This is a genomic window from Pseudomonas sp. St290, from assembly GCF_018325805.1.
Classification (GTDB): Bacteria; Pseudomonadota; Gammaproteobacteria; order Pseudomonadales; family Pseudomonadaceae; genus Aquipseudomonas; species Aquipseudomonas bijieensis.
Window position 1 is genome coordinate 6,004,790 of the sequence record NZ_AP014703.1, and the last position, 57,415, is coordinate 6,062,204.

Below are 57,415 nucleotides of genomic sequence, written 5' to 3' on the forward strand. Positions count from 1 at the left end.
GCTCGGCGGTGACCTTGCCGTAGGCGTTGTAGCTCCAGGTCCGGGTGGCGCCGCTGGGCAAGGTCACTTGCAGCAGTCGGCCGACGGCGTCCCATCGGTAATGCGTGAGGGCGCCGTGTTCGTCCTTGCGGCTGAGCAAACGTCCCAGGGCGTCGTAGGAAAAACACCGACGCCCGCCATCGGGCAGGATCTCTTCGGTCAGTTGGCCCAGGCGACTCCAGGCGAACCGATGTTCGCCGCCGTCCGGGTCATACCTCGCCAGCAGTTGCCCGTGGGCGTCGTAGGCATATTCCGTGCGCCGGCCATCCGGATCGATGCTCACGATCACATCGCCCCGGGCATTGCGCCGGTAGGTCCACACGGCCTGGCCACGGGAACGGGCGTGCAGGAAACCGTTGCGGTATTCGTAGGACGTCGGCACTTCGTCCGCCGGCATCAGCGCCACTAGCCGTCCGACTTCGTCGTAGCGGTATTCGCTGACCGCCCCCAGCGGGTCCTGTTCGGCGATCAACCGGCCCTGTTCGTCATAGGCCTTGAGGTGCTCGCCGCCGTCGGGCTCGACCTTGCGCACCAGCCGCGCCCGCTCGTCGTGGACGTACACTTCCTGGCTGCCATCCAGGTGCCGGACCGTGACGCTGCCGTCCTCGCCCCAGGTGTAGCGGCTGTCCATCTGCGCAAACGAGGCCCAATGCCGGACGCAGCGGGAGGCCGGCCCGAGGCCTTGCCATTCCCAGTAGAAACTCGCCCCGCCGGCCAGTTGCCGCTGGAGGATGACGTGTCGGTCGTCGTAGTCGTAGCGTTCGCTTTCGCCGGCGGCATTGGTCGCTTCGATCAGTCGGAAACGTCCGTCGTAGCGGTAGGTCACCAGCGTCTGCTCGGTCCGCCAGGCTTCGTCGAGAGTGATGGCCGGGTGGAAACTCTGGTAGTCGACGGCGACCAGGTGACGATGCGCGTAGCGCAGGCGCAGGGCGCGGCCGGCGCCGTTGTCCAGGCGGCTGATGTCGCCATGGATGTTGCGCTGGACCGTCAGGCGGTTGTCGTGGCGATCGCTGAGGGCCACCAGGTGGCCGTCGCGAAAGTGCAGGAACGCGGCGTCCGCACCGGCTTGGGCAACGATCAGTTCGTCCGACTCGGTACCGAGGTAGATCGCCGCCCGGGCCAGGCTGTTGTGGATCGCCGGGCGCTGGGCGTTGGGCAGTGGAAAGGTGGTGCGCCGGTTTTCCTGGTCGACCCAGACGACCTGCTCGCCGTCGAGTTCCAGGCGATGGGCCAGGGCATGGCTCCAGCCGCGCCCGAGCCCGACGTCCAGGTCGGCGGCGCTGGTGCGGTACAAACGGGTGAAGACGAACGGCAAGCGGCCATCGAGGGTGCCGTCGTCGAGGGTCAGCAGTTCTTCGCCGGTGACCATCGACACCGGGCAGCCGCTGGTCTGGGTCTGGGCCGCGGTGTCGGCGCTGTCGCCATTGGGGTTTTTCGATTGGGTTGGGGCGTCGTCGTGGGGTTCGTATTTGCTTAGCCGGGTGGCCCCTTGAGACTTTTCCCGCGCTACAGCGGCCGGGTTGCTGACGGACAGTGGTGCAGAATGTTCAGGGGTGATGTGCAAGGGTCCGACAGGTGTCGGTTTTAAAGGCGCACGCTGGCTGACCACCAATGGTTTGAGCACATCGACATGTTGATTGAGCCGGTCGGGGTTGAGTTGACCCAATCTCAGGCTCGACGCCAGCAACCACTCCCGGGCCCGCTCCGAGCGAACCTGGCCCAAGACTTTACCGCTCATGCGAAGACCCAGGCCCAGCCCCCCGGTCAAACGCATCAGCAGGAAATTGATCAATACCGAAGCGCGCAGCTCCCCGACGATTTCAGCCAGGTACTGGGGTGGCAACATCCGTAGCCAACTGGCGAACGCCGCCATGTGGATGAAGAGCAACGGCTCGTCGCTCAACACCATCAACCCTCTGGCGATTGCCTCAGAGGAAGCCTTCAGTAATTGTTCAAGCTCGACGCGGGTCAGGTACTCCAACAGCTTTTCGCTGTTGGCCTGCAGATCAGCCAGCAGCTCGAAAACCTGTTTAACGTCGTCCCACAGCTGATGCAGGGCGTTTTCGAAGCCGCGCCAATCGGCTCGCTGCAATACGCCGTAGCGTTCAAGAAAGCCGGCGTCGGAAAACTCCGCCCACAGCGGTTGAAATTGCTCCCACTCCGCTTTCAGCCAACCCTCGAGTTCATCGATCACGCCTTGGTAAGACGCGTACAACGCCTTGACGTGATCGGCCGTTACATGGGGGAAAAAGGTGATGCGATAACGCTGGCCCCGCCAACACTCAGGAACTTCCAGGATGCCGCTGGGGCCGATCACGTGGTGGATCGGCTCGCCGAAGGTTTCCTGCCCCGGCGCGCCTTCGATGACCGGCTCCAGCATCACCGGTGTATCGCCGATCGGCACAAAGCGCACCGCCTGGAACATGTGCACCAGCGTCAGCGGCCCACCCGCCGGGCAGGTCACCACCGTGGCGCTGACGGGTGTGTGCTGGTTTTTCGGTGCCGCGAGAGACACCTCGTTACCAACCTTGAACACTTGCTCAAGATCCAGCGCCCAACCGGCCCAGAAGCTCTCAGCCCAGGCGTCGTAGTTGTTCAGGCAGGCTCGAAAATCCTGGAAAACCGCATCGACATCCGGCTGTTCGGGGTCCATGGCCGCCACCACCAGCAAGCCAATGGTGTTGTTCAGGGCCAGGAGCTTGTCGGGGGCAAACATGCAGGAATCTCGCGATGCGGGGACGAACGCGAGACTCTGCCGGGGATGACAGGGGAATTAAGTCAGGGAAAGGGGATAAAGCATGTAGGGCGATTCGCTAAATTTAAACGCTTGGCGTGGGAACCCCGTCGATGACTATAAACACCGCGCCATCAGCCATTGCTCTTTCCCCCAAGCCTCAAAACGCTCCAACACGTCCCAACCCAGCCTTGCGTAATAATCACGCTGGCTGTGGGTGTGCAGGAACAAGGTGATGATTCCCACCTCCCGCGCATGGCTGCAGACGCCTTCGATCAACTGCGCTGCAATCCCTCTGCGTCGGGCACTGGGGGCGACGAGCACGCAAGCCAGCCACGGCCCCAGCTCTGGCCGATCCGGCAGGTCGTGACTGGCCAGTGAAGCACCACCGAGCAACTGGCCGTGTTCCATGGCGATCAGGCACTTCCAGCGCCCATCGCGCTGCCCTGCGGCGAACTCCTGCTGCCAACTGGCGAGGGATTGCTGGGCAAATTCATAGCTGAATTCACGATGGAGCCACTCGGCCATCTGGTCGCATTTATCCATGTGGTTGGCGAGCCAATCCATTTGTGGCATTTGAAACACTCCTTATTTGTCCTGGGGAGGGTTGAGTGTCAGCAGGCTGCTGGTCTGTTCTGGTTGTACCGCTATCGCGAGCGGGCTCGCTCCCACAGGATTTTTGTAGTTTGATCCTGAATTGACACACCACCCACTGCTCTTGTGGCGAGGGGATTTATCCCCGCTGGGCTGCGAAGCAGCCCCAAAAAATCCACACCTCGGTATTACAGACAGATTGAGTTAAGTCCTCTTGGGGCTGCTGCGCAGCCCAACGGGGATAAATCCCCTCGCCACAAGAATGGCATCGGCCGATGTGGATGGATGGGTTCAGGCCCGCACACATTGGCTATTTTTGCCCAGGCAATTTCGTTTTAGATGCCTACCCGCGCTCATTCTCAAGAAATACCCGCCAGCAACCCCTCAACCTATCGTAATCTCGCACCTGTATAAGCCCTAGCCCCGCAACCGGCCGAGATCTCACCCCGATGCCCTCCATCTACCAACTCAAGCCCGCCTTTCAAAACCTGCTGCGCCCCATGGTTCAACGCCTTTACAACAACGGCGTCACCGCCAACCAGATCACGGTGCTCGCGGGCATCGTTTCAGTCTTGGTCGGTGCGGTGATCGCGTGGTTCGCCAGCCATCCGTGGATCTTCGTCCTGGTGCCGATCTGGATGTTCCTGCGCATGGCGTTGAATGCGGTAGATGGTATGTTGGCGCGGGAGTTTGGTCAGCAATCGCATCTGGGCGCCTACCTCAATGAGCTATGCGATATCATCGCCGACGCTGCCCTGATCCTGCCTTTTGCCCTGATTCCCGATGCCAGTCTGTTGCTCGTGTTGTTGGTCACGCTGTTGGCGCTGTTCAGCGAATACGCAGGCGTGCTGGGGGCGATGGTCGGGGCTTCGCGGCGCTATGACGGGCCGATGGGCAAAAGTGATCGCGCCTTTGTGTTGGGCGTGTTGGCGACCGGTATTGCCCTGGGTTGGCTCGGGGCGCTGTGGGTTGATGGTGTGATGGCGGTGGTTGCCGCCCTGCTGGTTTATACCTTGGTCAATCGGGTCCGTCACGGCCTGAGCCAAGTGAAGGAAAACGCTCCCTCAGCATAAAGGAACTTGCAATGCGCGAAGCCCAGGAACTGACGTTCACCACCCACGATGGCGTGGAGTTGTTCTACCGGCACTGGCCGGCTGTCAATGCCTCTGCGGGTGAACCCCGCCAGGCCGTATTGTTGTTTCACCGCGGGCATGAACACTCCGGGCGCATTGCGCACCTGGTGGATGAGCTGGATTTGCCCGGCTTCGACTTTTTTGCCTGGGACGCACGGGGCCATGGCCAGTCGCCGGGCGCGCGCGGTGACAGCCCGAGCTTTGCCACCAGTGCGCGGGATGTGCAGACCTTCTGCGATCACATCGGCGCCACGCATCAGATCGACGAGTCGAACATCGCCGTGGTCGCGCAAAGCGTCGGGGCGGTGATCGCATCGACCTGGGTCCACGATTACGCACCGCGCATCCGTTCGCTGGTGCTGGCGTCGCCAGCGTTCAAGGTCAAGCTCTACGTGCCGTTCGCTCGGCCGGGCCTGGCACTGATGCGCAAGTTTCGCGGCAATTTTTTCGTCAACAGTTACGTCAAGGCGAAGTTCCTCAGCCATGACCCGGAACGGGTGGCGTCCTACGACAGCGATCCGCTGATCACCAAGGCGATTTCGGTGAACGTACTGCTGGGCCTGTACGAAGCCGCCGACCGCGTGGTGGCCGACGCCCAGGCGATCCAGGTGCCGACGCAGCTGTTGATCTCCGGCTCGGACTTTGTCGTGCACCGCAAACCCCAGGAACAGTTCTTCGATCGCCTGGGCAGTTTGCACAAGGAGAAGCACATCCTGCCGGGGTTCTTCCACGACACCCTCGGCGAGAAGAACCGCGCGCCGGCCATCGCCAGTGCCCGCCGCTTCATCCTGCAAAACTTCGCCCGCCCGCTGGAACGCCCTTCCCTGCTGGACGCCGATCGCCTGGGCGTGACCTGCGCCGAAGCCGAAACCCTGGCGACGCCGCTGCCGCACAACTCGTTGCGCGACCTGTACTGGCGCATGACCCGCGCCAGCATGCGCTTTGGCAGCAAATTGTCTGCGGGCGTGAAATTGGGCTTCGACACCGGGTTCGACTCCGGCAGTACCCTGGACTACGTCTACCGCAATCGCCCCACCGGCACCTCGGCCGTGGGCAAGATGATTGACCAGAACTACCTGAACTCCATCGGCTGGCGCGGCATTCGTCAGCGTAAAGTGCACGTTGAAGAACTGCTGCGCCTGGCCATGGGCGAGTTGCGCGCCCAAGACCGCGAAGTGCGCATCGTCGATATCGCCGCCGGTCATGGCCGCTACATTCTCGAAGCGCTGCAAGGCGTCAGCCCGTTGCCGGAGTCGATCCTGCTGCGCGACTACAGCGACATCAACGTGCGCGATGGCAGCGCCTTGATCCTCGAAAAGGGCTTGGGTGATATCGCCCGGTTCGTCAAAGGCGACGCGTTTGATCGCCAGGACCTGGCGGCGCTGCAGCCAAAACCGACCCTGGCCGTGGTGTCCGGCTTGTATGAGCTGTTTGCCGATAACCAGATGGTCGGCGGTTCCCTCGCCGGTTTGGCCGAAGCGGTAGAGCCTGGCGGTTTCCTGGTCTACACCGGCCAGCCGTGGCACCCGCAACTGGAACTGATCGCCCGCGCCCTCACCAGCCACCGTGCCGGGCAGGCTTGGGTGATGCGTCGGCGTACGCAGGCGGAAATGGATCAACTGGTCGAGGCGGCGGGCTTTCGCAAGATCACCCTGCGGGTCGATGAATGGGGCATCTTCAGCGTTTCGCTGGCCCAGCGAGTGCAGTAATGAGCGCCGTCATCGCTCCGGCCCGCGAGCCCGCACTGCTGAAACCGGCAGTGCTGTGGCTGCTGTTGCTGGCGCCGCTGTTCTTCAGCACCTATGGCTTCGCCACCTGGGTCACCTCCCAGCGTGACGACGTCGGCACGCTGGTGTTCGCCTGGGAAAGCCACATGCCGTTCATGGCCTGGACCATCGTGCCGTACTGGTCGATCGATCTGCTGTACGGCCTGTCCCTGCTGTTGCCCACCAGCCGCGACGAACTCAAGCGCCACGCCTTGCGCCTGCTCACGGCCCAGGTGATTGCAGTCAGTTGCTTTCTGCTCTGGCCGCTACGCTTCACCTTCCCCCGGCCAGAAATGGACGGGGTGTTCGGTTGGTTGTTCGAGGTGCTGGCGGGGTTCGACAAGCCGTTCAACCAGGCGCCGTCGCTGCACATCGCGTTGCTGGTGGTGCTGTGGGTCTGTTATCAGCGGCATCTGCAGGGGTTCTGGCGCTGGCTGATGCACGGGTGGTTTGCGCTGATTGGTGTGTCGGTGCTGACCACTTATCAACATCACTTCATTGACCTGCCCACGGGGGCGTTGGCCGGTTGGTTGTGTGTGTGGTTGTGGCCGTTGGATCGGCCAAGTCCGCTGCTGAGTGCGCGTCTGGCGACAGTCCCTGCCCGCCGGCGATTGGCGCTGCGTTATGGCTTGGGCGCGGCGGCGCTGTTCATCCCGGCGTTTGCCTTGGGCGGCGCGTGGCTCTGGTTGATCTGGCCGGCGGTGGCGGTGCTCATGGTGGCGCTGAATTACCTGGTGTTCGGTGCCGACGGTTTCCAGAAGCGTGTCGATGGCCGCTTGAGCCCGGCGGCGCGCTGGTTGCTGGCGCCTTATCTGGCGGCGGCGTGGATCAATTCCCGCTGGTGGACGCGCCAACATCCGCAACCGGATCAAGTAGCGGATAACGTCTGGCTCGGGCGCATTCCCACGCCGATGGAGCTGAAGGACAGCGCGTTTAGCGGGGTGCTCGACCTCTGCGCAGAACTGTCCATGGACAGCACGGGGGTTGCCTATCGCTCGCTACCGGTGCTCGACCTGACGGCGCCGACCACCGAGCAATGCCTGAAAGCGGCGGAGGCCATCGAAAGCCTTCGTCAGCGCGGGCCGGTGCTGGTCTGCTGCGCCTTGGGCTATTCCCGTAGCGCAACTGCCGTGGTCGCCTGGTTGTTGCACAGTGGTCGGGCAGCGAATGTTGATGCGGCTATCGTGCAAATCCAGCGCGTTCGCCCGCGCATTGTCTTGCATGCGGCGCATCGTCGGGCGTTGGAGCCGTTATCCACAAGCCGGGAGAATGTCCATGATCACTGATATGGAACTGCACACCGTGGCAAGTCTGTTGCGCCGCGGTCAATCGCTGGATCAGTTGTCCACCGGGCTGACGCTGCTGGCGGTGCTGCTGGGGTTGGGGCAGTGGTTGGTGGGGGTCATCGATCCGTGGTTGCTGCTGTTGAGCGCCGTACTGATCGTGCTCGGTGTGCTGGAAAAATACTGGGCGTTGCGCGTGGCATTTGATGCCGATCTGTTTCAGCGCATGGCTGACAGCACTCAATCCCTGGCCGAGCGCACCTACACCTTGGATCAGGCCCTCACCTCCCTGGGCCTGCAACCGGCCGAACGCGCCGGCCGTCTCTGGACCGAACGCCGGCACGGCGCGTTGTTGCTGCTGCGTCGACAGTCGCGATTGCTGGCCGCACAAGTTGTCTTGACGCTGGGCTTCATCCTGGCCAGTCCCTGGCTAGCCTTTTCAGGATAAGGAATCCTCATGTTCGAACCCGTGGTCGCCAACCTCATCACCTCCGCCGCCCGCATGGTCACCGGTGCTCGCAGCCTGTGGCTCGGCTGTGCGCCGACGCAGGTGCAGCGGATCTACTTCGCCAACCACAGCAGCCACGGTGACTTCGTGTTGCTCTGGGCCTCGCTGCCGCCGGCGTTGCGCAAACTGACCCGGCCGGTCGCCGGTGCCGACTATTGGCAGACCAGCCCGGTGCGGCGCTACATCATCAACCGAGTGTTCAACGGTGTGCTGGTGGACCGCGAACGCAAGGATCCTTCGTACAACCCATTGCAGCCAATGCTCGAAGCCCTGGAGAACGGCGACTCGCTGATCATCTTCCCCGAGGGCACGCGCAACCCCGACGAAGGCTTGCTGCCGTTCAAGAGCGGGATCTACCACTTGATGAAGGCTCATCCCGAGGTCGAGGTGATTCCGGTGTGGATCGCCAACCTCAACCGCGTCATGCCCAAAGGCCGGGTCTTGCCTCTGCCGCTGTTATGCACCACCAGTTTCGGCGCGCCGCTGTGCATCGAAGAAGGTGAAAGCAAAGAGCAATTTCTTGAACGCAGCCGCGCCGCGCTGCTGGCACTGGCCCCGGAGCACGTCTGACATGGATCGATATACCCTGATGTTATTTGGCGGGATCGGCGCGATTCTGGTGCTGGCTTCGCTGATTGGTTTCATTCTCAAGCTGCGCACCAAAGGCGCGCCAAACTCGGTCATCGACAACCTCAACGCGCGGATCAACGCCTGGTGGATCATGGTGCTGGTGATCGGCATTGCGTTCTGGCTCGGCAACGCGGCGGTGATTCTGTTGTTCTACGCGGTGTCGTTCTACGCCCTGCGGGAATTCCTCACCCTGACGCCGACCCGGCGCAGTGATTATCCGGCCCTGGTGGCAGCGTTCTACCTGGCGCTGCCGCTGCAATACCTGCTGATCTACTACGACTGGTACGGGCTGTTTTCGATCTTCATCCCGGTGTACGTGTTCCTGCTGCTGCCGATCCTGGCGTCCTTGGGTGGCGATAGTACGCACTTCCTGGAGCGCGCTTCCAAGGTCCAGTGGGGGTTGATGATCGCGGTGTTCTGCATCTCCTTCGTGCCCGCCCTGTTGACCCTGGACATCGCTGGTTTCGAAGGACGCAACCTGTTGCTGATCGCTTACCTGGTGATCGTGGTGCAGCTGTCGGATGTGTTGCAGTACGTGTGCGGCAAGCTGTTCGGCAAACACAAGATCGCGCCGAACCTGTCGCCCTCGAAAACCGTGGAGGGCTTTGCCGGCGGCATTTTCCTGGCCTCGCTGATCGGTGGCGCGCTGTGGTGGATCACGCCGTTCAATCCGTGGCAGTCGTTCCTCATCGCCTTGCTGATCAACCTGCTGGGCTTTGCCGGCGGCATCGTCATGTCAGCGATCAAACGCGACCGCGGTGTGAAGGACTGGGGCCACATGATCGAAGGCCACGGTGGCATGCTCGACCGGTTAGACTCGGTGTGCTTCGCCGCGCCGATCTTCTTCCATCTGGTTCGGTACTGGTGGACCTGAAAAAGTCTGCGGCGAACACCCAACCTGTGGGAGCGAGCCTGCTCGCGATAGCGGTGGATCAGCCAACATCGATGTTGACTGACATGCCCCTATCGCGAGCAGGCTCGCTCCCACAGGGGTTCAGTGCTTAGTGTCAGACAATCAGTCGAGGATCAGATGCGGCAAGAACCGGCTTGAATCCTTGGTGATCAAGCTGTTGTCTTCCCGCACGCCAATGCCCGCCGCCTGGTCGCCGATGACCCAGGAACCGATCAGCGTGTAGCTGTCGTCGAACTTCGGCAGCGGCGCGAATTCCTGGAGAATGAACGGCGCGTCGGTGTAGGGCCCGTCTTCTTTGACGATCAGGCCATCCGCTGTTTGCAGCTCGATGTTGGCGCCTTCCCGGGAAAAGAACGGCTTGCGCACCCAGCCCTTGGGCACGGCTTTGCTGGTGTCGGTATCCAGGTGGGCCGCGAGCAGGTTCGGGTGGCCTTTGTTGAATTCCCACAGCAACGGCAGGATGCCTTTGTTGGAGATGATCGACTTCCAGGCCGGCTCGAAAAACTGCGTATCACACTGGGCAATCGCTTCACCAAACGGCTCGTGGAAGATGAACTCCCAGGCGTGCAGCTTGAACAGGTGCGGAATCCAGCGCTCTTCCAGATCGACGAAACGCCCGTCACTGTTGAGGCCGATGTCCTCGATGTCGATGTGCCGCGACTCGATACCGACTTTCTCCGCGATCAGCCGCAAGTAATCCGTGGTGCCTTTGTCCTCCACCGAGCCTTTCATCGAAGCGAAGTAAAACGGTTCCTTGAGCTGCAACTGGGCAAAGGCCTGGTGCAGCTTGGTGTCGATGCTGTTGAACTGGTCGGCATGCTTGGGCAGCAAGCCGCGCTCGATGCATTGCTCCAGCCAGCCCCACTGAAACGCCGCGGCTTCATAGAGGCTGGTCGGCGTGTCGTAGTTGAGCTCCAGCAACTTGGCCGGGCCGCTGCCGTTGTAGGAGAAATCCATGCGCCCATACAGGTGCGGGTGGCCTTCGAGCCATGAAGTGCGCACCAGGTCGAAGAACGGCGCGGGAATGCTCAGGCGCTCCAACAGCTCTTCGCTTTGTACCACGCGGGCCACGAGGTCCATGCACATGTCATGGATCTCGGTGGTCGGGTCTTCCAGGTCGTCCTCGATCTGCCTGAGGGTGAACTGGTAGTACGCGCTTTCGTCCCAATAGGGTTCGTTATCGATGGTGTGGAACAGAAAGCCGAGCTGTTCGGCGGTCTGTTTCCAGTCATGACGTTCGGCGCAATGGATCTTCTTCATGGCGCTGGTTCCTCAACCGCCGGAGCTGCTCGAACCACCCCAACCGCTGCGGGCACTGGACTTGCTGCCGAAGCCACCGCGAGACGTGGAGGAAGCGACGGACATCGCTTTGCTGCTCTTGATGGAATCGGTATAGCTGCCATACCGCGCCTGGTTGGACTTGGTGAAGGTCGAGCCGCTGGAAACCCGCTGGCTGAGCGTCGAGGAACCGTAGTCGCCACGATCATCGCGGTAACGGTAGACCGGTTCGGAGTAATAGCTGTTGCGGTTGCCGCTCAGCATGTTGCCGATCAACAGCCCGGTCAGCAGGTTGCTGAAGCCCGAACCACCGACGTTCGCTTCCGAAGCCGGCAATTGGGCCCGGGCGGCGTCGACCTGGGATTGCGTGACCTCGCCATCGGCGCTCAGCTCAAATCCACCCAGCTTGGGGATGAACTGGCCGGCCGAGTCCTGCTGGCACCAATCGGGGACAAAGTCGGCATCGCAATCAGCCTGGCTGGCGTACGTCGGCGCGATGCGACGATGCTCGCTCATGGCGGTCATGTAGGCGTCGGCGCAAATGTCCACCGGCAGCTTTTCATCGACACATTGCTGCACGGACTGGAAGTTGTACTTCTTCTGCAACTTGTAGGTTTTTTCCGTCGGCCCGCAGCCGGATATCGCCAAGGCGACCGACGCGGCCAGCGAAAGCTGAACGTACTTGCTTCGTTTCATCGGGTTCTCCGTGGCGCGATCAGTTCGTGGAAGGCGTCATGCACGCGGCGTTCAACATGCCGACGCTGATGGCCACGGCGGCGATGTAGATACCGGCGGCGATTTCACCGTTCTTGATGCGCGCCGAAGCGCCCTTGAGCACCAGGCTGGTCACCAGGAACGCCAACAACTGAACGACAGCGGCGATCACCGCCCAGACGACGAAGTCCAGCATGCTGATCGAGTAGGCAATCACGTTGCTGGCCGGGATGGCGAAACCGATGAGGGCACCGCTCAGGGCGATGGCCGCAGCCACGTTGCCCGAGCGGATCAGTTCGAACTCTTTGTGCGGCGTGACATGGATGTAGATGAACTGAAACAGCGCGAACAGCACGGCGGCGCCGAGGATGTACAAAACGAAGCCGAACACGGCGGCCTTGTTCAGGGAAATGGAGAGCGCTTCAAGCATGGACTTCTTCCTTATTCAAAGAGTGTTCAGGTCAGTGGTGTACAGCGAAATACCCAGCGAAGTGCTCAGGCTGACAGTGCCTTCGGCGTCCTCTTCGACGGAGAACAACAGGAACTCCCGGCGATCCGTCAGGCCGGTATCGCGGGCGTACAGCATCGAACGGTGCTCGACACTGTAGGACTCGTCCGGATTGCTCACGCGTTCGCTCAACCCCACCAGTTCGGTCTGGCCCGCCTCGGTGCCCCATTCGCGGGTGTACTCGACGCCGTTGTGGGTGTAGGTCGGCAGGCCGATCAGGCTTTCAGGGCCGGCCAGCCGGCGCAATTCCGCTTCACTGTTGAGGGTGACGTAGCTGAGGTAGTTGAACAGGATCACCGACTCGACCTGCCCGGCGACGTCGCCGCTGGCGTGCACTTGCAGCCAGTAGTCTTCGTCGTTCATGTAACAGCGCGTCAACCAGTTCGATTGCCCGAGGTCGACGATGCCCAGGCTCCAGATCTGTTGAGAACCGGGAATGACCACGGCGCTGTTGCCATCGAGCAACAACTTGAGTGTGGAATCGAACATGACCTGTTTGCCGGAGGCCAGGCCCAGCGGCCCGCTGATCGGCGCGCCATGGCTAGCTGTCGTGTTCGCGTTCGGGGCCTCGAGCCCCATCAACTGTTTAAACCACCCCATGGGAAATTTCCTTCAGACGCGTGGAGGCGATGTAGAAGAGTTCTCCGCCCACGACACGCGTGGTGCCGGGCGGGTTGATCGACGGGTGTCGGGCGCCCTTGGCGCGGTAGCCGATAAGCGTAGCGTTGTGCTGCTCTTTCATCCGGTTATAGAGCTCGCCGAACGTCGCCTCGAACGCCTCGGGCAGTTTCATCAGGTACTGCGTAGCGCCTTGCCCGACACAGAGCAATTCATTGATGACCACGGACGAGCCCGGATCCTGGGAGGCACGCACCAACATTTCGATGGCCATGCTGGAGGTGCATTCCAGGCTCGGCGCGTAGGCGCTGGCGAGGGCGGCGATTTCGCTGTCATTGAAGTGGGCGACCACATGCCCGACCGGGCCCAATTGATTGACCGCCAGTACGGTGGCCAAGGTCAGGTCGTCGGAATGGGTTCGCACCAGCACGCGTTCGGCGCCTGGCACGCCGGCACGCTGTAGCAGTGCGACGGAGGACAAGCTGTCGCCCTTGATGAACGAGGTCTTGCCGGGCATGGGGTTTTCTTCGAGATCGCAATCGCAGATGACGATCAGGTTGTCATTGGAGGTTTCGTCCTGCAGCAGCAATTCAATGACCCGCTCGCTGGAGGCGCCCTCCCAACCGATGAGAACCGTGTGGCCGACCTTGCCGGTGAAATCGCCTTTTCCCTTCATGCCTTTTCTCCATACATCGATGACGCTGCTGGTGGTTTTGCCGATGGCTGCCGTCAGCAGCGCGATACCCCCGAGCATGACCCAGGTAGCCACGAACACCCGTCCCGCCGCTGTCTGTGGCGCGAGATCGCCATAGCCGACGGTAAGCGTGGTGGTGAGATAGAAGTAGGTAAACGTGGCGGCGGCGATCAGGTGTTGCTCGCCTATCAGCACCAGCCCGATCCAGGCCGTAGACAGGTGCACGCCCAACGCAATGGCCAGTCCCGCCCAGCCGAACCGATGGAAGAAGGACGAAGCGTACGAGCGCAACAAAAGGAAAATCGACATTTCGTCCCTGACTCCGTGGGGCTTGGTTCCTGGCGGGCTCATCACTCTGGCGTCTGAGGGCTCGAGCGTAGTGGCCGGACAGCATTAAACCTGTTGCGGCGCTTGGATAAAAGTACCTGAACCACAATTAAATCCATGGCGTGCCGGACACTATTGTGGCGAGGGAGCTTGCTCCCGCTGGACTGCGCAGCAGGCCCCATTTCTGGAGCCGCTTCGCGTCTCAGCGGGAGCAAGCTCCCTCGCCACGGGTTCGGTGCGCTCAGCGATTACTCAGCCGATTTTTTCTTCAGGCGTTCCAGGATCGCATTGGCGCTGCCTTCGTTCGGCGTGATGCCGGCATCGCGCAGCTTGCGCTCCAGGTCGGAGCCGGTCGAAGCCTCGGCCAGTTCGTCCTGGGCTTGCAGCTCAGCGGCGCGTTGCTGTTGCTTGGCTTGCAGGCGGTTGAGCGTACCCACGGCGGTTTCCAGCTTGCCATTGGCGCCACCACTGGCGATCGACGCGCTGACCTGGGCCTTCTGCACGCTTTCGCGCGCCTTGGCCATGTCCACTTGCTGACGCAGGCTCTTGATGCGGCTTTCGGCCTTGGTGATGTCTTTACGCATGTTGTCCGCGTAACCGCCGAATTCGGTCGCGTGCTTCTGCTCGGCGTCCAGTTCGTTGGTCAGGGTCGAAATGGCTTCGGCCACTTCCAGCGCCAGGTCCTCGCGGTTGGCCTGGATCGCGGCCAGGGCCTTGGCTTCCAGGTCCTTGATCTTGGCGTTGTATTCACCCACGCGATCAGTCGCCAGCTTGTACTTGGCCATGATGGTGACCAGCTCACGCTTGGCATTGGCCAGCGCGCTGTCGGCGTCGCGAATTTCCTGGTCGAGGATGCGCAGGGCCTGTTGGTCGACGATCGATTCGCCGACTTCGTTGGCGCCGCCACGCAGTGCGGTGAACAACTTGCTCCAGATGGACTGAGTCATTGGATGGTTCCTATTCGGCGAATTAAATGAAGAAGCGTTCGAAGGCTTCGCTGGCGCGCTGGACGTTGTCGACGAGGGTTTTGACCTCGGTCACGACGTTGGTCAGGCTGGAGTCGGAACTCAACGCGCCGAACATGTTGTAGACCACCTGGCCGTTGGGCATGGTCTCGATGCCGATGGACGACAGCGGGAACATTTCCCGGCTGCGCAGCACGGCGTCGTTGAAGGCCGCGACGTCGCTGATCGACTCAACGTCCACCAGGACGGTATCGACGATGATCTGATCACCCACCACGGCGATGTAGATCGGCAAGCCACCGAAGTCATTCATTTCCAGCTTGATGCTGGACTCGGAGCCTTGGACGAGGGAAAGAGTGATGTCGTTCGCGACCACTTCATCCAGGGCCTGGAGGGCGCTGTAGAGGCGATCGATGTTCCAGTTATTACCTGCGCTCATGTAATTCTCCGACATGAATGAGCCAGCCAGAATCGGTTGGCGTAGCTGTTTCTCCATTTGCTTGAGCAGGCTTCGGTTTTCGGGAAGCACCCAAGTCTCGTGTTTCACATACCCGGCGGCACTCAGGCCCGCGCGCATCTGCTTCATGTAAAAGCTCGATGGTTTTTTCGCGGCGGGCTTGGAGCGCTCTCCCGTGCTGCTCATTGAATCGTCATCAGGCCCGCCTGGCGGATCCGATGGAGAGCTGGTTTGCATGGTACTGACCCCACTGTGAAAAACTCACGCGTGAGAAACACTACAGGTAGTTTCCAAACCTCACAATAGCTCACGCGTGAGATTTTTTCGGAGCAATTGACGACCCCTGTGGGAGCGTTCACAGATCAGGCATCCACCATAGATCCTCTGTGGGAGCTGAGCTTGCTCGCGATGGCGGTGGGTCAGCTTGCGTTGATGTTGGATGCTAGACCGTCATCGCGAGCAGGCTCGCTCCCACAGGGTTTTCGAGCGTTCACAGATCAGGCATCCACCATAGATCCTCTGTGGGAGCTGAGCTTGCTCGCAATGGCGGTGGGTCAGCTTGCATTGATGTTGGATGCTAGACCGTCATCGCGAGCAAGCTCGGCTCCCACAGGGGATCTCCACAGGCTGTAAATTCAGTTGTGGCTGCGACGATGCCTTACGGATAGCTGAAGCTTTTGACCAACGTCAGTTCCCCCACCGCCCGCATCGGCACCACGAAGGTTTCCATTTTCTCGTTTGGCGTGCCTTCTTCGGTGATCACGGTGACTTGTGCCGTGGTCAGGGCCTGTTGCGCTTGTTCACCACCGCCCTCGCCTTCCTCGCTGTCTTCTTCACTGCGATAACCGCCGCCGTAGTAGTTCACGTACACCAGGTACTGGCCTTTGATCGGCGCGGGCATGGAGAAGATCTCCGGGCCGTAGCCGGTGGTGACGTCGACATCGAGGGCCGCGCCGTTGGGGGCGACGCGGTCGCCATACCAGATGTGGGCGCCGTCCGGGGTGACGAGGTGCAGGTCCAGGTCGGTGCCGTCGCTGTCCCAGTTCAGTAACACCCGTAGCTTGGCCGGAGTGGCACCGCCGCTGGTGTTGAGGAACTGCGTGCGGTGGCGCTGCTGGCCGTCGGCGCTGCGCACTTCGACGCTGTTGCTGCCGTTGGGGAACGAGAACGGCCGGTCGAAGCGTCCTTCTTCATCGAGTTTCAGCGGCAGGCTCACACCGTTGACGATGAGTTGGCCCGGCGCGTTGCCATCCTTGGGCGCGCTTTTGATCTGGCCGCTGATGCGGGCGGTGTCGGCCTGGCCTGGGGGCGTATTGACTGACGAGGCCGGGTAGTTGACGGTCTGGCTGTAGTTTTCGCCTTCGCCACCCGGCGCACCGCTGCGCCAGCCGCCGACCGGGGTGTCGAGCCTGATGGAGTCGGCGGCCATGGCCGGTGGCAACGCGGTCAGGGCGCAGAGCAACAGCAAGACCTGTGGATAACGGAGTGTCATGGTCTATTCCAGCAAGAGGTGACGGGCGAGCCCTTCGATATAGTTTTCGTCCTGGCCATTGGGATGAGCTTCGAAGGCCAGGTGCAGATATTCATGAGTCAGGTCGAGGCGGTCTTGCAGCGACAGCACGCCGCGCACGTAGATGCGCTGGCGTTCGCGGTCGACGTAAGGCCGGCCGAAGGCGACGCGGCAGACGGCGAAAGCGCTGATTTCGTTGTAGCCCACTTCACTTTCCAGCCGCTCACGCCAGCCGCGCCGCTGTTTCAGCAGCCAGTCCTGGGCGGCCGGCAGTGCTTCGCAGGACGCCACCGGATTGTCCCAGCGGCTGAGGCTGGCACGCGGGTAGGCGTGCAGCAGAATGGCGTCGTAGCGTTGGCCGGCATTGGCTTGCTCCACGGCTTGAGCCCAGGACAGTTTGTCCGGGCCGGGCTGATCGGAGTGGTAGGTGACATCGGTGCCGGCCAGCACCAGGTCGCTGGTCCAGGCGGCAATGGCGCGGGTTTCAGGCGCCGCCGGGCGCGGGGCGACGCGCTGGCGATGGCTGCTGTCGTCGATGCTCAGGCAGTCGCCGTTGCGTTGGGCGTTTTGCAGCAGGTAGGTGCGGATCGCCACGGCCAAGGCCTTGGCCGCTTCGGCGGGTTCGGCCTTGGCTTCGCGCTGCAGAACCCGGGCGACGTACTCTTCCCGGTCCAACCGCGCCACCAACTTGCCGGGCATCAGGAACAACTCGCCGTCGCTGTGGATATCCAACTGGTTGCCGTTGCTGAACTCGACGCGATAATCGCCGCGCAGTTGGCCCGGTGTAGCCGGGCGGTCGCCGGCCATCACCCGTTGCCAGGGATAACGGGCAAACAGCCCCACCTCCACGCAACGCCCGGTTTCCGCCGGCCAGCGCGAGGGCAATGCAGCCGCCAACCCGTCGCCGTACACCTTCAATACCTGCTGGCTGGTACCGCGTCCGCCAGCCCACACCGGGGTGCCATCGGCCAGCCAACCGGCGAAACCGCCCTGTCGAGAGGAAGGTCCCTGGTCACCCAGCCAGCTCCAGGTCTTGACCCGTAGGCGACTACCCAACTCACCCACCAGCCGCCCGTCCGCCGCGCTGAGCACCACGTCCAGCAGCACCCGGCGCGCCTGGTCCTGGGCCGGCAAGGTAGCCAAGGCCTTGAGCAGTTCCGCGACCGGCACGTGCGTCTGCGGTTGCAACGCAGGCAAATCCAACAGCCACGCTGGCGCCTGACGGGCCTGCCAGTAATCGCGCCAGTTCGAGGCCGAAAGCCCGAGCCGCTGCGGCTCGAAATACAAGCCGCAGGATTTCACCAGTGCCTGGTCGCGAGCGATGCTCTGCCCGGCGTTGCAGCAATAGACCTCTTCCTTCGATTCACCGCGACACTCGTAAACCGGCTCGCGGGCGTCGGTGTCCACCAGCCAGGCGTAGACGAACAGTTTCCACAGGCTGCCCAGCGGCGCCTGCAAGGAATCGGGCAACGGCTGGCGGTCCAGCACCTGAGTCTGGCTCACTCGCAGCAACTGACCATCGAAGGCCAGGCGCAACGGCTCGTCCTGCGCTGTTGCCAGCACAGGGATCAAGCACAACAGCCAGCCAAACCACCGCCTGCGCATGTCAGTTGACCGTCACCTGACCGAGCGCAGGTTTCTGTTCCCGCGCCTGATGCTGCGGCGCGTAGACCTGAGTGAAGCGCACCGGCGGCAAGGTGAACTGGCCCTTCTGGGAGAAGCGCACCAAGTGCCGCAGGCGCAGCTCGCCGCTGAGGGCGTCCACCGGCACTGCGTAGGCCATCTGGCCTGGCTCGAAGCGGGCTTTTTCCAGGGAAGTCGGTTCGCTGTCGGCTTTGCCCTGCAGTTGGATGCCCCAGGTGGTGCGTTCCACATCGGCGCCCGGCGGCAGCGGCACTTCGAGCATGCCGTAGCGCAGCGGCGTCGACGCCTTGCTGTTGATGATCACCTCATCCAGGTAGAGGCTGTCACTGGACAACGGCTTGTTACCCACGGCCTCGAGCTTGAAGGTGAAGGCCTCGTCGCCCGGCACCAGACGCGACAGGCGACGAGTGATGGACACGGCCATCGGCGCCAGCGGCAGTTGCTGGCTCTGGAAGCTCAGGGCCGCTTGCAATGGACGCTCCTGGGCACCGCTGAGAGTCAGCTGGGTCGGAAGCTGCGCGCCCTGCCACTGCCAGTAGGTTTCACCGGTCGCACCCTGCTTGGCGACCCAGCCTTCACCCGGCGCCAGCGCCACAGCCGGCGCGGCCTGTTCGATGCTGCGCTGCAACCAGGTCAGGGCCAAGGCCCGTTCCAGGGTGGACTGCTGCGGCAACACGCGTTCCAGCAATGCAGTGGCGCGGGCTTGATCGAAGCTCTGCAACGATAACACCAGGGCCTCGACGAACGGCTGCGAGCTCAGTTCGAGTTGCTGTTGCGCGGCCTCCGCTTGACGACTGAAAGCCGCCGGCAGCGGCACCTTCGCCTGTTTCGCCAGGGACGCGGTCAGCACGCGAGCGCTGGCCAAGCCCAGGGCAGAGTCCGGCGCATTCATGACCAGGCTGTCTTCGCCGCTGTCCAAAACGCTCTCGGTGCTGCCTTCACTGGCCTTCGCCAAATCATCCATCAGGCCACTGAGCAAGGTGTTCACCGGCAGTTGCATCTGCTTGGCGAACGACAGGATCAGCGCCCGTTGCAGCAGCGGCGTATCACCGGCCTGCTTGGCGTAGACCTCCAGCACCCGCTGCCAGTGTTCCGGTGGCAGGCTCAGGTCCAGGGCCTTGCTGGCGTGCCAGTCGGCGTAATAGGCATAGGCGGTGAGGAATGCATCCGGCTCACCGTCCTGGCCCCACCAGGTGAAGCTCGCCGACGGGCCGGCCATCTGCACCAGGCGCAAGCGGCTGTTTTGCATGATCAACCGCAGGCGGTCGCGGATTTGCGGGTTCGACGCCAGGGTCGGGTAGGCGATGCTCAACGGCAGCAGGCGACTGGCGGTCTGCTCGACGCCGCCGTAGGGGTAACTCAGCAGGTCATCCAGGGCCGAACGGAACAACGCTTGCGGGCTGTCATCCAGGCGCAGGCGAATATCGCTGGCGTCGGCCGGCAGGGTCAGCGGGGTGTCGCCGCTGGCCACGTCGAAGCGCTGGTTCTGGGTGACTTGCCAGCCATTGCCGCTGGCGTTCAAGCGCATCGCCAGGGCGTCCTGGGTTTCGCCATTCAATTGCAACTGCACGTTCAAGTCGCCACTGCTCAGTTCCAGGGCCGGCAGCGCCACGTAGTTGATGCCGTTTTTCAGGTCCGCGACCACGCGCTGTTCAGCGCCGGCGTAACGGATCAGCAGCTCGGCCTTCAGTGGTTTTTCCGACTGGCTGAACACGAACAGGCCCAGTTGCGGCTTGTCGCCCGTGCGGAAGCGCGTCGGGCCGCTCCACTTCAGGTACAGCGGTTTTTCCGAAGCGATGAACTGCTTCTTCTGGCCCACTTGGCCATCGTCGGCGATGGCCTTGGCAGTGATGCGCCACCGGGTCAGGGAGTCAGGCATCTTGAAGGTGAAGCGCGCCTTGCCGTTGGCATCGGTAACCAGCTCCGGTTGCCATGCAGCGGTGTCGACGTCTTCACGTCGTGGCCGCTCCAGCACCTTGACCCCGCGTTCGCTGCGGTTGGCCTTGCCCGGCGCGCCGGGGCTGCCCGGCAGTGCTACGTCGTAACTGATGAACGACAGGCTGGCACTGGTGCGCACGTTGTTGCGGCGCGGGTGATAGAAGAACTGGTCGATGGTCGGCGCCACTTCCGGTTGCAGGGCGTAGACCATTTCGTCCACCACGCTGACCGTCAGGTGCGCCGGGATCGCCTTGCCGGCGAACTGGGTGCTCAGGTCCACGGTCACCGTGTCGCCAGGGCGATAGGTGGCTTTGTCCGTAACGACAGCAACGTCGATCTGCGGCGTCACCACCTTGATGCCGGCATTCTGGAAGCTGTACTGGCCGCCCTTGGTGTACAGCACCGAGAAGGTCAGGTTGGGCGCGAAGTTATCCTTCACGGCAATGCGCGCGCGGTACTGGGTGTCGCTGAGTTTTTCCATCTTCAGCCAGTCGCCGCCCTTGGACAGCAGCGCCGTGGCTTCGACCTTGTCCCGTTCCAGCGACAGCAGCGCATCGCTGACCGGTTCCGGGAAGGTGATCAGCGCCAGCGCTTCGTCACCTGTCTTGTATTCGGTTTTATCGAGGACGATCTCGACGGTGCCCGGTACGGCCTTGATGCCTTCGCCGGTCACCGCATGGGCGGCGGCGCCAATGACCCGGCCGTGGTCATCCTTGAGCGTCAGGTTGTAGGTGCCGGGGCGGTCGAAGGTCAGACTGAAACCCTTGTCCTTGGCCGCAAGCTTGCCCTCGCCGGTGCTCTGGTCTTCCAGCCGTACCCAGCCATAACTGCCCGGGGTCACGGCCTTGGCTTGTTCGTTGCCGCCTTCGTTGGCGTAGCTGAACGAGACCTTCTGGCCGACGGCGCTGAACCGCTGGGGCGCGCTCAGGCGGAAATTCGCCGCGCCACGGTCGATGAGGATTTCCTTGGTGGTCTTGACCCGATACGCCGCGCCATCGCTGGCGAACACCGTGAGGGTGTAGCGACTCGGCTTGTCGGCGGCCGGCAGGTCGAGGGTCGCGTTGCCCTTGTCGTCGGTGGTCACTTCGCTGCTGGTCAGCTCGACCGGGAATTGCCCCAGGTATTGCAGCTCGTTATCCACCATCGACAGTTGCTGGGCGCGCAGGCTCAGGCTCACCGTGGCGTTGACCACCGGCTTGCCATCCGGGTACAGCAACACCAGGTTGCCCTTGACCGGCTCGCCGGTGCGGTAATCCTGCTTGGCCAGGTTGAGCGCGATTTCGAAGTGCGGCTTGATGTACTCGGCCACACGGAAGGCGCTGCTGTAGAGCTGGTCCTTGTAGCTGAAGCGCAACTCATAGCCGCCGGCCACGGCGTTTTCCGGCAGTTGGAAACGGCCTTGGGTACCGGCCTTGGAATCTAGTTTCAGGGCCAGGGTTTGCAGGGCGGTGCCGGTGGCATCCAACACGCTGACATTGACGTCGGCGGCGCTCGGTTGCACCGAGTCACGGGCGTTCTTGAACTCGCGACCGACGATTTTCAGCGACACCCAATCCCCCGGCCGGTACAGCGGCCGGTCGGTGAAGGCATAGAGCTTGGTGTCGTAGATTTCGCTGTCGTAGTAGAAGTTTTCCGAGACGAAGACCCCGCCCTCCTCGTCCTCGCCGATGACGAACGAACGCTCCGGGCTGACGTGTTTGAGGCGCAACAGACCGTCTTCATCGGTGGCACCGCTGCTCATCACGCCCAGGCCATCGGTCCACAGCACGTTGACCTTGGGCACCGAACGCCCTTCGTGCTTGCGTGCGGCCCAGACCAGCAGCTCGTCACCGGCAATCTTGCTGACCGCCACAGTGTTGGAGACGAAGACCATGGTGGTCGCGCGGTATTTACCGATCAGCGCCTCCACCAGGTACAGGCCCGGTTTCAACTGACCCAGCGGCACATAAACGTTGCCCGGCGCGACGCTGACGAACTCACTGGACGAGCCGGCCAGGTTGACGCCCGCAGGCGGCTGGATCGGCTTGGCTTGCCACAGCGGATAACGGAACTGGCTGACCACCGGCAGGCCCGGGATCAAGGCGAATTGTGCCGGCGCGTCGTACGGCGTCGGTGCCACCAGGGCATCGCCGATCTTCAGCTCCGGCACTTCTTCGGTCACTTGCTGGCGGGACTCGTAGGAGAACGCCCGCTGCATCACCCGACGGGACTTGCGATACCAGTTGTCCCACAGGTACGCCAGGGTGTTCGACAGGCCTTCGCCCTTGAACTGCCCATCGCTGACTACGCGATGCAGGTTCTTCTGGCGCTTGAGGAAATCCAACGGCTTGTCGATGCGATAGACACGGATATCGGCGCCGCCATAGGGCTCCATGCGGAACCGGCGATAGTCGCGGCCCGGCGCTTCGAGGCGAACCATGGCCTGCTCGTCGCTGGCAAAGCTGCTGTCGGCCAGCAGGAAGAAGCTTTCACCGGACACCGGCGTATAGCCGCTGGGCTCCACGGTGTCTTCGGCATTAACCACGGGTGCCAGCAACAAGGCAAACAGCAGGGGCAGTTTTGAACACAAGCGCAGCATGCGGGCACCGGTCATTGGGAGAGAAAGTTGAGTCGATAGACGCCGATGAAGTTGGGGTTGGCTGCGTCGGGTATCCATCGGGTGTCCTTCCAGTTCATGAGTTGTTGCAGGCTTGCGGAGCGCATGCCGTTGTCGGTAGGGGTTGTAGTGCCGGTGTGATAGGCGATGTAGCGGCCCATCCAGATCATCAGGTGCTGGTCGTCGCCCTGATCGAAGAACATCAGGTCGCCGGGACGGGCCTGGGCCACATCGCGGCCCACCAGGTGACTGTTGAACTGGATCAGTTTGATGGCGTTGACGTAAGGCCCGACTTTGCCGCCACCCTGTTGCCACTGCTGGGCGAGGCGCCGTTGCGCATCGCTGAGGGGCAGTTCCGGTGGCAGGTAGCGATTGGACAGGCCATTGCTGCGCAGCCATTTTTCATCATGGACCTTGAGCGCTTCGTTGGCGGAAAAGCGCACCAGCCCGGCGCAGTCCTGCTGATACCAACGCGGGCTCGGGCCTCTGGTCAGCTGTTCCTGGGCGATGCGCACGAACCAGGCGCGAAAGACCTGGGACTGCTGCACATCCAGCGCCGGCGTCTCGCCAGCACGCGCGGGCCCACCGAGCAGCAAGGCCAGCAGCAGCGTCAACGCAGGGGTGCGGATCAGTCCTGTCACAGCGCTTTCCATTCCAGCGGCAGCCACTGCCAGTGGCCGTCCGGCTCGCTGCCTTCCGGCAAGGTCAGGGCGTATTTGCCATAGCCGCCGAGGGTGCGCAGTTTCGGGATCAGGTAGGTTTGCGCGGCGTTGTAGAACACCGGCTCCATGTCCTGGGGCAGGCTGTCGAGGGTTTCGCGCTGCATCAGTTGCGCAATGGAATCCGGGCCGAAGTAGACTGGCATCAGCAGGTCCTTGGGTACCACGTCGGCCATGGGTGGAAAGCGTTTGTCGAGAGTGCCGAGGGCCTTGTCCACCAACTTGTCGTCGAGGGAGAACAGCAAGGTCGAACCGTGGCGCGCCAGGCTCACCCGCAGGAAAGCCTTGCCGGTGATCGCGTCGGGTTGTTCGGCTTCCTTGGCCAGGTAAGGGCCGAAGTTGGAACTGACCTGGCGCAGCCATTGGTGCGTCGAGCCTTGCTGCTTCTCGACCACCGGGAAGGCATGTTCGGCGACGTTGTTTTCATAGGCGCCCACCATCGAACCGAACAGGTTGCCCAGGTCGGCGTCGAGCTTGCCATCGTCTTCGTTCAGGCTCGCCACCAACAGCGGCGTGTACAGGCGCGAATCGGCGTACCAGCACAGGCCCGCCGCGCCGGCCACATGGTCGACCATGGCCTGGGCGGCTTTTTCGTCGGCACCGAGTTTGACCAGCAACGGTTTCTGCTGCTCGGCAGCCAGGGGCAAGGCTACGCAGGCACTGGCGCCCATGGGCATGGCTTGCCAGATCGGCTTGAAGTCGAAGTCCGGTTGGTTTTCCAGTTCGTCCATGGCCAGGAAGCTGTGCCAGCCCTTGTCATCCATGTCGAAGCGCAAGCCGGCGAAGTTCGGGATGAAACGCTGGTAGCCCATGGCGAGCACGCTGGCGTTGACCGAGATGCGCTGCTTGACCTCTGGTGCCTTGGGCGGCAGGCCGAAGGCTTCGGGGAACAGTTTGTCGCCATTGAGCAAGGCGGCCAGGGCGGTGGTCGAAACGCTGCCCCGTTCAACCGCGGCGCCACTGGCCGGGTCATACAGCTTGGTCGGGTTGGACAGCACCACCAGTTTGTCGCCATGGGAGGCGAAAAGCAGGGATTTGCTGGCGTTGTAGCTGAGCTGGTAGAGCGCGACGTCATCGCCACCGACTTTCAGGTCGCTGAGCTTGCTCAACTGCGTATCGTCCAAGGCGACCTTGGCCAACGGTTCCAGCACCTTGGCCAGCCCGCCGCGATCCATCACCAACAGGAAATCCTTGAGGCGACCATCGGCACCGCGCCACAGCGCCACATCGGCCGGTTGGTCGAACAGCTCTTCGATCAGGCTGTCCTGCAACTTGAGGTCATGCTCATAGATGATCCGGCGCAGGCTGCCGATCAGCCCGAGACGGTCCGCATGGGCCTCGTAATAGAAGACGAAGTCCTCGGTGAGCGTGGCCTTGAGGAACGGCACCGCCAACAGGTCCTTGGGCAACTGGCTCAAGGAATGGGCCTCGAGCAAGCCGTCGGGGCGGCTCAGGCCGAGTTTTTCCAACGCCAGCTCCATGGGCGGCGCCTTGGGCTTGGTCATGAACCAGCCCATCCCGGCGACGACACCCGCCACCAGGCACAGCCCGATCAGCAGCGCCGGCCAGCGGCGTCCAGGTTTGGCGACAGGTGTCGGCGTGGTCGGGGAAGCAGTGTTGTCGCTCATATTCACAAGGGCCTGTTCATCCGTGGAGCGGATACTTAGTAGTTGAAAGTCTTGACCAGCAACAGATCGCCAATGGCACGCAGGGGCACGACAAAGGTTTCGCGTTTTTCATTGACGGTGTTTTCGTTGAGCACCAGGTTGATTTGCGAGGTGATCACCTCGTTCTGGTTGCTGGTCTCATCGAAGTTGTAGCCGCCGCTGCCGTAGTTGCCCCAATAGTTCACGTAGACCAGGTAGGTGCCGTGCATCGGCGCGGTCATGGTGAACATTTCCGGGCCGGGGCCGTCGACGCCATCGGGGTCGAGGCCGCCGCCGTTGCTCAGCGCCGGCTGGCCGAAGAACGCATGTTGGCCGTCGGGTGTGACGATATGCAGGTCGAGTTCGGCCTTGGGATCGTCCCAGCCGAGCACCACGCGGATCTGCGCCGGGGTGCGCAGGTTGTTGGCTTCATAGAATTGCACGCGCTTGAGGGACTGGCCTTCGGAGCTGCGCACCTCGACGCTGTTGGAGCCGGCGCCGAACGCATACGGCCGGGCGAAACGTCCCTCGTCGTCGGTATAGAGATTCAGTGGGTTGCCGTTGACCGCCAGGCTGTGGGGCTGGCGAGCCGTGCCCATGGCCTTGAGCCGGCCCTCGATCATCGTGCGATTACGCTGCACGCCCCGATCGATGGGCGGCGTGGGATAGGCGACCTGGGGGTTTTCAGTGCGATCGAGCAAGCCGCTGTAGCGCCAGCCGCCCACCGGCTCCGACATCTCGGCAGAAGGCTGCGCCCACGCCAGCGGCGCGCCGAGCAACACGATCAATAAAGAAAGAAAACGCACGTATGCCTCCTGCCATGCACGACGCAACCCGGCGCCAATCCTCAGCGCGCTTGTCATTATTCAGGTTTCGTCTGAAGGCCCCGTCGCAAGGGGGCCGTAGATGGCGCGAAGGTTAGCGATTCGGCGGATTATTAACAATCGGGGAACGCGCGATTCTGTGTGGGAAATCACGTACTGAGGGTTGCGAGAGCCGAATAGAAGATCTATTCGGCTCACAAAATGAGCCGAATAGCGTTATTATTCGGCTCATTCATCTTTGGACAGGCGCATGGCATTCCATTGGATCTGGCAACAGCCCGACTGGCCCGGTTTTCACTGGCAAGCTGAAGCATTGGCACCGCTGCTGCGCGAATGCGTGCAGGCCCAGGGTCAATTGCTCGGCATGACCGGCGCGGTCACGACTTCGATCAGCGTCCAGAACGAACTGGATGCCTTGCTGCAAAACATCGTGACCTCCTCGGCTATCGAAGGAGAGCAATTGAATGTCGGCTCGGTGCGCTCTTCCCTGGCCCGGCGCCTGGGCCTCGAACAAGTCGATGACACGCCGGTCAGCCAACGCAGCGAAGGCTTGGCGAACCTGTTGCTGGACGCGACCCGGCACTTCAACCAGCCCCTGACCATCGAGCGCTTGCTGGAATGGCACGAGTGGTTGTTTCCTGATCAAGCGAGCGACCTTGCCCATAGGCAGATCCGCGTAGGTGCGTTGCGCGGTGCCGAACCGATGCAAGTGGTCTCAGGCCGACTGGACCGACCTACCGTTCACTTCGAGGCGCCGCCTCGTCAGGGCCTTGAACAGCAATTGCAAACGTTCGTCGACTGGTTCGAGGCCAGTCGTCATCAGGCCGAGCTCGATCCGTTGTTGCGTGCCGGTATTGCTCACTTCTGGTTTGTCACCCTGCATCCGTTCGACGATGGCAATGGTCGCCTCACCCGTACCCTGACCGACCTCGCACTGGCCCAGGGCGAAGCCCAAGCGATCCGTTTCTATGCCATGTCGGTGAGTATCCTGGAAGACCGCGCCGGCTATTACCGAATCCTCGAAAGCAGTCAGAAAGCCACACTGGATATCACGGCCTGGTTGACATGGTTCCTGCAGACCCTGTTACGCAGCCTGCACAAAGCGATGACGCAGATCGAAAGCGTGTTGGGTAAGACACGGTTCTGGCAAGCCCATCGCGCTTCGGCACTCACGCCTGAACAGACCAAAGTGCTGAATCGGTTGCTCGATGGCGGTGAAAAAGGCTTTGAGCACGGGATCAGCGCTGCTCAATACCAGGCCGTGGCCAAGGTCTCCAAGGCGACGGCCACCCGACATCTGACGGAACTGCTGGAGAAAGGCTGCCTGGAGCGAATGCCTGGCGGAGGGCGCAGCACGCGGTACCGCATAAATTATCCAGACGCATAAGATCATTTGTGGCGAGGGGATTTATCCCCGCTGGGTTGCGAAGCAGCCCTAAAAGCTAACACCTCGGTGTGTCAGATGGATTGAGTACTCAGCTTTGGGGTCGCTTCGCAACCCAACGGGGATAAATCCCCTCGCCACAGACTCTCGACTCCTCGCTGATAGGGGGATAGCCTGGCGCCCTGATTTGCCCCAAAACCCCATGTCTGCTAGTGTCGCGCCGGTTTAACAGTCAACCGGAATAGCCGCCATGGCCCGCAAAAAAGCTGCACTGGATTTCGAACAATCCCTGGCCGACCTGCAAACGCTGGTCGAGCGCCTGGAGAACGGCGAATTGTCGCTGGAAGACTCGCTGACCGCCTTCGAGCAAGGCATCGGCTTGACTCGCGACTGCCAGGCGGCGCTGGCCCAGGCCGAGCAGAAGGTGCAATTGCTGCTCGAACGTGATGGCGAGCTGACCGAAGAGCCTTTCGACGCGGACCAGCCTGAATGATCGGCGCCTATCAAGCCAGCAGCCAGGCCCGGGTCAATGCTGCACTGGATAGTTTGTTCAGCGCTCCAAGCCCGGAACTGGCGCGCCTGTACGAAGCCATGCGCTACAGCGTGATGAACGGCGGCAAGCGCGTGCGCCCATTATTGGCCTACGCCGCGTGCGAAGCCCTGGGCGGCCAGGCCGAACAGGCCAATGGCGCGGCCTGCGCGGTGGAGCTGATCCACGCTTATTCGCTGGTTCACGACGACTTGCCGGCCATGGACGACGACGACCTGCGTCGCGGCCAGCCCACCACCCACAAGCAATTCGACGAAGCCTGCGCGATCCTGGCCGGCGACGGTTTGCAGAGCCTGGCCTTCAGCGCCCTGCTGGACCCGGCCCTGAGCGATTGCCCGGCGCAGATTCGCCTGGACATGGTCAGCGCCCTGGCGCTGGCGGCCGGCCCCGCAGGCATGGTCGGCGGCCAGGCCATCGACCTCGGCTCGGTGGGCCTGAAGCTGGACCAGAGCGCGCTGGAATACATGCACCGGCACAAGACCGGTGCCTTGATCGAGGCGAGTGTCAAACTCGGCGCCCTCGCCAGCGGTCGGGCGACACCCGCACAGCTACAAGCCTTGCAGACCTACGCCCGGGCCATCGGCCTGGCGTTCCAGGTGCAGGACGACATCCTCGACGTCGAAAGCGATACCCAGACCCTGGGCAAGCGCCAGGGCGCCGACATCGCCCGGGATAAACCCACCTACCCGGCCCTGCTCGGCCTCGACGCCGCCAAGGCCTATGCCCTGGAGTTGCGCGACCAGGCCCTGGCCGCGCTGCGACCCTTTGACGCGGCGGCCGAGCCGTTGCGCGACTTGGCGCGATATATCGTCGAACGCCGCAGTTGATACGGGGTCAACCCCTTTAGACTGCGTATCGGCCAAGTTCCGGCCAACGCGTGGGCAGCTTGCGATCCATAAGGTAAACTGCCGCCTCTTTCTATACCTATAACGATTCGCCTGATGCCCACGACGTTTCAAGAGATTCCCCGCAAGCGCCCGACCACGCCCCTGCTGGACCGCGCCAACACGCCGGACGGCCTGCGTCGCCTGGGTGAAGCCGAGCTGGAAACCCTGGCCGATGAGTTGCGCCTGGAATTGCTCTACACGGTCGGCCAGACCGGTGGGCACTTCGGCGCGGGCCTGGGCGTCATCGAGCTGACGATCGCATTGCATTACGTGTTCGATACCCCGGACGACCGGCTGGTATGGGACGTCGGGCACCAGGCCTACCCGCACAAGATCCTCACCGGGCGTCGTCAGCGCATGGGCACCCTGCGCCAGAAGGACGGCATCGCTGCTTTCCCGCGTCGCTCCGAGAGCGAGTACGACACCTTTGGCGTCGGCCACTCCAGCACGTCCATCAGCGCCGCCCTGGGCATGGCGATTGCCGCCCGTCTGCAAAACAGCGAGCGCAAGGCCATTGCCGTGATCGGCGACGGCGCACTGACGGCGGGCATGGCCTTCGAAGCGCTGAACCACGCGCCGGAAGTCAACGCCAACATGCTGGTGATCCTCAACGACAACGACATGTCGATCTCGCGCAACGTCGGCGGCCTCTCCAACTACCTGGCGAAGATCCTCTCCAGCCGCACTTACGCCAGCATGCGCGAAGGCAGCAAGAAAGTGCTGTCGCGCCTGCCCGGTGCCTGGGAAATCGCCCGCCGCACCGAAGAATACGCCAAGGGCATGCTGGTACCCGGCACGCTGTTCGAAGAGTTGGGCTGGAACTACATCGGCCCCATCGACGGCCACGACCTGCCCACGTTGATCGCCACCCTGCGCAACATGCGCGACCTCAAGGGCCCGCAATTCCTGCACGTGGTCACCAAGAAAGGCAAAGGCTTCGCCCCGGCGGAAGTCGACCCGATCGGTTACCACGCCATCACCAAGCTCGAACCCCTGGACGCCCCGGCGGCCGCGCCGAAAAAGGCCGGCGGACCGAAGTATTCCGGCGTGTTCGGCCAATGGCTGTGCGACATGGCCGCCGCCGACCCGCGCCTGGTGGGCATCACCCCGGCGATGAAGGAAGGCTCGGACCTGGTGGCGTTCAGCGAACGCTATCCACAGCGCTATTTCGACGTGGCGATTGCCGAGCAGCACGCCGTGACCCTCGCCGCCGGCATGGCGTGCGAAGGCGCCAAACCGGTGGTGGCGATCTATTCGACGTTCCTGCAACGCGCCTATGACCAGTTGATCCATGACGTCGCGGTGCAGAACCTCGATGTGCTGTTCGCCATCGACCGCGCCGGCCTGGTGGGCGAAGACGGCCCGACCCACGCCGGCAGCTTCGACCTGTCGTTCCTGCGCTGCATCCCCGGCATGCTGGTGATGACCCCGAGCGATGAAAACGAGCTGCGCAAGATGCTCACCACCGGGCACCTGTTCAATGGCCCGGCGGCAGTGCGCTACCCTCGTGGCACCGGCCCGAACGCAACGATCGAAGCCGACCTGGAGCCGATCGAGATCGGCAAGGGCGTAATCCGCCGTCAAGGCAAGCAAACCGCACTGCTGGTGTTCGGCGTACAACTGGCCGAAGCCTTGAAAGTCGCACAAACCCTGGACGCCACCGTGGTGGACATGCGTTTCGTCAAACCTCTGGACGAAGCCTTGGTGCGCGAGATCGCTGCCAGTCATGAGCTGCTGGTGACCATCGAGGAAAACGCCATCATGGGCGGCGCCGGTGCGGCGGTCAGCGAATTCCTGGCCCGGGAGAACATCCTCAAGTCGGTGCTGCACCTGGGCTTGCCGGACAGCTATGTCGAACATGCCAAGCCGGCACAGATGCTGGCTGAGTGCGGGCTGGATGAGGCCGGGATCGAAACGTCGGTGCGCCAGCGGTTGCAACTGCTGGGCCTGTAATTTTCAGACCACACATATCCTCCTGTGGGAGCGAGCCTGCTCGCGATAGCGGTAGACCAGTCGGCATCCGTATTGCCTGACACACTGCTATCGTGAGCAGGCTCGCTCCCACATTGGTTTTGTGCGGACCAAGTAGTCACGGAACACCCATGAAACTGCGCCTAGCCCTCACTCTTTCCCTGCTCCCCACCCCTGACCTGCTGGCCGACACCTTCGAACGCGACCAAGCCCTGAAGCTGCCCGACATCGTGATCAGCGCCAACCGCCAGGTCGAGGCCCGCAACGACAGCAGCGCCGCCAACACGGTGTTCACCCGCGACGACATCGAGCGCCTGCAACCAGCCAGCGTCACTGACCTGCTCAGCCGCGTGCCGGGAGTGCAGGTGGCGCCGTTGGGTGGGCGCGGTAGCCTGCCGGGGATCTACATTCGCGGCACCAAATCGGCCCAGAGCCTGGTGCTGGTGGACGGCCAGCGCATCGGCAACGCCACCTCCGGCGACAGCAACCTGCAACGCCTGAACATCCACCAGATAGAACGGGTGGAAGTGCTGCGCGGCTCGCGCTCGGTGATCTACGGCGCCGATGCGGTGGGCGGGGTGATCCAGATTTTCACCCGCCGCGGCAACGAACAAGGCCTGCAACCACGCCTGCACCTGGGCTTCGGCAGCCAACAGACCTGGGAGCGTAGCCTGAGCCTGTCCGGTGGCGATGAGCAGACGCGCTTCAATCTCGGGGCCAGCCTGGACGACAGCGCCGGCGATAATCGAACCCACGAGTCCTACGCCAGCGACCGCGATGACGACGCCAACCGCAACCAGTCCTTCAGCCTCAGCCTGAGCCATGCCGCCAGCGATGACCTGGAAGTTGGCTTGAACCTGTTGGATAACCGCGGCAAAAGCGAATACGACAACCCGTTCGGCCGCTTCGACCCGACCACCTTCGAATCCCTGCCCCAGCAACCCCATAGCGAGTTTGCGGTGAGCAGCTTCAGCGCCTATGTGGACGGACGGCTCAACGACACCTGGAAATCGCGCCTGGAACTGGGCCACAGCGAAAACCGTGAAAAGACTTTCGACAAGCTCAGTGACGACCGCGAAGTGTTCAACACCTACCGCGATTCCGTGACCTGGCAGAACGACGTGAAGCTGGACGAGCGCAACGGCCTGATCGTCGGCGGCGACTGGTATCAGGACCGGGTCAACAGCAGCACGCCGTTCGACGAAGACAGCCGTTGGAACCGTGCAGCGTTCATCCAGCACCGCTTCCAGGCCGAATCCTTCTCCACCGAACTGGGCCTGCGTCGCGACCAGAACCAGCAGTTTGGCGGCCAGAACAGTTGGAGCGGCACGCTCACCCTGCCGATCAACCCGGACAACGACGTGTTGCTGACTTACAGCGAAAGCTTCCGCGCGCCGACCTTCAACGACCTGTACTACCCGGACTACAGCAACCCGGACCTGAAACCCGAGACGGCCAAAAGCTACGAGTTGCAATGGCGCAGCCAACTGAGCGACAGCGCCCGCCTGGAGACCTCGCTGTACCGCACGGACCTGGAAGACGCGATCATCTTTGGCAGCAACTCACGCCCACAGAACGTCGCCTCGGCGCGGATCAACGGGTTTGAGATGGCCCTGATGCAGGAACTGTTCGGCTGGCAGAGCAACCTTGGCCTGGCCATCATCGACCCGCGCGACCGCGACAGCGGCCATACCCTCGCGCGCCGCGCCCGGCGGACCTTGAGCCTGGACCTGGATCGGCAATTCGACCGCCTGGGCCTGGGTGCCACCTGGCAAGCGGTGAGCGGCAGCTACGACGACGAGAACAACCGCAATGCCCTGGGCGGTTATGCCTTGCTCGGGTTGCGCGGCAGTTGGGCGTTGACCCGGGAAGTGAAGCTGGAGATGAAGGTGGATAACCTGCTGGACAAGGGTTACAGCCGGGCGCTGTATAGCCATGATGGTCAGCAGTATGGGTATCGGGAAGATGGGCGGGCCTGGTTGTTTGGGGTGACTTGGACACCGGATATCTGATCCGAGACTTGTGAAGTTTGCGCTGGCCTCATCGCGAGCAGGCTCGCTCCCACAGGGGATTTTTGGTGAATTCGGATTTTGTATCCGCCGTCGATCAACGGTGGGAGCGAGCCTGCTCGCGATTGCAGACACCGCGGTCTACCTGTCCGGCGCAATCAACTCACACAACCGTGCCGTCGCCTCGATCATCTGCCCACTGGGCCGCTCCAGCCCCTTGTCACGCACTAACAGCAACCGCCCCTGCGTCACCGCCGGCAACTGCGGCCAGGCTTTCCAGGCATCAAGCTGCGCCTGCTCCGTGGCGAGGAGAACCTGTGGATTGCGCTGCAGCACCGACTCCACGCTCACCTGCGGCGCCGGCACGCTCAGGTCGGCGAAGACGTTCCGCGCCCCGCACACTGCCAATGCATCACTGATGATCTGCCCGCCACCAACGGTGTACAGCGGCCGATCCCAGATCTGATAGAACACCGGCAATGGCGTGGCGCGCCGGTAACGCTGGCGCAGTTCCTCAAGACGCACGCGCAACTGCGCCGCTCGCTGCACACCTCGCTCCGGGCGGCCGAGCTGCATGGCGATGGCTTCGATTTGCGTGATGAGTTGGTCGAGACTGTGGGGGTCAGCGATATAGAGGGGAATGCCCAGGCCCTTGAGCTGCTGGCGCTGGGCCGGGCCAACGCTGCCGGGCCAGAGCAGGAGCAGATCGGGCTTGAGGCTGAGCAGGTGCTCCATGTCCAGTTGCCCGTAACGGCCGACCGAGGGCAGGTCTTGCAGCATCGGCGGACGGTCACCGCCATCCAGCACGCCCACGAGCAGGTCAGCGGACTCCAGTTCAACGACGATTTCCGAGAGTGACGGTGCCAGGCTGACGACACGCGGGGCCGCCACCGTCGAGGCACTGACAGCCAGCAGCAGGACCGCCGCCAGCCAGCGGCTCATCAGCCGAGCTGACGCGGGATGCGATACAGGTAGAACAGTACCGTGGAGGACAAGGCCAGCAACATCAACGGCACCGCCTCCAGGCCCACGAACACGGCAAGGGCGCCGATCCAGGCTGGCAGCCCCGCGACAAGAAAGGCTGCACGACGGCGAGCCGCCAGAGCAATCCAGGCCTGGGGTTCTTCCGGTGTATCGAGGGCTTTCTGGGTTGCAACCAAGGCGTGTTTATAAGGCCCGAAGAATCGCAGGCTGACGAACATCGACGCCACGCCAGCAATGAACAGCGGCATCGCCAACACCGGCAGGATCGCTTCGCCCTGGCCAAACACCAGGTTGATCACGAACAGCGGTACCAGGGCCAGTGCCAGGTATTTCCACCAACTGACGGCCAGTCGCCGCCGAACCTGACCACGCGTCACGCCCGGTCAACCTCGCCCTGGTGCTCGTTGCCCATCATGTGGTCGAGCTTGCTGGCCTTGGTCGCCAGATAGAGTTTGTTATGCGGATTATGGCCGGTGTGCAGCGGCACACGCTCGGCGACCACGATGCCCATGTCGGTCAGCGCCTTGACCTTGCGCGGGTTGTTAGTCATCAGCCGCAAGGACTTCACACCCAGGTGCTGGAGCATCGGCAGGCAGATGCTGTAGTCACGCAGGTCGGCGGCAAAGCCCAGGCGCTCGTTGGCTTCGACGGTATCGGCGCCGCCATCTTGAAGTTCATAGGCGCGGATCTTGTTCAACAAGCCAATCCCACGCCCTTCCTGGCGCAGGTACAGCAACACACCACGGCCTTCACGGGCGATGGCTTGCAGCGCGGCTTCGAGTTGCGAACCGCAATCGCAGCGCTGGCTGAACAGGGCGTCGCCCGTCAGGCATTCGGAGTGCAGGCGACCCAGTACCGGGCTGCCGTCGGCGAAATCACCCAGGCTCAGCACAACGTGCTCGCGGCCGGTGGCTTCATCGAGAAAACCATGCATGGTGAATTGCGCAAAAGGCGTCGGCAGCTTGGAAGCGGCAACAAAAACGACAGGCACCGGTGTGCTCCTGATCTAGTACTGGAGTTTCGCAGAGGCGGGCATTGTAACAGCACGTCCCGACCGACGCTTAGGCTGAATTGTCGGCCATAACCATCGAAAAGTTTGATTACGGCTTCGGTGGCTTGCCATTCTCGTCGAAAGGATAGGGTTGCTTCCAACGTTCGAAAATCGGTTTGAGCTGGCCAGTTTTCACCAGTACCTCCATGCGCCGGTCGAACAGATCAAGCAGCGCCTTTCCGTTTGCGGTGTTGGCAAAGCCCAGGTACAGCGGCAAATTGATCAGCGGTGAGAGTTTGAACTGCTTGGGATCGTCGGCCTTGGCGAGCACTTCTTCGATTTCCATCGATGCATCGATGTAGAAATCCGCTCGTTCATGAATCAGCATGGGCAAGATCCCCACCGCCCGGTGGATTTCGTTGAAACGGCGGATGTTGGGCAGGTAGTTGTTGTATTCGTAGCCGCGCATCCATACCAGTCGATAGTTACCAATCGTCGCCAGGGTCGGCGTTGGCTTGGACGCCAGCCCCAGGGCATAGATGTGATCGACGTCGTAGTGCCACTTGGGATAAAGCACGCCTTCGGACTCATCCCGATAGGCGCCGACCTGCACGTCGACCTCACCACGCTGCACCAACCCGATCGAACGGGTGTAGGGCACGCTGCGGATCTCCAGCTTGACGCCTTCTGGCTCGAACACCGCGCGCAAGATGTCCCAGCCCATGCCCTGGCCGTCGGCCTGGGTGTAATCGGCCCACTCCTCGCTGGCTGCGCGGACCTTGTCGGGAAGCGACGCCGACTCGGCAACCCCCACCCCCACACAGGCTCCCAGACACAGCAACAGCAACAGTGCGCGACTTACGCCCATGCCCAGCTCCTTCAGGTGAAACACCACACCAATCCTTGCATTGCCAGCCAGGCGAAAACCCCGGCCAACACATCATCGAGCATGATACCGACACCGCCGTGCACATGCCGGTCGATCCAGCGAATGGGCCACGGCTTGAGAATATCGAAGAAACGGAACACCAGAAAACCCGTCAGCAACCAGTACCAGCCTTCCGGTACCAGCCACAAGGTGATCCACATGCCGACCATTTCATCCCAGACGATGCCTTCATGGTCGTGCACCCGCAAATCGTCCGCCACTTTGCCACACAGCCAGAAGCCAAACAGCATGGTGATGCCCAGCATCAGCCAATAGCCCCAATCCGGCAACATCTGCCACAACGGTATGAAGGGTAGCGCAACCAGCGAGCCCCAGGTGCCAGGGGCTTTAGGCAAAGTACCCGAACCGAAGCCAAATGCCAGGAAATGCCAGGGATTGCGCCAGACCGAAGGCGGAACGAACTCCGCCGGGACCTGGTTGGGATGATCTGTCACGGTGTCTCCCGAAAATGTTGATAGCCGCGGATTTGCGGGGTGATGTCCTGCCCGGTGTTGTCGACCAGCGTGACGCCTTGCCCGGCCAGTACGCGACCGATCACGTGGATCGGCCAGCCTTCGGCCTGTAATGCCGCCAATCGGCCCGGTGCCACGGTGAACAGCAGCACGTAGTCATCACCGCCGCTCAGGGCTGCGCGGGCGGCATCCGTGCGGCCCAGAAAGGCTACTAGAGCGTTGGACAGCGGCAGTCGATCGCGTTCAACCTGTAAGGCCACCCCGGACGCCAGGGCGATATGCCCGCAATCGGCCAGCAGGCCGTCGGAAATATCCATCGCCGCGCTGGCCTTGCCACGTAGCGCCAGGCCCAGGTCGATCTGCGGACATGGTGACCAGTAATGGGCCAGCAGTGGCTCGGCGACGACAGGTTCGGCGCTACGCTGGCCGAGTACCAGCGGCAATGCACCGGCGGCATTGCCCAGCTCACCGCCGACACACAGCCAATCGCCAGGCTGCGCGCCGCTACGGGTCAAGGCCTGGCCGGACGGCACGCGACCGAACACGGTCATGGTCAGGCTCAGTGGTCCACGCGTGGTATCTCCGCCCACCAGCGCCACGCCACAGGCCCGGGCCATTTGGTTCAAACCGCGGGCATAGGCTTGCAGCCAATCGGCAGTCACCGTCGGCAGGGTCAAGGCAAGGGTAAAGGCCACAGGCGTGGCGCCCATGGCCGCCAGGTCGCTGACCGCCACGGCCAGCGAGCGCTGGCCGAGCAGGAACGGGTCGCACGGGTCTGGGAAATGCACGCCGGCCACGAGTGTGTCGGTGGACACCGCCAGCTGTTCCCCGGGAGGAACGGCCAGCAAGGCGCAGTCGTCGCCGATCCCCAGCGCAACGCCCTCGCCGCCTTGCGCGCAGGGCGCGGCGGCGAAGTAATTACGGATCAGCTCAAATTCGCCCATAGCGTCGCTGCAAGCGCCAATCAGCGCTTGAACGCCTTCACTTCAGCTTCACGCAGACGCGGGGCGAGTTTGTCGAGCACACCGTTGACGAACTTGTGGCCATCGGTGGAACCGAAGACTTTCGCCAACTCGATCCCTTCGTTGATCACCACGCGGTACGGGACGTCGACGCGCTTGAGCAGTTCCCAGGTGGACAGGCGCAGGACCGCCAGTTCGACCGGGTCCAGCTCTTCGATGGTCAGGTCCAGGCATGGCGTGAGCGCGGTGTCGATTTCGGTCTTGAACTGCGGGACCCCGTGCAGGATCTCGCGGAAGTAAGCACCGTCGACATCACTGAAATCGTTATCGACCCGAAACTGCGCTTCGATCTCGTTCAGCGATTGCTTGGCCATGTGCCATTGATACAGCGCCTGGGTCGCGAGCTGACGGGCTTCGCGACGCTTGGCGCTTTTCGACGGCTTGCCGGCATCGGCTGGCTTGGGATCGCGCGGGTTGAAACGATCGCTTTCGTCGCTAATCACTTGGCCTCCAACTGCGCCAGCAGGCTGACCATTTCCAGGGCGGACAAGGCAGCTTCGGCACCTTTGTTACCGGCCTTGGTGCCGGAACGTTCGATGGCTTGCTCGATGGAATCAACGGTCAGAACGCCGAAGGCGACTGGCACGCCGAACTCCATGGACACCTGGGCCAGGCCCTTGGTGCATTCGCCGGCCACGTATTCGAAGTGCGGAGTACCGCCACGAATGACCGCGCCCAGGGCGATGATTGCCGCATATTCGCCCTTTTGAGCGACTTTCTGCGCAACCAGCGGAATCTCGAAGGCGCCAGGGGCACGGATGATGGTGATGTCGCTTTCGCTCACGCCATGGCGAACCAGGGCATCGACCGCACCGCCAACCAGGCTCTCGACCACGAAACTGTTGAAGCGGCCCACTACCAGAGCGTAGCGGCCTTTAGGGGCGATGAAGGTACCTTCGATGGTCTTCAGGGTCATTCGTCAGATCTCTTAAAGAGCCAGAGCGCGTTCTATACGCGCTCCTCAGTGATATTAGCCACGAATACTGCACCGTGAATCCCGTCATGTCGTTCACTTGCACATCTTTTGTGGCGAGGGGATTTATCCCCGTTGGGCTGCGAAGCAGCCCTTTTTTGGGACTGCTGCGCAGTCCAGCGGGGATAAATCCCCTCGCCACGATGATCTGACAAGCCTGAACAATAATGCCGGAATCCGCGGGCTATTATTCGGAGGGCACGTATTCTACAACTTCCAGATCGAAACCGGATATCGCATTAAATTTCATCGGTGCGCTCATCAGGCGCATTTTACGCACGCCCAGGTCACGAAGGATCTGCGAACCGGCACCGACGATGCTGTAGGTGGTCGGTTTTTTCACCGCTGCCTGGTCGCCGGTTTCACGGATGTGCGCCAGCAGCACGTCGCCATCGAGCGGGTGTCCGAGCAGCAATACCACGCCACTGCCGGCCTCGGCCACCGCGGCCATGGCGGCCCGCAGGCTCCAGCGGCCGGGTTGCTTGACCATCAGCAGGTCGCGCAGTGGGTCCATGTTGTGCACGCGCACCAGGGTCGGTTCTTCGGCACACACGGTGCCCAGGGTCAGCGCCATGTGTACGTCGCCTTCCACCGAGTCGCGGTAGGTCACCAGGTTGAACTGGCCCAGTTCGCTGTCCAGGGGCTGTTCGGCAATCCGCTGAACGGTACGTTCGTGGATCATCCGGTAGTGGATCAGGTCGGCGATGGTACCGATCTTGATGTTGTGTTCGGCGGCAAAGGTTTCCAGCTCCGCGCGACGGGACATGGTGCCGTCGTCGTTCATCACTTCGCAGATCACACCGCTGGGCTCGAAACCGGCCATGCGCGCCAGGTCGCACGCGGCTTCGGTGTGGCCGGCGCGGGCCAGGGTGCCGCCAGCCTGGGCCATCAGCGGGAAGATGTGGCCGGGGCTGACGATGTCTTCGGCCTTGGCGTCCCGGGCGGCAGCGGCCTGCACGGTGCGCGCGCGGTCAGCGGCGGAGATCCCGGTGGTCACGCCTTCGGCGGCCTCGATGGACACGGTGAACTTGGTGCCGAAGCCCGAGCCGTTGCGCGGCGCCATCAGCGGCAGCTTCAGCAGCTCGCAGCGCTCGCGGGTCATCGGCATGCAGATCAACCCGCGGGCATGCTTGGCCATGAAGTTGATGTGTTCGGCCTTGCAGCACTCGGCGGCCATGATCAGGTCGCCTTCGTTCTCGCGGTCTTCGTCATCCATGAGGATGACCATCTTGCCTTGGCGGATGTCTTCAACCAGTTCTTCGATGCTATTGAGCGCCACGCGGCACCCCCTTGGGTCAGGATTTGAGGTAGCCGTTGGCGGCCAGAAAGCTTTCAGTGATATTACCGGCTGCAGGCTCTGCGGCCTTTTCGCCCAACAGCAGGCGCTCCAGGTACCGGGCCAGCAAGTCGACTTCCAGGTTGACCCGGCGCCCCGGCCGGTACGAAGCCATGATGGTTTCGCTCAGGGTATGGGGAATGATCGTCAGCAGGAACTCGGCGCCATCCACCGCATTGACCGTCAGGCTGGTGCCGTCGACGGTGATCGAGCCTTTGTGGGCGATGTACTTGGCCAGTTCCTTGGGCGCGCGGATGCGAAACTCCACGGCCCGGGCGTTATCGGTGCGCGAAACCACTTCGCCGACGCCATCGACGTGGCCGCTGACCAAGTGGCCGCCCAAGCGGGTGGTCGGCGTCAGGGCTTTTTCCAGGTTGACCGGGCTACCACTCTTGAGGTCGTTCATGGCGGTGCAGTCGAGGGTTTCGCGGCTGACGTCCGCCAGGAAACCGTTGCCCGGCAACTCGACGGCAGTCAGGCACACGCCGTTGACCGCAATGCTGTCGCCCAACTTGACGTCGCTCAGGTCGAGCTTGCCGGTTTCGACGTAGACCCGCACATCGCCGCCCTTGGGGGTGAGTGCGCGGATGCTGCCGATGGATTCGATGATGCCGGTAAACATGGAGTCCTCCTCGAGAACGGGCCGCCGCTTGGGCGAAAGCCGGGAATTATACGCTCGCCTGGGGAACGGGGACGGCGGTGACTCGCCAGTCATCGCCCACGGCGCGGATTTCAGTGATTTTCAGTTCCGGGGCATCTTTCATCTGCGCCAGCGGCCAGTCCAACAGCGGCCGAGCCGAAGACCCGAGGAACTTGCCGGCGATGAAAATCTGGAATTCGTCCACCAAGCCTTGCCGTGCGAAAGCCCCCGCCAGACGCGGACCGGCCTCCACCAACACCTCGTTGACGCCCCGCCCCGCCAGCTCCACCAGCAGCCGACGCAGATCGACCTGTCCGTCCTCGCCCGCCACGATCATGCATTCGGGGCCGTTGGCGTACTGTTCTTCCACCGCCATGCAGGTAGCGACCAGCGCCGGGCCGGCCTTGAAGAACGCTGCGTCGAGCGGCACCCGCAAACGACCGTCCACCAGCACCCGCAGCGGCGGACGGCTCATGGCCAACGCGGTCTGCTCCGGGTCCAGCCCGAGTTCATCGGCGCGCACGGTCAGCCGGGCATTGTCCGCCAGCACCGTATCGGCGCCAGTCAGCACCACACTGGCCTGGGCGCGCAGGCGTTGTACCGCCGAACGTGCGGCCGGACCGGTGATCCACTGGCTTTCGCCGCTTTCCATGGCCGTGCGGCCATCAAGGCTCATGGCAAGCTTGACCCGCACGAACGGCAGGCCGTGTTCCATGCGCTTGAGGAAACCTTCATTGAGCTTGCGCGCCTCGCCTTCCAGTACGCCGCTTTCAGTAGCGATACCGGCCTGGGCCAGCCGTTGCAGGCCTCGCCCGGCCACTTCCGGGTTGGGGTCCTGCATCGCCGCCACGACCCGCGCCACGCCGGCGTTGACCAGCGCGTCGGCACACGGCGGCGTACGACCGTGATGGCTGCACGGTTCGAGGGTCACGTAGGCCGTGGCGCCCCGGGCCTGTTCAGCGGCAGCGCGCAGGGCGTGGACTTCGGCATGGGGCTCGCCAGCGCGGATGTGCCAGCCTTCGCCGACAACCTGCCCGTCACGCACGATCACGCAACCGACCCGGGGATTGGGGTGGGTGGTGTAGTGACCGCGCCGCGCCAACTCCAGGGCACGGGCCATGTAGTGGGCGTCGAGGACGGCCTGCTGCGCCGGAATAGTCATTCTTTCACCGGTTCGCGGGCCAGCCGGTCGATTTCTTCGCGAAACTCGTTCAGGTCCTGGAAGCGCCGGTACACCGAGGCGAAACGGATGTAGGCGACTTCATCGAGCTTCTGCAGCTCGGCCATCACCAGCTCACCGACCACCAGGGACTTGACCTCGCGCTCGCCAGTGGCCCGCAGCTTGTGCTTGATGTGCACCAGCGCCGCTTCCAGGCGCTCGACGCTCACCGGGCGTTTTTCCAGGGCGCGCTGCATGCCGGCGCGCAGTTTTTCTTCGTCGAACGGCTGGCGGCTGCCGTCGGTTTTGATCAGGCGCGGCAACACCAGTTCAGCGGTCTCGAACGTCGTGAAACGCTCACCGCAAGCCAGGCATTCGCGGCGGCGGCGGACTTGTTCGCCCTCGGCGACCAGTCGCGAGTCGATGACCTTGGTGTCGTTGGCACCGCAGAAGGGACAGTGCATGGTGGCAGGCAACAAAAAAAGGGAGGGCCATGGTAGCGCATCCCACTGGCAAGACAAGCCATAGGGTTTACGGTATACAGACGGGCTTACCGTCAGATCCATGGAATTTACCTTGCTGGAGCCACACATGCCGCTACGATCGCTCGTTTTGCTCAGTTTTTTCAGCCTGCTGATGGCGTGCAGCAGCGATGCCCCCAAACCGGCTGCGCCCGCACCGGCCCCGGCGCCGAAACAGGCTCAGGAAAAGGCTCGCCAGGCTGCCGAGCTGGGACCACTGCCGGCTTATCAGCGCGAATTGAGCGGCACCCTGCAAGGCGTACCGGCCGGGGCTGAGGTCGAATTGGCGCTGCTGGTGATCGATGACAAGGACCGTCCGCAGCAACTGCTCGCCAGTTCCAGCCTGATCGGCACCAACCAGGCCCTGCCCTTCCGCTTGCGTTTCAACCCCGATGCCTTCCCGGTCGGCGCCCGGGTGGAACTGCGCGGCCGTGCCAGCCAGTCCGGCCAATTGATCCTGCACCTGCCGGAACAACGCATCAGCCAACCGACCACCCAGGCGTTGGGCACCCTGCAATTCGTCAAAGCGCCATGAATGCACCGCAAGACCTGCAACGGGCGTTGGGCGAGTTACTGGGCGACGCGCGCTTGGTGGCCTGCCCGCTGCCCGACACTGACTTGAAATTGTGGCTGATCGACGGCGACAACATGGACCGCGCCTTCAGCCCGGAAGAAACCCGCCGCATCCTCCACGAACCGCCTTACTGGAGCTTCTGCTGGGCCAGCGGCCTGGCGATGGCCCGTTATCTGGCCGAACAGCCGCAGTGGGTCGAGGGCAAGCGGGTATTGGATTTTGGCGCCGGTTCCGGCGTGGCGGGCATTGCGGCGCTCAAGGCCGGGGCGCTGGAGGTGGTGGCCTGCGACCTGGACCCACTGGCGATTGCCGCGTGCCAGGCCAATGCCGCGCTCAATGACGTAGAGCTGGGTTATTCGACGGATTTCTTTGCCGAGGCCGATCGCTTCGACCTGATCCTGGTCGCCGACGTGCTCTACGACCGGGCCAACCTGCCACTGCTCGATCACTTCCTCAGCCGTGGCCGCGAGGCCCTGGTGGCCGATTCCCGGGTGCGGGACTTCCAGCATCCGCTGTACTGGCGCATCGAAATGCTGGAAGCCATGACGTTGCCGGACCTGGCTGAGCCGGAAGAGTTTCGGCATGTGAGCCTGTACCACGCGCGACGCGAGCTTTAAAAGCATCGCGAGCAGGCTCGCTCCCACAGTTGTTTTGTGGTGCCGGCAAATTCTGTGACCTGAACAAATCCCCTGTGGGAGCGGGCCTGCTCGCGATAGCGGCCTATCAGGCACCACAAGCCCGGCTTTCAGCCACCCCCACCAAGCCGTATAGTTGCCCCATTCAAGCGCTCTACGAGATTCCCATGACTCAGGAAACGCCCTACATCTTCGACGCCACCACGGCCGACTTCGACCAATCGGTGATCGCCAACTCTTTCCACAAACCGGTACTGGTGGATTTCTGGGCCGAGTGGTGTGCGCCGTGCAAGGCGCTGATGCCGATGCTGCAAACCATCGCCGAGAGCTATCGGGGTGAGCTGCTGCTGGCCAAGGTCAACTGCGACATCGAGCAGGACATCGTCGCCCGCTTCGGCATTCGCAGCTTGCCCACCGTGGTGCTGTTCAAGGACGGCCAGCCGGTTGACGGCTTTGCCGGGGCCCAGCCGGAATCGGCCGTGCGCACGATGCTCGAACCCCATGTACAGATGCCGCCGCCAGCCGCTGCCGACCCGTTCGAACAAGCCCAGGCGCTGTTCGACGACGGTCGTTTCGCCGACGCCGAAGCCCTGCTCACAGTGCTGCTGGGTGAAGACAACACCAACGCCAAGGCCCTGATCCTGTATGCCCGCTGCCTGACCGAGCGCGGCGAGCTGGGCGAAGCGCAGACCGTGCTCGACGCGGTGAAAAGCGACGAGCACAAGGCCGCCCTTGCCGGAGCCAAGGCGCAGATCCAGTTCCTCGGCCTGGCCAAGCATCTACCGGACGCCGCCGACCTCAAGGCCCGCCTGGCGAAAGACCCGCAGGACGACGAAGCGGTGTACCAGTTGGCGATCCAGCAACTGGCGCGCCAGCAGTACGAAGCGGCCCTCGATGCGCTGCTCAAGCTGTTCGTACGTAACCGCAGCTACAGCGAAGGCCTGCCCCACAAGACCTTGCTGCAAGTGTTCGAACTGCTGGGCAACGATCATCCGCTGGTGACGACCTATCGTCGCAAGCTGTTCGCGGCGTTGTACTAGTGGCCTGTACGGTTAATTCGAGTACTCAAATTCGAGTGCCAGGGCTTGCCCGGCAAGGCGCCATGACGAGTCGTAGCCCGCTACGGCGAGGAATGGCAACGCAGACTGGCAAGTTCTGGCGCCGAAGTTGAGTGCACGAATTAGCCACACAGGCCACTAGGCCCCGACCCAACTGTAGAGCGGCGTATCGGCGCCGCTCAGCACCTTGACCTCGGCACAGTGGCGCAGGCGCACCAACAGGCGCTTGCCCGCCGAGGCGCTGCCGGTCAGGCCTTCAAGCTGTTCCAGCAGGTCCGGGCCGCTCAGTTGCCCGGCCTTGCGCAGCAGTTCCTTGGCGATCTGCCACTGGGCATCGTCCTGATTGGCCGGTTTGGCCGCAGGCGTCGCCGTGCTGTCGAGCTTGGCCGCTTGCAACTGCGCGCCGAGCTGCGCCCAGTCGCGCTCATCCATTTCGATCGACAAGTCCACCGGCCAATCGCCGACGGTTCCGCGTATCCGCAACATCACCGTGCTCCTGAATATTTCATGTACGCATGCTCCCATGGGCCTTGCGCGACGCCAAGCAGACGGTCAAACTCTGCGCACTTTCGTTATAAGATTACATAACACAATTTGTACTTTCTGGAGACTCGTCATGCGTCGTCTGCTTCTCGCTTTGCCGTTCGCCCTGCTGCCATTGGCTGTCGCTCACGCGGCTGCCGAGCATGACCACGATCATGAGCACGGCAGCCTCGGCGCCCATGAGCACGGGGTCGCCCGCCTCAACGCCTCGCTGGACGGCGAGATCCTGGAGCTGGAACTGGAAAGCCCGGCGATGAATCTGGTGGGCTTCGAACACGCCGCCACCAGCGCCGCCGACAAAGCCAAGGTGGCCGCTGTCCGGGCGAAGCTGGAGAAGCCGGCGGCGCTGATCAATCTGGCCGATGCCAAATGCACCCTGGAGCAGAAGGTGCTAAAAAGCCCATTGTTCGGCGACGAACCGGACCACGAAGAGCCTGCCGACGAGGATGGCGACGAGCACCACGAACACAGCGAAATCCACGCTCAATACCGGTTCCGCTGCGTCGCGCCTGGTTCCTTGACCCATCTGGACCTGGCACCACTGTTCAAGGAATTCCCTGCTACCCAGAAAATCCTGGTGCAACTGATCGGCCCGAGCGGCCAGCAAGGCGGGGAAATGACGGCCCAGGCGCCAGCCCTGAAGTTCTGACTCCACCGAAGCCCACACCGTTGACCGGTTGCGAGCACAAATGTGGGCAACATAGATCCAGTGTGGGAGCGAGCCTGCTCGCGATGAGGCCGGCACATTCAGCCCAGATGTCGCCTGACACACCGCTTCGCGAGCAGGCTCGCTCCCACAGGTGCTCCATTACCTTGAAATCACAACCATGACCCAAGCACTCATCGAACTCTCCGACCTGGGCTTCAGTTGGCCCGGGCATCCGCCGTTGCTGGATATCCCGGCGTTTCGCCTGGAAGCGGGTGAAACCTTGTTCCTCAAGGGCCCGAGCGGCAGCGGCAAGACCACGCTGCTGGGGCTTCTGGGCGGAGTGCAAACGCCGGATCGCGGCAGCATCCGCCTGCTCGGCCAGGAGCTCAGCGAACTGGGCGCCGGCCGCCGCGACCGCTTTCGCGTCGACCACACCGGCTACATCTTCCAGCAATTCAACCTGCTGCCGTTTCTCTCCGTACGGGAGAACGTCGAGCTGCCCTGCCACTTTTCCAAGCTCCGTGCTCAACGGGCCATCCAGCGCCACGGCAGCGTCGATCAAGCCGCCGCCACACTGCTGGCGCACCTGGGGCTGACCGATCCAAGCCTGCTGGAGCGCCGCGCCGACTCGTTGTCCATCGGCCAGCAACAACGGGTCGCCGCCGCCCGGGCATTGATCGGCCAACCGGAACTGGTGATCGCCGACGAACCAACCTCGGCCCTGGACTACGACGCCCGGGAAAACTTCCTGCGGCTGTTGTTCGCCGAATGCCGCGAGGCCGGCTCGAGCCTGTTGTTCGTCAGCCACGACCAGAGCCTGGCACCGCTGTTCGACCGCAACCTGTCGCTGGCCGATCTCAATCGCGCCGCCACGCCACTCGAGGTCTGAGATGTATTTGTTCCGTCTAGCCATGGCCAGCCTGGCGAACCGCCGCTTCACTGCGATCCTCACCGCTTTCGCCATCGCCCTGTCGGTGTGCCTGCTGCTGGCGGTGGAACGGGTGCGCACCGAGGCGCGGGCCAGTTTCGCCAGCACCATCAGCGGCACCGACCTGATCGTCGGTGCGCGCTCCGGTTCGGTAAACTTGCTGCTGTATTCGGTGTTTCGCATCGGCAACGCCACCAACAATATCCGCTGGGACAGCTTCGAACACTTCGCCAGCAACCCGAAAGTGAAGTGGGCGATCCCCATGTCTCTCGGCGATTCTCATCGTGGTTATCGAGTGATGGGCACCACCGAGGCCTACTTCGAACACTACCAGTACGGTCGCCAGCAACACCTGGAATTGGCCGATGGCCGGGCTTTCGCCAGCGACCCTTTCGAAGTGGTGCTTGGCGCCGAAGTGGCCGAGGCACTGCATTACAAGCTCGGCGACAAACTGGTACTGGCCCACGGCGTGGCGGCGATCAGCCTGGTCAAGCATGACGACAAGCCCTTCACCGTGGTCGGCATCCTCAAGCGCACCGGTACGCCGGTGGACCGTACGCTGCACATCAGCCTCGGTGGCATGGAGGCGATCCACATCGACTGGAAGAACGGCGTGCCGGCCCAGGGCAATGGCCGCATCAGCGCCGACCAGGCCCGCAACATGGACCTTACGCCCCAAGCGATCACGGCATTCATGCTCGGCCTCAACAGCAAGATTTCCACCTTTGCCTTGCAGCGCGAGATCAACGAGTTCCGCGGCGAACCGTTGCTGGCGATCCTGCCGGGCGTGGCGCTGCAAGAGTTGTGGAGCCTGATGGGCACGGCGGAAAAAGCCTTGTTCGTGATTTCGTTGTTCGTGGTGCTGACCGGGTTGATCGGCATGCTCACGGCGATCCTCACCAGCCTCAACGAACGCCGCCGGGAAATGGCGATCCTGCGTTCGGTGGGCGCGCGACCGTGGCACATCGCGACGCTGCTGGTGCTCGAAGCCTTTGCCCTGGCCCTGGCCGGGGTCACCGCCGGGCTGGCGTTGCTGTACATCGGCATCGCCGCCGCCCAGGGTTACGTGCAGTCGGCCTACGGTTTGTACTTGCCGCTGGGTTGGCCGAGCGAATATGAATGGACGCTGATGGCTGGCATCCTGCTCGCTGCCCTGCTGATGGGCAGCGTGCCCGCCTGGCGCGCCTATCGCCAATCGTTGGCCGATGGCCTGTCGATCCGTTTATGAGGACAGTGAAAATGCCCCGCGCCCTGCTTGCGCTGTTGTTGATAGTCGCCCTGCCGCTGTGGGCGGCCGAGCCGAGGGACCTGGCCTGGTCGGAAATGATCCCGCCAGACGCGCCGCCGGAAGTGCCGAACATGACCCCGCTGCACGACCTGTCGAAGATGGGCGACGCGTTGGCCGCCGAATCCGCGCCAGCGGCCAAGCAGGACCTGCCCAACGCCCCGGTGGTCAAGGCTCTCGACGGCCAGCAGATTCGTCTGCCGGGCTACATCGTGCCGCTGGAAGTCAGCGAGGAAGGCCGCACCACGGACTTCTTGCTGGTGCCGTACTTCGGCGCCTGCATCCACGTACCGCCACCGCCGTCCAATCAGATCGTGCATGTGAAAAGCGAGGTCGGGGTCAAGCTCGACGAGTTGTACCAGCCGTACTGGGTCGAAGGGCCGATGCAGGTCAAGCCGTCCACCAGCGAACTGGCGGATGCTGGGTATCAGATGGAGGCTGAGAAGATTTATGTGTATGAGCTGCCGGAGTGAATCTGGTGGTGATGTGTTGGCGATGAAATAGCTATCGCGAGCAGGCTCGCTCCCACATTGGACCGGATTGCTTCTGAAAAAACTCGGTCGACTGTGGGAGCGAGCCTGCTCGCGATGGGGCCCTTGAATGCTCATCACACTTTCATTGAGCTGAGTCAAAAGACCTGCCCAGACGGCTTCGTACCATAGGACATCAATTTTGAAATGTCCTCTGGAGCCCCCATGCACAAGTCCTTGCTCAGCGCTTCCCTCGTCGCCCTCGCGCTCGCCGCCCCACTCGCTCAGGCCCACACCGCTGGCGACATCATCGTTCGCGCCGGTGCCATTACCGTCAATCCAGAGGCCGACAGTTCCAGCGTCAAAGTCGACCGTGGCCCGCTGGCCGGTGCCGACCTGGGCGGCAAGGCGACCATGAGCAGCGACACGCAATTGGGCCTGAACTTCGCCTACATGATCACCAACAACCTGGGGATCGAACTGCTGGCGGCCTCGCCGTTCGAGCACGACGTGAAGATCAAAGGCACCGCCCTGGGCGCGGCCAACAACAAGCTCGGCACCCTCAAGCACCTGCCGCCAACCCTGAGCCTGGTCTACTATCCGCTCGACGCCAAGTCGGCGTTCCAGCCTTATGTCGGCGCCGGCATCAACTACACCTGGATCTACGACGAACACGTCGGCAGCGAAGCCAGCGCCAACGGCTTCAGCAACTTTCGCGCAAGCAACAGCTGGGGCATGGCGTGGCAAGTGGGTGCTGACTACATGTTGACCGACAACATCATGATCAACGGCCAGGTTCGCTACATCGACATCGACACCACTGCATATGTAGACAACAACGCCGTGGCCGGCGGGACCCGGGCCAAGGTGAATGTCGATGTGGATCCGTGGATCTACATGGTGGGGTTGGGCTACAAGTTCTAAACGGAATTTAAAGGTAAGAAAAACCCTGTGGGAGCGAGCCTGCTCGCGATTGCGTTGGGTCAGCCAGCATCAATGCCAGCTGACAAACCGCTATCGCGAGCAGGCTCGCTCCCACAGTTTTTGGTGGAATAGGACTTAGCGTCCCAGCAGCCGCGCCAGCCCCACGCTCATCGGCGTTTGCGCTGGAAAGCTGAAGCGTTCCAAGAGGCGGCGATTGTCAGCCCGCGAATGCCGGATGTCGCCGGAGCGCGCCGGGGCGTAGCTGATCGGTGGCAGGTCGCCCACCACGGCGGCCAGGGCCTGGAGCATTTGCTTGAGGGTCGTGGCCTGGTTCCAGCCGACGTTCACCGCGCCCACTTCCACCTCGGGCTTCTCGATGGCCTGCACCAGCAAGTCCACCAAATCTTCGACATAGACAAAATCCCGGGTTTGCTCGCCGTCGCCGAACACGGTGATCGGCAGGCCTTTCTGTGCCCGTTCGCTGAAGATGCTGATGACCCCGGAGTACGGCGAGGACGGATCCTGGCGCGGGCCGTAGATGTTGAAGAAGCGAAACACCACCGGCTCCAGGGCGTGCTGGCGGCGATAGAAGTCCAGGTAGAACTCGCTGGCCAGCTTGTCCGAGGCATACGGCGTGAGCGGGGCCTTGGGCGTGTCCTCGTCGATGGACTCGCCTTCGCCGTTGTTGCCATAAACCGCTGCGCTGGAGGCGAACAGCACCCGTTTCACGCCGGCCTGGCGCATGGCCTCGCAAACGTTCAGGGTGCCGATGAAGTTGCTCTGGTGGGTGCGCACCGGGTCGTCCACCGAAGCCTGCACCGAGGCCACCGCCGCCAGGTGCGCCACCGCGCTGCAACCGGCCATGGCCCGCGCCACCAGTGCGGCATCGGCGACATCGCCCTCGATTAGTTCGACCGCCGGGTTGTCCAGCGGCAGGTTGCTGCGCTTGCCGGTGGACAGGTCATCGAGGATGCGTACCGAATGTCCCTTGGCGAGCAAGGCGTCGGTCAGGTGCGAACCAATGAAACCCGCGCCGCCAGTGATTAAAACAGGGCCTTCAGCCATGACGATAAAACCTATCCAGTAAGCCCGGGAGTGCCGCGCGCCAGGCGCGGGGCTTGATCCCGAAAGTGTGCAGAATTTTCTTGCAGGCCAGGACCGCGTGCTGCGGTTCTTCCGCCGCGTCCGGCCGTGCGGCGTGGGCCTGGGGGGTGGGCGACTCAATTGCCAGGGGATGCAGGGCGCGGGCTTCGGTGAGGATCGCCTGGCCCAGTGCCAGCGGCGTGGTCGCCTCGTGGCCGGCGTAATGGTAGGTGCCCCACAGCGGCGCGGCGCAATCGAGTTGCTTGAGCACCGAGATGATCACCCGCGCGGCATCGTCCACCGGCGTTGGATTACCCCGCCGGTCATCCGCCAGCAGTAGCTCTTCAGGCTGCTCGGCCCGGGCCAGGAAACGTCCGAGGATGCCGTCGGCGCTGTCGTCCAGCAGCCAGCCGAAACGCAGCAGCACATGCTGCGGGCAGGTGGCGCGCACACTTTGCTCGATCCGCCACAACGCCTGGCCGCGTAGGCCCAAAGGCACGGGCTCGTCCTTTTCGCTGTAGGCGGTGGCACGAGAGCCGTCGAACACCCGATAGCTCGACGGTTGCAACAAGATGATGTTGTGATGCTGGCACAGCCCGGCCAGGCGCTCGACCGCGCGCTCCTGGCCGGCCAGGCGCTGCTCGCTGACGGCCTCGGCCTGAAACCAGTCGAAGTAGTACGCCAGGTTGATCAAGGCGTCCGGGCGGGTGTCGTCGAGCAGTTGCGTCAGGCTCGCGGCATCCCAACCGTCTTCGGGCGGGCGGGGGGCAAGAAAACCGATGTCTTCTTCTGCACCGAGGCGAATCAGCGCCTGCCCAAGGGCATTTCCGCCGCCCAGTAACATAAGGCGCATTCGCATAAAGTCAGCAGGCCCAGTCTGTTGGCACAAGAATTTGGTCGACAACGCCCACAGGCGTTGTCGGAATCGTTGCATTTTGCGGGTTTAGTGCGCAACCGTCATCCGTAAAGTGCAGATCATCAGGTTTGACGGTCTTTCAAGGCTGGTCGCTGACTTGTGGCGAGGGGATTTATCCCCGCTGGGCTGCGTAGCAGCCCCAACCAAGCAAATGAGGTGAATCTGACCCACCCAGGTGGCAATTACAGGGACTGCTGCGCAGTCCAGCGGGGATAAATCCCCTCGCCACAGGGACAGTATCAACTTCAAGTTCTGCACAGATCCCGGACGGTACTTGCATCTTCCCCCTCCCACCCGCATAACTGCCCCATGAATCTGCCTCTCCCCGCCGACCACGCCATGGCAGGCTTTCACCCCGCCGTTCGCGCCTGGTTCAGCCAGACTTTCCCGGCGGTCACGGCCGCCCAGGCCCAGGCATGGCCGTTGATCGGCCAGCGGCGTTCGACCCTGGTGGCGGCGCCCACCGGTTCGGGCAAGACCCTGACGGCGTTTCTCGCGGTGCTCGACGAGCTGGTGCATCGCGGCCTGGAACAAGGCGGCCTGCCGGACCAGACCCTGGTGGTCTATGTCTCGCCGCTCAAGGCCTTGAGCAACGATATCCAGATCAACCTGCAAACCCCACTGGCCGGCATCACCGAGCAGTTGCAGAAAATGGGCTTGCCGCCCTTGCCTATCAGCACCGCCGTGCGCACCGGCGACACGCCGCAAAAAGACCGCTCGGCAATGCGCAAGACCGCGCCGCACATTCTGGTGACCACGCCCGAATCGCTCTACGTGCTGCTCGGCTCCGACTCCGGCCGGCAAATGCTCGCCAGCACGCGCACGGTGATTGTCGACGAAATCCATGCCATCGCCGCCAGCAAGCGCGGCAGTCACTTGGCCTTGAGCCTGGAGCGCCTGCAAGCCCTGTGCGCCGAACCGCTGGTGCGCATCGGCCTGTCCGCCACGCAAAAGCCCATCGAAGCGGTGTCACGTTTTCTCGTCGGCGAAGGACGCACATGTGAAATCGTCGACATCGGCCACGCCCGCCCCCGGGACCTGGATATCGAGGTGCCGCCCGTACCGCTCTCGGCGGTGATGGCCAATGACGTCTGGGAGCTGGTCTACAACCGTCTCGCCGAGCTGGCCCGGGAACATCGCACCACCCTGGTGTTCGTCAACACCCGGCGCCTGGCCGAACGCCTGAGCCGGCACCTGAGCGAGCGCCTGGGCAAGGACGCCGTAGCCGCACACCACGGCAGCCTGGCCAAGGAGTTTCGCCTCGACGCCGAACAACGCCTCAAGCGCGGCCAATTGCAGGTGCTGATCGCCACCGCGTCCCTGGAGCTGGGCATCGATATTGGCGATGTCGACCTGGTGTGCCAGATCGCTTCGCCCCGTTCGATCTCGGCGTTCGTGCAACGGGTCGGTCGCTCCGGACACCAGGTGGGCGGCACGCCCAAGGGACGGTTGTTCGCCACCAGCCGTGACGACTTGATCGAATGCGCCGCCCTGCTCGATTGCGTGCGCCGTGGCGAGCTGGACATTTTGCACATCCCCAAGGCGCCGCTGGATGTGCTGGCCCAGCAGATCGTCGCCGAAGTCAGTTGCCAGGAATGGCCGGAACAGGCGTTGCTGGAGACCTTGCGTCGCGCCTCGCCCTACGCCGAACTGGACGACGATCACTACCAGGCGTTGCTGCACATGCTCGCCGAAGGCCTTAACGGTCGCCAGGGCGTGCGCAGCGCCTACCTGCACCGCGATGCCGTCAGCCGCACCTTGCGCGGGCGCCGGGGCAGCAAGCTAACCGCCGTGACCAGTGGCGGAACCATCCCGGACAACGCCGACTACAGTGTGCTGCTCGAACCCCAAGGGCTGAACATCGGCAGCGTCAACGAAGATTTCGCCGTGGAAAGCATCGCTGGCGATGTGTTCCAGTTGGGCAATACGTCGTACCGCATCATTCGCGTCGAGACCGGTCGCGTGCGGGTCGAGGACGCCCAGGGCCAACCGCCGACCATCCCGTTCTGGCTCGGCGAAGCCCCGGGGCGCAGCGCCGAACTGTCCCAGGCCGTGGCTCGCCTGCAAGCCCAGCTCGATCAACTACTCGGCGCCACGCCAGGCGATCTGCAACCGGCCCTCGACTGGCTCACCGGCACCTTGCAACTGAACTTGGCCAGCGCCGAGCAACTGGTGGACTACCTGGCCCCGGCACGCCGGGCCTTCGGCGCCCTGCCGTCCCAGGACACGTTGCTGATGGAGCGGTTTTTCGACGAGTCCGGCGGCACGCAACTGATCATCCACACGCCCTTTGGCAGCCGTATCAACCGCGCCTGGGGCCTGGCCTTACGCAAGCGCTTCTGCCGCACCTTCAATTTCGAATTGCAGGCTGCCGCCAGTGAAGACGCCATCGTGCTCTCGCTGTCCACCAGCCACAGCTTCGAGCTGGACGAGGTCTGGCGCTACCTCAACAGCCACAGCGCCGAACAGATCCTGGTCCAGGCGGTGCTGGATGCGCCGTTGTTCGGCGTGCGCTGGCGCTGGAATGCCAGCGTGGCCCTGGCCTTGCCGCGCTACAGCGGCGGGCGCAAAGTCGCCCCGCAGATCCAGCGGATGAAAAGCGAAGACCTGATCGCCAGCGTGTTCCCGGACCAGATCGCCTGCCTGGAGAACCTGGCCGGCGAGCGCGAGATCCCCGACCACCCGCTGGTGGAGCAGACCCTCGACGATTGCCTGCACGAAGCCATGGACAGCGAAGGCTGGCTGACGCTGTTGCGGCGCATGGAAGCGGGCGAGATTCGCCTGGTCAGTCGCGACCTGCCGGCGCCCTCGCCCCTGGCGGCAGAAATCCTCAGTGCCCGGCCCTACACCTTCCTCGACGACGCGCCGCTGGAAGAACGGCGAACCCAGGCGGTGATCAACCGGCGCTGGAGCGATCCACAGTCCACCGACGACCTTGGCGCCCTGGACGCCGAGGCCATCCAGTCAGTCCGCGATGAAGCCTGGCCGACGCCGGCCAATCTCGATGAAATGCACGAAGCGCTGATGAGCCTGGCCTGTATCGCCGACAGCGAAGCCAGCGCCCATCCGCCGTGGCTGGCCTGGTTGCAGACCCTGGCCGAACGCGGTCGCGCCAGCCACGTGCAGATCAGCGCCGAACGCGGGCTGTGGGTGGCGCTGGAACGGCTGACGTGTCTGCAAGCGGTTTATCCACAGGTCCAATGGCAACCGCCACTGACGCCCCTGGCCGGTTTCGATGAAGCCTGGGACAGCGACGCAGCCGTGGTGGAAATGCTTCGCGCCCGGCTCAGTGCCTTTGGTCCGCTGCCGTTGAAGGCCATCGCCTACCCACTGGGGTTGTCCACCCCGCAGGTCACCCAGGCCCTGGCACAACTGGAACAGCAAGGCTACGTGCTGCGCGGCCGGTTCACGCCGGGCACCGGGCAGGAGGAGTGGTGCGAGCGGCATTTGCTGGCGCGCATCCATCGCTATACGGTCAAACGTCTGCGCCGGGAAATCGAGCCGGTGATGTTGCAGGATTTCATGCGCTTTCTGTTCGACTGGCAGCATTTGTCGTCGTCGACCCAAGGCCGCGGAAATGCCGTGCTGCCATCGATCCTGAGTCAATTCGAAGGCTACCCTGGCGCCGCGTCAGCCTGGGACAGTGACCTGCTGCCAGCGCGAATCAAGGACTATTCGCCCGGTTGGCTCGATGAACTTTGCCGCAGTGGCAAATGGGTATGGATGCGCCTGAGCGCGCGCCAGAAACCTTCCGCCAGCGCCCTGCGCAGTACGCCGGTGGTATTGCTGCCGCGCAATCAGGTGGCGTTGTGGAGCAGCCTGGCCGGGCAAACAGCCCTCGATGAGCTTTCGCCCAAGACCCAAAAAGTCCATCAGGCCCTCAGCGAACACGGCGCGCTGTTTTTTGATGAACTGGCCCACGAAGCCCACCTGCTGCGCAGCGAACTGGAAATCGCCTTGCAGGAACTGGTGGGCGCCGGGCTGGTGAATGCCGACAGCTTCGCTGGCTTGCGCGCGCTGATCACCCCGGCCAGCAAACGCCAGGCCCGTAGCAGCCGGCGCGGGCGCGGCGCGTTTGTCGGTGGCATGGACGACGCCGGGCGCTGGGCCTTGTTGCGTCGCAGTTCGCCGCAACCCCAGGCAACCCCTATAGCGCCAGAGACCCTGGAACACATCGCCATGACCTTGCTGCGCCGTTATGGCGTGGTGTTCTGGCGCCTGCTGGAGCGGGAGGCCGATTGGTTGCCGAGCTGGCGTGAGCTGCTGCGCACCTTTCATCGCCTGGAGGCGCGGGGCGAGATTCGTGGCGGCAGGTTCGTCAGTGGCCTGGCGGGCGAACAATTCGCCCTGCCCGAGGCCATCCCGCTGCTGCGCGAAACCCGCCGCCGTCCCGCCGATGGCAGCCTGGTGGTGGTGTGTGGCGTCGACCCGCTGAACCTGGCCGGCACCCTGTTGCCGGGGGCGAAAGTGCCGGCACTGGCGAGTAATCGGTTGGTGTATCGCGATGGCTTGCCGGTGGCGGCGCAGATTGCTGGCAAGCAGCATCTTTGGGTCGAGTTGGATGGGCAGGGGATGGCTGAGCTGAGGAACAAGCTCATTCAGAAAGGTTGAGGTGGTTGCACTGGCCTCATCGCGAGCAGGCTCGCTCCCACAGTTGATTTGTGGTGAACGCAAATTCCGAATCCACTAAAGATCCATTGTGGGAGCGAGCCTGCTCGCGATGAGGCCAGCAGCCCGCCACAAAACCTTCCCAACTACTGAGGTTGATTGGGCACCTCATCTCGCTCTTCTTGCAACTCCTCGACAAACCGCTTCGGCATCACCACCTGCTGTGGATAAGTCTGCGCGAAATGCACCGCCGGGTGGTTATCCACAAGCTTCTTCAGGTGTTGGTTGAACGCCCGGCTCACCGCATATTGCCCACCGGACACGGTGCGGAACTGCGCCGTGAGCACCACGCCATTGAGGTCCATCTTGTCCACGCCGAACACATCCAGCGGCCCTTGCAGGTTGAACTTGAGGAACGGGTCTTCGGAGATCGCGCGCCCGGCTTCGCGGATCAGCTCGATGGCCTGGTCGACATCGGTGTCGTAAGTGAATTGCACGGAGAAAAACGCAAAGGCAAATTGCCGCGATTGGTTGGTCACGGCCTTGATCTGGCCGAACGGCACCGAATGCACGAAGCCCTTGCCGTCGCGCAGGCGCAAAGTGCGGATGGTCAGGCCTTCGACCGTGCCGGCGTGACCGGAGCTGAGCACCACCCAGTCGCCGATGGACAGCGTGTCTTCGATGATGATGAACAGCCCGGTGATCACGTCCTGCACCAGTTGCTGCGAACCGAAACCGATCGCCAGCCCCACCACCCCGGCACCGGCCAGCAACGGCGCGACGTTGATGCCCAGGTTGGCCATGGTGGTGATTGCGCAAATCACTACCAGGATGATTTTTGCCGCGTTGCGCAACAGCGGCAGGATGGTCTTGACCCGGGTGCTGGGCTGGCGGGCCCCGCGCTTGTTCAGCGGCGGTTTCAAGGCTTCCTGGATCGCCGTGTCGAGCACCACCCAGGTGAGCCAGGTCATCAGGAAGATCAGCCCGATGCGGCTCAAGGAATCGCTGATCGCCCGGCCCACGGCATTGCGTGAGGCGAACTCGAACAGGGAAATACCCCAGATCCGCCCGAGAATCTCGATGAACGCCACCGCCATGACGATCCTCAGCAAGGCATGCAGCAGGCTCAGCAGACGCCCCTTGTAGGCGCTGTTGCGCTGGATGGCTTCGGCCTTGGGCGATTTGAAGACATGTTGGAACACGGTGCTGAGAAACACCGTCGCGATCAGCAGGATGGTGGTGAACAAGGCACAACGCAGGGCTTTCTGGTTGTCCTCGCCAACACCGATCAGGCTCACCGCCGACACCAGTACCATCAACAGGATCGGCCAATACCAGAGCCCGGAGAAAATCCGCAGCGACTCCTGCAAGGCTGGCTGCTTCAAGCGCTGGGCCAGCGGGCGGTTGCGGATCAGGTGCGCCACGGGCCTGCGCATGCGAATCACCAGCCAGCCAAAGATCACCGAGGCGAACAAACCCGTGAATACCGCGATGCTGCTGGTGATGTTGCCACCCAGTTGCCGGGCGATCTGCGGGCTGGTCAGGGCATCGCTGAGGGCGGCGAGAAAGCCGATCATGAACAACGGCCGGGGACAGAAACGGCGGATCATCGCCACCGCCCGACGTTTGTGCCCGGCATTGAACATCACGATTACGCAAAGAAATACCGACGTGGAGAAAATGCCGCTGCTGGTGGCGTAGGCGAAGCACAGCGCCAGGGCCCGGCCAACCGAAACCTGCAGGAAGTGGCTGACGTACAGGGTCAGCGGCAGGCAGATCACCGCCGCAGCGGTGTATGGCAGCAGATAACCGAGCAAGTCACGCAGGCGCTGGCGGGTACGCAGCCAGCGGCGCCGCCCCAGGTGTCGCAACAACA

General features: G+C 63.0%; 51 protein-coding genes (2 of these 51 cut by a window edge). 20 read left to right on the top strand and 31 right to left on the bottom strand.

Features of this window, described 5'->3' with window-relative positions:
* Both PBDP_RS30180 and PBDP_RS26310 read right to left on the bottom strand, forming a co-directional pair.
* A protein-coding gene (locus PBDP_RS30180) for an RHS repeat-associated core domain-containing protein (protein WP_212801520.1) crosses the window boundary here: on the bottom strand, positions 1-2,755 show its 5' portion. Its footprint begins 2,102 nt before the window's first position; the window shows 2,755 of its 4,857 coding nt (coding positions 1-2,755); its start codon is at positions 2,753-2,755; its stop codon lies off the left edge, out of view.
* Positions 2,756-2,890: 135 nt separating this feature from the next.
* Positions 2,891-3,349, bottom strand: a complete 459-nt coding sequence (locus PBDP_RS26310; protein ID WP_116833557.1) for a GNAT family N-acetyltransferase — start codon at positions 3,347-3,349, stop codon at positions 2,891-2,893.
* A gap of 467 nt (positions 3,350-3,816) precedes the next feature.
* Between PBDP_RS26310 and PBDP_RS26315 the strand changes: the two genes are divergently transcribed.
* The 6 genes from PBDP_RS26315 to PBDP_RS26340 are packed head-to-tail and all read left to right on the top strand — an operon-like array spanning position 3,817 to position 9,561.
* Positions 3,817-4,440, top strand: coding sequence for a CDP-alcohol phosphatidyltransferase family protein (locus PBDP_RS26315; RefSeq protein WP_109756465.1), 624 nt, complete (start codon positions 3,817-3,819; stop codon positions 4,438-4,440).
* Between the two features lie 11 nt (positions 4,441-4,451).
* Entirely contained in the window at positions 4,452-6,209 is a 1,758-nt protein-coding gene (locus tag PBDP_RS26320; protein WP_116833558.1) for a bifunctional alpha/beta hydrolase/class I SAM-dependent methyltransferase, read from the top strand.
* Positions 6,209-7,552, top strand: a complete 1,344-nt coding sequence (locus tag PBDP_RS26325; protein WP_212801521.1) for a phosphatase PAP2/dual specificity phosphatase family protein — start codon at positions 6,209-6,211, stop codon at positions 7,550-7,552. Before PBDP_RS26320 ends, PBDP_RS26325 begins: the two co-directional genes overlap by 1 nt.
* Positions 7,542-7,997, top strand: a complete 456-nt coding sequence (locus PBDP_RS26330) for a hypothetical protein (RefSeq protein ID WP_116833559.1) — start codon at positions 7,542-7,544, stop codon at positions 7,995-7,997. Before PBDP_RS26325 ends, PBDP_RS26330 begins: the two co-directional genes overlap by 11 nt.
* Before the next feature lie 9 nt (positions 7,998-8,006).
* Positions 8,007-8,627, top strand: a complete 621-nt coding sequence (locus tag PBDP_RS26335; protein WP_109756461.1) for a lysophospholipid acyltransferase family protein — start codon at positions 8,007-8,009, stop codon at positions 8,625-8,627.
* Position 8,628: 1 nt separating this feature from the next.
* Positions 8,629-9,561, top strand: coding sequence for a phosphatidate cytidylyltransferase (locus tag PBDP_RS26340; protein ID WP_109756460.1), 933 nt, complete (start codon positions 8,629-8,631; stop codon positions 9,559-9,561).
* A 141-nt stretch (positions 9,562-9,702) separates the two neighbouring features.
* Here PBDP_RS26340 and PBDP_RS26345 read toward each other — a convergent pair whose 3' ends face one another.
* The 13 genes from PBDP_RS26345 to PBDP_RS26405 all read right to left on the bottom strand — a co-directional run bounded on the left by PBDP_RS26345 (position 9,703) and on the right by PBDP_RS26405 (position 26,020).
* On the bottom strand, positions 9,703-10,860 hold the full coding sequence (locus PBDP_RS26345) for a glutathionylspermidine synthase family protein (RefSeq protein WP_116833560.1): 1,158 nt from the start codon (positions 10,858-10,860) through the stop codon (positions 9,703-9,705).
* Positions 10,861-10,872: 12 nt separating this feature from the next.
* Positions 10,873-11,574, bottom strand: a complete 702-nt coding sequence (locus PBDP_RS26350; RefSeq protein ID WP_109756458.1) for a DUF1190 domain-containing protein — start codon at positions 11,572-11,574, stop codon at positions 10,873-10,875.
* 19 nt (positions 11,575-11,593) lie between these two features.
* Entirely contained in the window at positions 11,594-12,022 is a 429-nt protein-coding gene (locus PBDP_RS26355) for a DUF350 domain-containing protein (protein WP_046064802.1), read from the bottom strand.
* 15 nt (positions 12,023-12,037) lie between these two features.
* Entirely contained in the window at positions 12,038-12,700 is a 663-nt protein-coding gene (locus PBDP_RS26360) for a DUF2491 family protein (RefSeq protein ID WP_212801522.1), read from the bottom strand.
* Complete coding sequence (locus PBDP_RS26365) at positions 12,687-13,721, bottom strand: ion channel (RefSeq protein ID WP_109756456.1); 1,035 nt, start codon at positions 13,719-13,721, stop codon at positions 12,687-12,689. Before PBDP_RS26365 ends, PBDP_RS26360 begins: the two co-directional genes overlap by 14 nt.
* A 266-nt stretch (positions 13,722-13,987) precedes the next feature.
* The gene (locus tag PBDP_RS26370; protein WP_116833561.1) at positions 13,988-14,686 is read right to left on the bottom strand and encodes a PspA/IM30 family protein; all 699 of its coding nucleotides are present in this window, start codon (positions 14,684-14,686) and stop codon (positions 13,988-13,990) included.
* A 22-nt stretch (positions 14,687-14,708) separates the two neighbouring features.
* A complete protein-coding gene (locus PBDP_RS26375; RefSeq protein ID WP_092258175.1) occupies positions 14,709-15,290 on the bottom strand; it encodes a YjfI family protein in 582 nt (193 codons plus the stop codon).
* Between the two features lie 529 nt (positions 15,291-15,819).
* Positions 15,820-16,653 (bottom strand): YfaP family protein, encoded by an 834-nt coding sequence (locus PBDP_RS26380; protein ID WP_109756453.1) that lies wholly within the window; start codon positions 16,651-16,653, stop codon positions 15,820-15,822.
* Between the two features lie 3 nt (positions 16,654-16,656).
* The gene (locus PBDP_RS26385; protein WP_212801523.1) at positions 16,657-18,276 is read right to left on the bottom strand and encodes a DUF2300 domain-containing protein; all 1,620 of its coding nucleotides are present in this window, start codon (positions 18,274-18,276) and stop codon (positions 16,657-16,659) included.
* Position 18,277: 1 nt separating this feature from the next.
* A complete protein-coding gene (locus PBDP_RS26390) occupies positions 18,278-22,846 on the bottom strand; it encodes an alpha-2-macroglobulin family protein (protein WP_212802542.1) in 4,569 nt (1,522 codons plus the stop codon).
* The gene (locus PBDP_RS26395) at positions 22,843-23,502 is read right to left on the bottom strand and encodes a DUF1175 family protein (RefSeq protein ID WP_212801524.1); all 660 of its coding nucleotides are present in this window, start codon (positions 23,500-23,502) and stop codon (positions 22,843-22,845) included. Before PBDP_RS26395 ends, PBDP_RS26390 begins: the two co-directional genes overlap by 4 nt.
* Positions 23,487-25,196 carry a DUF2138 domain-containing protein gene (locus PBDP_RS26400; RefSeq protein WP_116833564.1) on the bottom strand — a complete coding sequence of 570 codons (1,710 nt, stop codon included), beginning with the start codon at positions 25,194-25,196 and terminating at the stop codon, positions 23,487-23,489. The genes PBDP_RS26395 and PBDP_RS26400 overlap by 16 nt, the downstream gene beginning before the upstream one ends.
* A gap of 35 nt (positions 25,197-25,231) precedes the next feature.
* Complete coding sequence (locus tag PBDP_RS26405) at positions 25,232-26,020, bottom strand: YfaP family protein (protein WP_109756448.1); 789 nt, start codon at positions 26,018-26,020, stop codon at positions 25,232-25,234.
* A gap of 268 nt (positions 26,021-26,288) precedes the next feature.
* On the opposite strand from PBDP_RS26405, the gene PBDP_RS26410 reads away from it, so the two are divergent.
* The 5 genes from PBDP_RS26410 (at position 26,289) to PBDP_RS26430 (ending at position 32,842) form a co-directional block, all read left to right on the top strand.
* Entirely contained in the window at positions 26,289-27,425 is a 1,137-nt protein-coding gene (locus tag PBDP_RS26410; RefSeq protein ID WP_109756447.1) for a Fic family protein, read from the top strand.
* Between the two features lie 247 nt (positions 27,426-27,672).
* Entirely contained in the window at positions 27,673-27,915 is a 243-nt protein-coding gene (locus PBDP_RS26415) for an exodeoxyribonuclease VII small subunit (protein WP_047229733.1), read from the top strand.
* Positions 27,912-28,799, top strand: a complete 888-nt coding sequence (gene ispA, locus PBDP_RS26420; RefSeq protein WP_212801525.1) for a (2E,6E)-farnesyl diphosphate synthase — start codon at positions 27,912-27,914, stop codon at positions 28,797-28,799. Before PBDP_RS26415 ends, ispA begins: the two co-directional genes overlap by 4 nt.
* A gap of 114 nt (positions 28,800-28,913) precedes the next feature.
* Positions 28,914-30,812 carry a 1-deoxy-D-xylulose-5-phosphate synthase gene (gene dxs / locus PBDP_RS26425; protein WP_134926008.1) on the top strand — a complete coding sequence of 633 codons (1,899 nt, stop codon included), beginning with the start codon at positions 28,914-28,916 and terminating at the stop codon, positions 30,810-30,812.
* Positions 30,813-30,961: 149 nt separating this feature from the next.
* A complete protein-coding gene (locus tag PBDP_RS26430; RefSeq protein ID WP_212801526.1) occupies positions 30,962-32,842 on the top strand; it encodes a TonB-dependent receptor domain-containing protein in 1,881 nt (626 codons plus the stop codon).
* Positions 32,843-32,980: 138 nt separating this feature from the next.
* On the opposite strand, the gene PBDP_RS26435 is transcribed toward PBDP_RS26430, so the two are convergent.
* The 12 genes from PBDP_RS26435 to nrdR all read right to left on the bottom strand — a co-directional run bounded on the left by PBDP_RS26435 (position 32,981) and on the right by nrdR (position 41,809).
* Positions 32,981-33,781, bottom strand: a complete 801-nt coding sequence (locus tag PBDP_RS26435; RefSeq protein WP_212801527.1) for a cobalamin-binding protein — start codon at positions 33,779-33,781, stop codon at positions 32,981-32,983.
* The gene (locus PBDP_RS26440) at positions 33,781-34,200 is read right to left on the bottom strand and encodes an MFS transporter (protein ID WP_109756442.1); all 420 of its coding nucleotides are present in this window, start codon (positions 34,198-34,200) and stop codon (positions 33,781-33,783) included. The genes PBDP_RS26435 and PBDP_RS26440 overlap by 1 nt, the downstream gene beginning before the upstream one ends.
* Positions 34,197-34,814: a GTP cyclohydrolase II gene (ribA, locus tag PBDP_RS26445; protein WP_109756441.1), complete on the bottom strand. Its 618-nt coding sequence runs from the start codon at positions 34,812-34,814 to the stop codon at positions 34,197-34,199. Before ribA ends, PBDP_RS26440 begins: the two co-directional genes overlap by 4 nt.
* Before the next feature lie 109 nt (positions 34,815-34,923).
* The gene (locus tag PBDP_RS26450; RefSeq protein ID WP_109756440.1) at positions 34,924-35,682 is read right to left on the bottom strand and encodes a substrate-binding periplasmic protein; all 759 of its coding nucleotides are present in this window, start codon (positions 35,680-35,682) and stop codon (positions 34,924-34,926) included.
* Between the two features lie 11 nt (positions 35,683-35,693).
* A complete protein-coding gene (locus tag PBDP_RS26455; protein ID WP_053125805.1) occupies positions 35,694-36,197 on the bottom strand; it encodes a phosphatidylglycerophosphatase A family protein in 504 nt (167 codons plus the stop codon).
* The gene (gene thiL / locus PBDP_RS26460) at positions 36,194-37,159 is read right to left on the bottom strand and encodes a thiamine-phosphate kinase (RefSeq protein ID WP_212801528.1); all 966 of its coding nucleotides are present in this window, start codon (positions 37,157-37,159) and stop codon (positions 36,194-36,196) included. The genes PBDP_RS26455 and thiL overlap by 4 nt, the downstream gene beginning before the upstream one ends.
* 20 nt (positions 37,160-37,179) lie before the next feature.
* On the bottom strand, positions 37,180-37,680 hold the full coding sequence (gene nusB, locus PBDP_RS26465) for a transcription antitermination factor NusB (protein ID WP_057713127.1): 501 nt from the start codon (positions 37,678-37,680) through the stop codon (positions 37,180-37,182).
* A complete protein-coding gene (ribH, locus tag PBDP_RS26470; RefSeq protein WP_003206025.1) occupies positions 37,677-38,153 on the bottom strand; it encodes a 6,7-dimethyl-8-ribityllumazine synthase in 477 nt (158 codons plus the stop codon). The genes nusB and ribH overlap by 4 nt, the downstream gene beginning before the upstream one ends.
* Positions 38,154-38,397: 244 nt before the next feature.
* Positions 38,398-39,489, bottom strand: coding sequence for a bifunctional 3,4-dihydroxy-2-butanone-4-phosphate synthase/GTP cyclohydrolase II (gene ribBA / locus PBDP_RS26475; protein WP_003206026.1), 1,092 nt, complete (start codon positions 39,487-39,489; stop codon positions 38,398-38,400).
* A 16-nt stretch (positions 39,490-39,505) separates the two neighbouring features.
* Positions 39,506-40,168: a riboflavin synthase gene (locus PBDP_RS26480; protein ID WP_109756437.1), complete on the bottom strand. Its 663-nt coding sequence runs from the start codon at positions 40,166-40,168 to the stop codon at positions 39,506-39,508.
* A 46-nt stretch (positions 40,169-40,214) separates the two neighbouring features.
* Complete coding sequence (gene ribD / locus PBDP_RS26485; RefSeq protein WP_212801529.1) at positions 40,215-41,348, bottom strand: bifunctional diaminohydroxyphosphoribosylaminopyrimidine deaminase/5-amino-6-(5-phosphoribosylamino)uracil reductase RibD; 1,134 nt, start codon at positions 41,346-41,348, stop codon at positions 40,215-40,217.
* On the bottom strand, positions 41,345-41,809 hold the full coding sequence (nrdR, locus tag PBDP_RS26490; protein WP_013694316.1) for a transcriptional regulator NrdR: 465 nt from the start codon (positions 41,807-41,809) through the stop codon (positions 41,345-41,347). The genes ribD and nrdR overlap by 4 nt, the downstream gene beginning before the upstream one ends.
* A 127-nt stretch (positions 41,810-41,936) precedes the next feature.
* Between nrdR and PBDP_RS26495 the strand changes: the two genes are divergently transcribed.
* The 3 genes from PBDP_RS26495 (at position 41,937) to trxA (ending at position 44,115) form a co-directional block, all read left to right on the top strand.
* Positions 41,937-42,401: a YbaY family lipoprotein gene (locus tag PBDP_RS26495; RefSeq protein ID WP_109756435.1), complete on the top strand. Its 465-nt coding sequence runs from the start codon at positions 41,937-41,939 to the stop codon at positions 42,399-42,401.
* Entirely contained in the window at positions 42,398-43,057 is a 660-nt protein-coding gene (locus tag PBDP_RS26500; protein WP_212801530.1) for a class I SAM-dependent methyltransferase, read from the top strand. Before PBDP_RS26495 ends, PBDP_RS26500 begins: the two co-directional genes overlap by 4 nt.
* 185 nt (positions 43,058-43,242) lie before the next feature.
* The gene (gene trxA, locus PBDP_RS26505; protein WP_109756433.1) at positions 43,243-44,115 is read left to right on the top strand and encodes a thioredoxin; all 873 of its coding nucleotides are present in this window, start codon (positions 43,243-43,245) and stop codon (positions 44,113-44,115) included.
* Positions 44,116-44,271: 156 nt separating this feature from the next.
* Here trxA and PBDP_RS26510 read toward each other — a convergent pair whose 3' ends face one another.
* Positions 44,272-44,619, bottom strand: a complete 348-nt coding sequence (locus tag PBDP_RS26510) for a hypothetical protein (protein WP_212801531.1) — start codon at positions 44,617-44,619, stop codon at positions 44,272-44,274.
* Between the two features lie 130 nt (positions 44,620-44,749).
* Between PBDP_RS26510 and PBDP_RS26515 the strand changes: the two genes are divergently transcribed.
* The 5 genes from PBDP_RS26515 to PBDP_RS26535 all read left to right on the top strand — a co-directional run bounded on the left by PBDP_RS26515 (position 44,750) and on the right by PBDP_RS26535 (position 48,932).
* Entirely contained in the window at positions 44,750-45,325 is a 576-nt protein-coding gene (locus PBDP_RS26515; RefSeq protein WP_109756431.1) for a DUF2796 domain-containing protein, read from the top strand.
* Positions 45,326-45,503: 178 nt separating this feature from the next.
* Positions 45,504-46,214 carry an ABC transporter ATP-binding protein gene (locus PBDP_RS26520; RefSeq protein WP_109756430.1) on the top strand — a complete coding sequence of 237 codons (711 nt, stop codon included), beginning with the start codon at positions 45,504-45,506 and terminating at the stop codon, positions 46,212-46,214.
* A gap of 1 nt (position 46,215) precedes the next feature.
* On the top strand, positions 46,216-47,481 hold the full coding sequence (locus PBDP_RS26525) for an ABC transporter permease (RefSeq protein WP_109756429.1): 1,266 nt from the start codon (positions 46,216-46,218) through the stop codon (positions 47,479-47,481).
* Between the two features lie 11 nt (positions 47,482-47,492).
* A complete protein-coding gene (locus tag PBDP_RS26530; RefSeq protein WP_212801532.1) occupies positions 47,493-48,011 on the top strand; it encodes a DUF3299 domain-containing protein in 519 nt (172 codons plus the stop codon).
* A gap of 222 nt (positions 48,012-48,233) precedes the next feature.
* Positions 48,234-48,932 carry an OmpW/AlkL family protein gene (locus PBDP_RS26535; protein WP_109756427.1) on the top strand — a complete coding sequence of 233 codons (699 nt, stop codon included), beginning with the start codon at positions 48,234-48,236 and terminating at the stop codon, positions 48,930-48,932.
* Positions 48,933-49,067: 135 nt separating this feature from the next.
* On the opposite strand, the gene pgnE is transcribed toward PBDP_RS26535, so the two are convergent.
* Together pgnE and PBDP_RS26545 are read right to left on the bottom strand one after the other, a co-directional pair.
* On the bottom strand, positions 49,068-49,997 hold the full coding sequence (pgnE, locus tag PBDP_RS26540; protein ID WP_116833576.1) for a UDP-N-acetylglucosamine epimerase PgnE: 930 nt from the start codon (positions 49,995-49,997) through the stop codon (positions 49,068-49,070).
* Positions 49,990-50,874 (bottom strand): sugar nucleotide-binding protein, encoded by an 885-nt coding sequence (locus PBDP_RS26545; protein WP_109756467.1) that lies wholly within the window; start codon positions 50,872-50,874, stop codon positions 49,990-49,992. The genes pgnE and PBDP_RS26545 overlap by 8 nt, the downstream gene beginning before the upstream one ends.
* 366 nt (positions 50,875-51,240) lie before the next feature.
* Between PBDP_RS26545 and PBDP_RS26550 the strand changes: the two genes are divergently transcribed.
* Entirely contained in the window at positions 51,241-55,542 is a 4,302-nt protein-coding gene (locus tag PBDP_RS26550; RefSeq protein WP_109756425.1) for a DEAD/DEAH box helicase, read from the top strand.
* A 143-nt stretch (positions 55,543-55,685) separates the two neighbouring features.
* Here PBDP_RS26550 and PBDP_RS26555 read toward each other — a convergent pair whose 3' ends face one another.
* Positions 55,686-57,415, bottom strand: the 3' portion of a protein-coding gene (locus PBDP_RS26555; RefSeq protein WP_109756424.1) for a mechanosensitive ion channel family protein. 361 nt of this gene lie beyond the right edge of the window; only the last 1,730 of its 2,091 coding nucleotides appear in the window; its start codon lies off the right edge, out of view; the stop codon is at positions 55,686-55,688.

Excerpts from the sequence above, each read along its gene's own strand:
- trxA (WP_109756433.1), top strand. The coding sequence starts at position 43,243 with ATGACTCAGGAAACGCCCTACATCTTCGACGCCACCACGGCCGACTTC.
- PBDP_RS26495 (WP_109756435.1), top strand. The coding sequence starts at position 41,937 with ATGCCGCTACGATCGCTCGTTTTGCTCAGTTTTTTCAGCCTGCTGATG.
- PBDP_RS26535 (WP_109756427.1), top strand. The coding sequence starts at position 48,234 with ATGCACAAGTCCTTGCTCAGCGCTTCCCTCGTCGCCCTCGCGCTCGCC.
- PBDP_RS26345 (WP_116833560.1), bottom strand. The coding sequence starts at position 10,860 with ATGAAGAAGATCCATTGCGCCGAACGTCATGACTGGAAACAGACCGCC.
- PBDP_RS26530 (WP_212801532.1), top strand. The coding sequence starts at position 47,493 with ATGCCCCGCGCCCTGCTTGCGCTGTTGTTGATAGTCGCCCTGCCGCTG.
- PBDP_RS26310 (WP_116833557.1), bottom strand. The coding sequence starts at position 3,349 with ATGCCACAAATGGATTGGCTCGCCAACCACATGGATAAATGCGACCAG.
- PBDP_RS26480 (WP_109756437.1), bottom strand. The coding sequence starts at position 40,168 with ATGTTTACCGGCATCATCGAATCCATCGGCAGCATCCGCGCACTCACC.
- PBDP_RS26500 (WP_212801530.1), top strand. The coding sequence starts at position 42,398 with ATGAATGCACCGCAAGACCTGCAACGGGCGTTGGGCGAGTTACTGGGC.
- PBDP_RS26510 (WP_212801531.1), bottom strand. The coding sequence starts at position 44,619 with ATGTTGCGGATACGCGGAACCGTCGGCGATTGGCCGGTGGACTTGTCG.
- PBDP_RS26385 (WP_212801523.1), bottom strand. The coding sequence starts at position 18,276 with ATGCGCAGGCGGTGGTTTGGCTGGCTGTTGTGCTTGATCCCTGTGCTG.
- PBDP_RS26335 (WP_109756461.1), top strand. The coding sequence starts at position 8,007 with ATGTTCGAACCCGTGGTCGCCAACCTCATCACCTCCGCCGCCCGCATG.
- ribH (WP_003206025.1), bottom strand. The coding sequence starts at position 38,153 with ATGACCCTGAAGACCATCGAAGGTACCTTCATCGCCCCTAAAGGCCGC.
- PBDP_RS26360 (WP_212801522.1), bottom strand. The coding sequence starts at position 12,700 with ATGGGGTGGTTTAAACAGTTGATGGGGCTCGAGGCCCCGAACGCGAAC.
- PBDP_RS26390 (WP_212802542.1), bottom strand. The coding sequence starts at position 22,846 with ATGACCGGTGCCCGCATGCTGCGCTTGTGTTCAAAACTGCCCCTGCTG.
- PBDP_RS26400 (WP_116833564.1), bottom strand. The coding sequence starts at position 25,196 with ATGAGCGACAACACTGCTTCCCCGACCACGCCGACACCTGTCGCCAAA.
- thiL (WP_212801528.1), bottom strand. The coding sequence starts at position 37,159 with ATGGGCGAATTTGAGCTGATCCGTAATTACTTCGCCGCCGCGCCCTGC.
- PBDP_RS26520 (WP_109756430.1), top strand. The coding sequence starts at position 45,504 with ATGACCCAAGCACTCATCGAACTCTCCGACCTGGGCTTCAGTTGGCCC.
- PBDP_RS26435 (WP_212801527.1), bottom strand. The coding sequence starts at position 33,781 with ATGAGCCGCTGGCTGGCGGCGGTCCTGCTGCTGGCTGTCAGTGCCTCG.
- PBDP_RS26330 (WP_116833559.1), top strand. The coding sequence starts at position 7,542 with ATGATCACTGATATGGAACTGCACACCGTGGCAAGTCTGTTGCGCCGC.
- PBDP_RS26395 (WP_212801524.1), bottom strand. The coding sequence starts at position 23,502 with ATGGAAAGCGCTGTGACAGGACTGATCCGCACCCCTGCGTTGACGCTG.
- ribD (WP_212801529.1), bottom strand. The coding sequence starts at position 41,348 with ATGACTATTCCGGCGCAGCAGGCCGTCCTCGACGCCCACTACATGGCC.
- ispA (WP_212801525.1), top strand. The coding sequence starts at position 27,912 with ATGATCGGCGCCTATCAAGCCAGCAGCCAGGCCCGGGTCAATGCTGCA.
- PBDP_RS26325 (WP_212801521.1), top strand. The coding sequence starts at position 6,209 with ATGAGCGCCGTCATCGCTCCGGCCCGCGAGCCCGCACTGCTGAAACCG.
- pgnE (WP_116833576.1), bottom strand. The coding sequence starts at position 49,997 with ATGGCTGAAGGCCCTGTTTTAATCACTGGCGGCGCGGGTTTCATTGGT.
- PBDP_RS26355 (WP_046064802.1), bottom strand. The coding sequence starts at position 12,022 with ATGCTTGAAGCGCTCTCCATTTCCCTGAACAAGGCCGCCGTGTTCGGC.
- PBDP_RS26350 (WP_109756458.1), bottom strand. The coding sequence starts at position 11,574 with ATGAAACGAAGCAAGTACGTTCAGCTTTCGCTGGCCGCGTCGGTCGCC.
- PBDP_RS26545 (WP_109756467.1), bottom strand. The coding sequence starts at position 50,874 with ATGCGAATGCGCCTTATGTTACTGGGCGGCGGAAATGCCCTTGGGCAG.
- PBDP_RS26375 (WP_092258175.1), bottom strand. The coding sequence starts at position 15,290 with ATGAAGCAGATGCGCGCGGGCCTGAGTGCCGCCGGGTATGTGAAACAC.
- PBDP_RS26415 (WP_047229733.1), top strand. The coding sequence starts at position 27,673 with ATGGCCCGCAAAAAAGCTGCACTGGATTTCGAACAATCCCTGGCCGAC.
- PBDP_RS26525 (WP_109756429.1), top strand. The coding sequence starts at position 46,216 with ATGTATTTGTTCCGTCTAGCCATGGCCAGCCTGGCGAACCGCCGCTTC.
- PBDP_RS26450 (WP_109756440.1), bottom strand. The coding sequence starts at position 35,682 with ATGGGCGTAAGTCGCGCACTGTTGCTGTTGCTGTGTCTGGGAGCCTGT.
- dxs (WP_134926008.1), top strand. The coding sequence starts at position 28,914 with ATGCCCACGACGTTTCAAGAGATTCCCCGCAAGCGCCCGACCACGCCC.
- PBDP_RS26315 (WP_109756465.1), top strand. The coding sequence starts at position 3,817 with ATGCCCTCCATCTACCAACTCAAGCCCGCCTTTCAAAACCTGCTGCGC.
- PBDP_RS26550 (WP_109756425.1), top strand. The coding sequence starts at position 51,241 with ATGAATCTGCCTCTCCCCGCCGACCACGCCATGGCAGGCTTTCACCCC.
- nrdR (WP_013694316.1), bottom strand. The coding sequence starts at position 41,809 with ATGCACTGTCCCTTCTGCGGTGCCAACGACACCAAGGTCATCGACTCG.
- PBDP_RS26430 (WP_212801526.1), top strand. The coding sequence starts at position 30,962 with ATGAAACTGCGCCTAGCCCTCACTCTTTCCCTGCTCCCCACCCCTGAC.
- PBDP_RS26340 (WP_109756460.1), top strand. The coding sequence starts at position 8,629 with ATGGATCGATATACCCTGATGTTATTTGGCGGGATCGGCGCGATTCTG.
- PBDP_RS26370 (WP_116833561.1), bottom strand. The coding sequence starts at position 14,686 with ATGACTCAGTCCATCTGGAGCAAGTTGTTCACCGCACTGCGTGGCGGC.
- PBDP_RS26410 (WP_109756447.1), top strand. The coding sequence starts at position 26,289 with ATGGCATTCCATTGGATCTGGCAACAGCCCGACTGGCCCGGTTTTCAC.
- PBDP_RS26365 (WP_109756456.1), bottom strand. The coding sequence starts at position 13,721 with ATGTCGATTTTCCTTTTGTTGCGCTCGTACGCTTCGTCCTTCTTCCAT.
- PBDP_RS26380 (WP_109756453.1), bottom strand. The coding sequence starts at position 16,653 with ATGACACTCCGTTATCCACAGGTCTTGCTGTTGCTCTGCGCCCTGACC.
- PBDP_RS26515 (WP_109756431.1), top strand. The coding sequence starts at position 44,750 with ATGCGTCGTCTGCTTCTCGCTTTGCCGTTCGCCCTGCTGCCATTGGCT.
- PBDP_RS26320 (WP_116833558.1), top strand. The coding sequence starts at position 4,452 with ATGCGCGAAGCCCAGGAACTGACGTTCACCACCCACGATGGCGTGGAG.